The sequence below is a fragment of the Algorimicrobium algoritergicola genome (assembly GCF_008086165.1).
Taxonomy (GTDB): Bacteria; Bacteroidota; Bacteroidia; order Flavobacteriales; family Flavobacteriaceae; genus Algorimicrobium; species Algorimicrobium algoritergicola.
Map to the genome: position 1 here is coordinate 1 of NZ_VSKL01000006.1, position 57,671 is coordinate 57,671.

Consider the following 57,671-nt stretch of genomic DNA (forward strand, 5'->3'; position numbering starts at 1 on the left):
TGTAATAAGCTACTAAAACAGGCTTTTGCTATTGCAAAATCAGGATTAATATATGAGGATACTTACAGAAGTACTTTGGTGAAAAGTTAATGAGTTTTTACTTGTTTTTTACCACAGTACTTTGTTGGCAACAGTATTTATTTATCGTTAAGCTTCTTTTTGGTCAGTTCAGCTATTAATTCAGACAGGTTTTCTCCTAATGATTTCGTCCATATGTCAATCAGATTTGTTTTTCCAATTTGTGAATCTATCATTATTCTGATTCCTGCGTTTAATTTGTCAAACTTTCTTCGTTTAGTAGCAATTGTATTAAAAGATGTAAAAGTATAATTAGTACTTTCTTTTTTTAATATATCTTTTCTTAAATAGTCAATTGGAGTAACAGTGAGCAAGTCGTTTTGTAAGTCAATTTGAATGTTGTTGTTAAGTTTAATTCGGTTAATTCTTTCCTTTAAAACGATAATTATCCAAATTAGAGCAAATCCGATTAGTGCTAATTGAATTGAAAAGGCAAATGGAATTTTAATGATTACAAAACAGATAATTGCTGGTGCATAAATCAGAATAAATAATTCACCGATTAAATTCAGTTTATTTATTTTTATCGAATTTAGAGATAACACTTTTCCGTCAAAGAATATTTCTGGGTCTCTTAAATTATTCCTTTCTTCTTTAAAATGCTTTATAAATTTTTCTTGTTCGTGTGTCATTTATATTGTTGCCAACGGTTTAGTGTATGAAAAGTGCGGGTTTGCGTGCGAGGATTTTCGGAACGAAAATCGGAAGAAAGCAAATACGCACTTTCTATTGGTTAAGCACTAAAATAAGCATTTTTTATACACAGTGTTAGCACCAGTTTTTATTTTTCCGATTTATGACAACTAATTCCCCAAATGTTTAATTTGTCCAAAGAATAGTCAATCTCAACTGTATTTTGATTAATAACTTTAAACTCATTTCCTTCTTTATAGTTTGAGTCAAAAAGGTCATTTAAATTCAGCGTGTCTTTTTTTTGTTCCGCAAAGTTCAGCAATACAGTGTTTCCATTTCCGCTCCAAATTCCGTTTGAGTTTAGTATGTCAGATTCAGGTTCAGCGTCTTGCATTGGTTCAGGGTAAATGCTCATATAAAAATCAAAAGTTCCATTCGGAATTAAAGTCAGTTTTATTAGAGCCAAATCATTATCTCCGCTTAAATAAACCACTGTGTCGTTAAGCACTAACTTTTCGGGTTGGATAATTTCCGTTTTAGTATTCAATTCCGCATTTTGCGTTTTTTCAGATTTCTTACTTTGGCAAGAAAAGACTATTAAAATCAAAACTATAAATATTGGTTTTCTCATTGTCGTTCTCAAATTGGTGCTAACGTATGTGTATGTGTAATGGTGTATATACCGATTAAATATACACACCCAATTTAATAAATATATACAACAACCTTACTACGTAGTTCTACGTAATTCCAACCCGCAAAAAACCACATCTGTTTAGAAGTGGTTTTAGAATACATTGGATAAAAAAATCTGTTTATTAACATCAAGATACTTTAATCACATAGGTAGCAACCACATCTTTGTTAATTCTAACATGTATGTCATAATGACCCTTATGTTTAAACTTATAGGTGAAGGAAATAATACCATCGTCATGATGGATATTATAAATTTCTAATGGCTGTTCTGTAATTCCAATGTATTTAATAAGCGAAATAGAATCTGTAGAAATGGTTTTAAGGGATTTGAAACTAAAATGTATTTCATGGTTCTTGCCTATTTCAACGTTCATTTCCTTAGGGCTCATCGGGATTATTTTATGTTCATAGGTTTCACCATAAATTAATGGAGATGCTACAAATGTTCGTGTTGAGGTTGCATCATTTAATAACCACTTTTTTTCAATGGGATAGTGACTTTTAGAAAATAATATAGGATCTGTTAAAAAATAACCGTCATTGTAATCTTCTATAAACGTGCTGTTAATTATATAGCCACTAGACCAAGTGGCATCGGATAAATACCATTTGTTATTTAATTTAACGGCATTCCATGAATGATTAGCCATGTCCAGTGCTTCAATGTTGGATGCTACAGAACGGCCATATCCATTTACTATTTCACATTCTATATTTACTAAAAATGATAATTCTTTAACTAAGTAAGCATAACCGGTACACATGGTTTTTTTATCTTCTAACAGCCTTTTAAAAGTCGTTTTTAAATAGGCGTTATTCCATGTAATATACCCAAGACTATCGTTTTTGTACTTTTTTCGTTTTCTAAAAATTTTATTTTGTTGATTCATATCGGCTGTAATATTTTGACAAACCCATGTATAAATAGCTCTGAATTTTTCAACATCGGTTGGTAAATTAGATGTAAGCTTATGCGCTAAAAGCGGCAAATTATCCAAACTAGCACCTTTATTCATTTTAGCATTATAATCTGCTTGCTTAAAATTAACAGCTTTGAAATCTGATATTTGTGCCTGTGAAAGAGTACAGATAAAAACGACAATTAAAAAATACCGGATGGACATGCCTATTTGTTTTTCTTGGATTTGTAAACTTTTTTTACAGCTACTTTTCCCATTACGACACATGCAAAAGTGTCCATATTAACTTCCATTTCAATGGTGGGCGAGGCGGTTTCATTATTAATAACAATGGTTCTGGAGCTATAACCTATAAAGCTAAAAATTAGAACATCGCCTTTTTTTAATTTTTCAGGAAATTCAAATTCACCATCAAAATTCGTTTGTGTCCCAATGGCTGTGTCTTTAAGAATAATGTTGGTGCCTGGTAGCGGTAAGCCATTTTCATCTAAAACAGTTCCTTTTACGCTAATGTTTTTTTCTTGATGGATATCTTTTACCTCTGAATTGGTATCCGTTGTATCGGTTTTCGTGTCTTGTGCTTGAGTAGCAGTGAAACTAAAAAAAGAAAGAATTGCTAAACCTAAACCTCCAATGAGATTGCGCCTTTTATTGGTTTTAGGAATGTGATTAAATGAGTTCAATTGAGCGGAATTAAATCTGCCGCATGTATTTTGTGTGCTTTTCAATTTGAAATAATTGATAATAGCTTCAGGTTTCATGTTGGTAAAATCAATGACTTCTTTTTCACAGGAATTACAGAATCCTCCTGCTTTTGTAGGTGAAAAGTTATTGTAATTTTCAGAACACGGTGACTTAATACTGACGTTTAGTTTGTTTTTCATGATAGTTGTTTTTATGATTACATTTCAAACCTAGCGGTTTATTAGGAATCTAGAAACAGCCAATGAGACAACTCTGTTTTTGGATGCGTAAAACTAACCTTCTGGTTAGGGTACAAAAAAAACCACTTCCGTTAAGAAGTGGTTTTAAAATATAAATTATTTAGCTGTAATGCTTATTTTAATAATTCATAACTACGTTTAATAAAGTTTGTTAACTCTTCACCTTTCAATAAACCTTGAGAGAGTCGTGCTAAATCCAAACTTTGTGTAATTAAGCGTTCTTGCTTTTTCTTGGTTTTGGTTTCTAAAATTTCGCCTACTAAAGCGGAATTTGTATTCACCACCAAATTGTACATGTCTGGCATGCTACCAAACATTTGCATGCCGCCTCCACCTGTTTGCTGCATTTCTTTCATACGTCGCATAAACTCGGGTTGCGTAATCATAAATGGTGTAGAGTCACTATCCATAGCTTCCAATTGTACCGAGAATTTCTCCTGTGGAATCACTTCTTTTAACACGCTTTCTAGTGTTGCTTTCTCGTCGTCTGATAATTTCGAAATGGTATCTTCATCTTTCTTAATTAAATTATCAACATGATCAGCATCCACACGTGCAAATGTGATATTCTCTTTGCTGGATTCTAACTTCTGCATTAAATGCGAAATGATAGGCGAATCTAATAACAACACCTCATAACCTTTGGCTGTAGCCGCTTCAATATAGCTGTGTTGCGCATCTTGATTGGATGCATATAGAATAACCAACTTACCATCTTTATCGGTTTGCTTGGCTTTAATGGCGTTGAATAATTCGTCATAGGTAAAATATTTACCATCTACAGTTGGGTATAATGCAAACGCATCGGCTTTTTCAAAGAACTTCTCTTCAGAAAGCATTCCGTATTCAATAACAATTTTAATATCGTCCCATTTTTTTTCAAAATCTTCACGATTACTGTTGAAAAGGGATTTCAATTTATCAGCCACTTTACGCGTGATGTAAGACGATATTTTCTTAACAGCACCATCCGCTTGCAAATAACTACGCGATACGTTTAATGGAATGTCTGGCGAATCAATTACACCACGTAACATGGTTAAAAATTCGGGTACAATTCCTTCTACATTATCGGTAACATACACCTGATTTTGGTAGAGTTGAATTTTGTCTTTTTGAACGTTTAAATCGTTCGTCATTTTTGGGAAATATAAAATTCCCGTTAAATTAAACGGATAATCTACATTTAAATGAATGTGAAATAAAGGCTCTTCAAATTGTGCTGGATATAATTCTCTGTAAAACCCTTTGTAGTCTGCATCCTCTAAATCTGCTGGTAATTTGGTCCATGCTGGATTTGGGTTGTTGATGATATTATCAACCGTAATTTGTTTGTGTGGTTCGGTTGTTTCCTTACCCTCTTTATCGGTTGTTGTTGCTGGTGTAAAATCTGGATCGTTTACTTCCTGCGTTCCAAATTTAATTGGAATAGGCATAAACTTGTTATACTTCAATAACAATGAACTAATGCGAGCTTCTTCTAAAAACTCGGTAGAATCGTCTGCGATATGCAAAATGATTTCGGTACCACGTTCTGTTTTGTCTGCTGCTTCTAATGTGAATTCTGGCGAGCCGTCACACGTCCAATGTGCTGCTGGTTCGTCTTTGTAGGATTTGGTAATGATTTCTACTTTTTCAGCAACCATAAATGCTGAATAAAAACCTAAACCGAAATGACCGATAATTCCAGAATCTTTAGCCGAATCTTTATACTTATCTAAAAACTCTTCAGCTCCAGAAAAAGCCACTTGGTTGATGTATTTTTCAACTTCATCAGCTGTCATCCCTAAACCTTGATCTGTAATGTGTAATTTCTTACCATCTTTATCAATTCTGACTTCAATTTGTGGATTTCCGTATTCCACAGAAACTTCACCAATACTGGTTAAATGCTTTAATTTTAAGGTAGCATCTGTACCATTACTAATTAATTCACGTAAAAATATTTCGTGATCACTGTATAAAAACTTTTTAATGAGTGGGAAGATATTCTCTACCGATACATTAATACTTCCTTTTGCCATAATTTTATTTTTTACAAATTCCTACGCAGGCAGGAATCTTATTATTTAAATTTTCTTGTGAATGAATAGTCAAAAAAAGTACCAAGTGTTAAAACGTGACAAACTGACATTTGCAGTATAAAAAAATGCCATTCTTTGTGGAATGGCATTTTTTATAATTGTTATTCTATGATTTAAAGTAAATGCTCAAATATATGTAGCATCTTTAATTATTTAGTTTTTCATTGGTTCTTCTGATGTCGTCACATCAGCCTTATTCTTCACATACCTCTCCAGCCATTCATCCTGTTCCCAAAGCATGTGTAAAATGGATTCTTTAGCAGAATACCCATGACTTTCTCTTGGTAACATAACCAAACGAACTGGTGCGCCTAATCCTTTTAACGCATTAAAATAGCGCTCACTTTGCAGTGGATAGGTTCCTGAATTATTATCGGCTTCACCATGAATTAATAATAAAGGCGTTTTCATGGTATCAGCATGCATAAAAGGCGACATGTTATAATACACTTCTGGCGCTTCCCAATAATTTCGTTCCTCACTTTGAAAACCAAAAGGCGTTAATGTTCTATTGTACGCACCACTTCTGGCAATTCCCGCAGCAAATAAATTAGAATGAGCTAATAAATTGGCTGTCATAAACGCACCATAACTGTGACCACCAACAGCAACGCGATCTCTATCAATATAACCCAAAGCGTCAACCGCATCAATAGCTGCTTTTCCGTTTCCAACTAATTGCTTGATAAAGGTATCGTTTGGTTGTTCATCACCTTCACCAATAATTGGGAAAGCGGCATCATCTAAAACCACATAACCTCTGGTTACCCAATAAATAGGTGAACCGTAATATGGATAGGTAAATTCGTTAGAACTGGATGTATTTTGACTCGCGCTACTTTTATCTTTAAACTCACGTGGATACGCCCATAAAATCATTGGGTATTTTTTACCTTTTTCATAATCGGTAGGTAAATATAAAGTACCTGATAATTCCAAGCCATCATCTCTTTTATACGTAATCACTTCTTTTTTGACGTTTTGAATACTCTTAAATGGGTTTTCAAACGTGGTTAAAGCGGTTAAACTGTTTTTCTTTTTAATATTTCGGATGTAGTAATTCGGGAATTCATTTTTCGATTCTAGTCGCACTAAAAATGTTCCATCTTTGGCATCTAAAGCCGAACTAATACTTTCTACTTTGTCGGTTAAGGTGGACTGGTATAAACGTGTGGTTTTTTGGGTTTCCAAATTCATTTCGTCTACAAACGGGAATTTTCCAGCATCGCTATAACCATCACCAATTAAATAGGCTTTATTATTATTATTTACATCTAAAACGTATTCGTTAAACGCATTTTTTGTCGAAACAAAACTTCCAGGATTGCTATACACATCTTGGTAATTTCTGTCAAATAAAACGGTAGGTTCTTGATTTGGGTTTGACGGATTAAACGCATACGTTCGCGAATTTCGTGTATTCCACCAATAATCATAAACAATAGCCATATTATCAGTTCCCCAAGTAATACCACTAAAACGATCTTTAACTTTTAAAAGCGATGTAATTTTGCCAGTAAAAGGTGCGTCTTGCTGAAAAACTTCATCACGAAAAGGGACCTCGTTTTCAGGATCGCCTCCATCTAAAACTTCAGCCCAATAGAGGGTTGCAGGTTTGTCATTTCGCCAGTTGAGGTCACGCATGCCTGTGCGTTCTGCCATAAACCCTTGTGGTAAATCTTCAATTAATGGTACTTTCAGCATACTTTTTACCAAATCGCCATTGGCTTTATAAATTATCGTTTCTGATGGGAATCTATAATAAGGTACCAAATACGAAAATGGCTTATCTATGGTTGTAATCATCACATAATTTCCATCTGGTGAAAACGATAAACCACGATACATGGCAGTCGATTTCCAAAGACTTGTGTTGCCATTTAGTGTTACTTTGTATAATTCAGAATGTGCTAATTGTTCAAAATTATGCTCGTCATTTGGATTTTTAAGTAAATCTTGATAGGTTCTATTTTGTGCTTTTACACCAGCTTCACTAACAGAAATTGTAGGACCTGTTGGAACCGCTTCCTTGGTATTAATTAACGCTTCTCTGTTTTTAGGAAGCATTTTAACTAAAAGGGCTTCGCTGTTTTTCATCCAAACAGCTGGATTGCCCATATTAGCATTTAATTTGGCGTCTGTCAGTTTTTTGGCTTGAGCCTTGTTGATGTCTAATAACCATAATTCGGCACCAGTAGAAACCGTATTAGTAAAGGTCATATATTTTTGATTTGGCGACCAGGAGAAGTTAGCATATCTGCCATCCGTAGGTAATCCCGAAACCGCTTTCGGGTTTCCAGTTTTATCATTTTTTACTTTGATATCTGTGTTATAACGGGTCCGACTCCCTATATTGGTGACTGGATTAATCCGTAAACCACCCAAACGCATTTCGGTTTCCGAGAGTTCTTCAATGGTTTTATACGCACTTCGGTATAGGAATACAATATTTTCGCCATTACTATCCATGCGAATACTTGGAGCAAGAGGCGCTTCAGCTAATTCTAAAATGTTTTGATGTGGTTTTTGATAGGTGAGATTTTCTTGTGCATAACCTGAAATTACAAATAAAAACAGGCAGCATGTCAACAATGATTTCATATTTAGAGGGTGTTTTAATGAAGCCTAAAGATACCAAAAACATTTTTGAAACCAAGGTGACTTGTCATGTGAAAACGCCATTTATTATGCGTGCATAACGAATACGATTCGCTTTTGAAAACTCTTACAAAGTAAATAGTTAAATTGCGCACTGATTAATCATGCAATTTCCGACAGGTAATTATTGGTTTCGGAAATTAATAACAAACAACTTTCAATGTATAATTCTAAAATAATCGGTTTAGGTCATTATGTGCCTGATAATGTGGTTACAAATGACGATTTGTCTAAATTGATGGATACTAACGATGCTTGGATTCAGGAACGAACTGGTATTAAAGAACGTCGTTGGGCTGTAAAAGGATCTGATGATACCACAGCAACCATGGGTGTAAAAGCCGCAAAAATTGCTATAGAACGTGCTGTAATTGATAAAGATGATATTGATTTTATTGTATTTGCTACCTTAAGTCCAGACATGTATTTTCCAGGTCCTGGTGTGCAAGTGCAGCATGCTTTAGATATTAAAACCGTTGGAGCTTTAGATGTTAGAAACCAATGTTCAGGATTCGTATATGCGATGTCAGTTGCTGATAATTTTATCAAAACAGGCATGTATAAAAACATTCTCGTTATTGGAAGTGAATTGCATTCTCATGGATTAGATTTAACAACGCGTGGGCGTGGTGTTTCTGTTATTTTTGGTGATGGAGCAGGAGCTGCTATTTTAACTCGTGAAGAAGATCCAAACAAAGGAATTTTATCAACGCATTTACATTCGCAAGGCGAACATGCTGAAGAATTAGTATTGATTGCACCTGGCATGGGGAAACGTTGGGTGAATGATATTTTAGCCGATAATGATCCAAATGATGAAAGTTATTATCCACACATGAATGGTCAGTTTGTTTTCAAAAATGCCGTTGTGCGTTTTAGCGAAGTGATTATGGAAGGTTTAGAAAAAAACAACCTACCTGTGGATGCCATAGATATGTTGATTCCGCATCAAGCGAATTTACGGATCTCTCAATTCATTCAAAAGCGATTTAAATTAAGTGACGATCAAGTATTTAATAATATCCAGAAGTACGGAAATACCACTGCTGCTTCTATTCCAATTGCATTAACAGAAGCATGGGAAGAAGGCAAAATTAAAGAAGGCGATACCGTTGTTTTAGCTGCTTTTGGTAGTGGCTTTACTTGGGGAAGCGTGATTATTAAGTGGTAACTTAATTCCTTCGCAGGAAGGAATCTCATAATTAGAATAAAATTGATATTTTAATTTTGAAAATTTTAAAATATGCCAACAATTAGGTTGCAAACAAAAATAAAAGTCAAAAGAGAAATAGTTTTTGACCTTGCAAGAAGTATTGACTTACACAAAATTTCTACTGAACAAACCAAAGAAGAAGCAATAGCAGGAAAAACTAGTGGATTAATTGAATTAAATGAGAGTGTGACTTGGAGAGCAAAACATTTTGGTCTATATCAAAACCTAACTTCAAAAATAACCGCGTTTAATCGACCAATTTCATTTACGGATGAAATGATAAGTGGTGCATTCAAAGGATTTAAACATGAGCATCATTTTCAAGATTTTAATGGTGAAACTGTAATGATTGATATTTTTGATTATAAATCTCCTTTAGGAATTCTAGGTAAATTAGCAGACCAATTATTTCTTGAAAAATACATGACTGCTTTACTTACGGAAAGAAATCGAATAGTGCAGGAGTATGCTGAATCCGAAAAATGGAAAAAAGTATTAAATAATCAATAATCTAATTCATTCAAACCCATAAAAAAACCCGAAACATCACTGCTTCGGGTTTTCTCCTATTAACCAATTTAACTAACACTAAACTATCATTAAATAGTTTGAATGATTACTTAAAACTTATCACTTGCTTATATAGACGTAAAAAAGCTACTTTTATTTCATAGCTTTTCACTTTTAACTATCATTTAACAAAAACAAAGCAAAAACCCAAGGCTTTTACATCTTGGGTTTTCTGTATTTAATAGTCAAACACTAACACTAACCATCAACTATTAAGTAGACTATTAAATATTTATTTTAAATACCTAAATTGGCATATATTAATATAGACGAGTACATTTGAAAAACGTTACGCTTATTTTCGAGTTTAACGCTAAATTAACAGCTATGAGTAAAAAGACATTAGTAGTAGGTGCATCCTTAAAACCAAATCGCTATTCCAACATTGCCATTAATCGCTTGGTCAGTAATCAGCACGAGGTGGTGGCTTTCGGATTACGTGGTGGAACGGTTGCAGGTGTTGAAATAGATACCGAGTTAAAACCGTATTCAGACATTGATACGGTTACCCTTTATTTAAATCCGCAACGTCAAGTGGAATACTACGACTATATTATTTCCTTAAATCCGAAGCGTGTTATTTTTAATCCTGGAACTGAAAATCCCGAACTGTATAAACGTTTAGACGCGGCAAATATTGAAAGTGAAGTAGCGTGCACACTCGTTTTACTTTCTACGAATCAGTATTAAACCTAAATAGGTGAGGAGTCCGTTTACAATTAAAATTTCAAAGCCAATTTTGTAACCGTTAAATAATTCCGCTGAATACATATTTATAAAATAAGATAGGATTGGCGCTATTACAGCAATAATCCACACGTATTTGTCTTTTAATTCGGCTTTGGTTAAAATTCCAAAAGCGAATAATCCTAATAACGGTCCATAGGTATAACCAGCAGCTTTAAACAATTCCCAAATGACCGATACATCTTTAAAAAGCGAGTCAAAAAGAATGATGACAGCCACTAAAACGATGCTCACCATAATATGAACCCGTTTTCTTATACCTTTTTGTTTGTCTTCTGGTTTTTTATCTAATTCAATAATATCAATACAAAACGAAGTGGTTAAGGAAGTTAAAGCCGAATCTGCACTGGAATAAGCTGCAGCAATTAATCCAAGAATAAAAAATGCCGATGTAACTATTCCTATTTCAGGCATCATGGCAATGGTTGGAAATAAATCATCCTTGGTTGCTGTAATACCATTTTGTTGCGCATATTGGGTTAGCATTAATCCTAAAGCTAGAAATAATATATTCACAAAAACGAGTACAATACTAAAAACGACCATGTTTTTCTGGGCATCTTTTAAATTGCGGCAGGTTAAGTTTTTCTGCATCATATCCTGATCCAAACCCGTCATGGTAATCGTAATAAACATACCGGCTAAAAAGCTTTTTATGAAGAATTGTGCATCATTTGAATCGTCCATGAAGAAGACTTTACTCATAGCACTATCTTTCACATTCGTGTAGATTTCAGAAATACCGTTTAAATCTAAAGCGGTTGCTAAAAATGAAATGGTAACAACCACCGAAATTAACATGAAAAGTGTCTGCAAGGTATCCGTAAAAATAATGGTTTTAATACCGCCTTTAAATGTGTATAACCAAATAAGCGCAATAGTAATAATCACAGTTACTGGAAAGGGCATGCCTAAATTATCAAACACTAAAAGCTGTAATACTTTGGCAACCAAAAAGAGTCTGAAGGCTGCACCAACCGTTCGGGAAATTAAAAAAGCAACCGAACCCGTTTTGTAACTCGTGTTTCCAAAACGATCCCGTAAATAGGTGTAAATGGAGGTTAAATTCATGCGGTAATACAAAGGTAAAAGCACATAGGCAATTACCAAGTAGCCAAAAAAGTAGCCAAATACCACTTGCAAATATCCAAATTGTTTGGTTTCCACCGCGCCTGGAACTGAAATAAAAGTAACGCCAGATAAGGATGCGCCAATCATTCCAAAAGCTACTAAATACCAAGGCGCCGATTTATTCGCTTTAAAAAAGGCTTCGTTGGAATCCTCTTGCCCTGTAAAATAGGAGATCAGAATCAAAACAATAAAATATGCGGCAATTAAAAGAATAATCTGCGTTGGGCTCATATAGCTATAAAATGTAGCGCCAAAATACAAATTACCATTGTATATGCAATTCTTAAATGTAAAATCGTAAATTCGCGGCTATGGAATTTTCATCGAAACTTTTAGAGAAATCGGTTAACGAAATGTCGCAATTACCAGGAATTGGTAAACGCACGGCATTACGTTTGGTTTTGCATTTGTTGAATCAGCCTGAAAATCAAACGTTTCAGTTGGTAGATGCTTTAAAAACCATGCGTTCCGACATTAAATTTTGTAAAAGTTGTCATAATATTAGTGATGTGGAATTATGCGAAATTTGCGCGAATCCCAATCGGATTAGTGATGTAATTTGCGTAGTTGAAGATATTCGTGACGTCATGGCTATTGAAAATACCAGTTCTTTTAAAGGCTTATATCATGTTTTGGGTGGAAAAATTTCGCCTATGGATGGTATTGGTCCACAGGATTTGAACATTCAAACCTTGGTAGAAAAAGTAAAATTAGGTGATGTAAAAGAGTTAATTTTCGCATTGGGTTCCACCATGGAAGGCGATACCACCAACTTTTATATTTACCGACAAATTCAAGACTATAATGTGGTAACATCCACCATTGCTAGAGGTATTTCAGTAGGCAATGAATTGGAATATACTGATGAAATTACCCTTGGACGAAGTATTGTAAACCGCATTCCTTTTGAAGCATCCCTAAAATCGTAAGTATTTGAAACTATCCATAATTATATTAAATTATAACGTTCGCTATTTTTTGGAGCTTTGTTTAAAAAGTGTCGAAAAAGCAATTGAAGGCCTTGATGCCGAAATTATTGTGGTTGATAATCAATCGCCAGACACCAGTTGCAAGATGGTTAAAACCCTGTTTCCAAATGTAACATTAATTGAAAATCCGTCGAATGATGGTTTTTCAAAAGGAAATAATTTAGGCGTAAAACAAGCTAAAGGCACATATTTATGTATTCTAAATCCGGATACCATTGTCGCTGAAGATACTTTTAAAATACTGTTAGAATTTGCCGATAAACAAACTAATTTAGGAATAGTTGGCTGCCGACTTATGGATGGAACGGGAAGTTTTCTACCAGAAAGCAAGCGTAATGTGCCAAAACCCGCCGTAGCTCTTAAAAAATTATTAGGCAATCCGAATTCATATTACGCCAATCAATTGGGAGAGTATGAAACTGGTGAAGTTCCTATTTTTGTTGGGGCTTTTATGTTGCTTAAAAAAGACGTGTATTTAAAAGTTGGAGGTTTTGACGAAGACTATTTTATGTATGGTGAAGATATTGACTTGTCCTACAAAGTTTTAAAAGCAGGTTATAGCAATGTTTATAATGGTAGCACCACGATTATTCACTATAAAGGTGAAAGCACGTTGAAAGATGCCAATTACGCCAAACGTTTTTATGGCGCTATGCAGATTTTCTATAAGAAACACTTTAAGAGTAATGTGTTATTTGATGGTATGGTTTGGTTTGGTATTCGCGCAGCTTATTTCATGCGTTCAGAGCCAGAAGTGGTGAAAAGCAAACGGCAATCTTATGTTTTTTTAACCCAAGAGGCGACACATATTTTAGAAACGACTTTAGAAAAACCCGTTTCTTTAGTAAAAGAAGTGACTAATGTAGATCCTTTTACGGAAGTTATTTTTGATGCCAACACCTTTACGTACAAATCAATTTTTCAACATATTACAGGTTTAAAGGCTTACAAAGGTATTTCATTTAAAATTCTACCAAATAATTCCGATTTTATAATTGGTAGTAATAGTTCTAAAAATCGCGGTGAAATTCAACTATTAAAAAAGAATTAAATAATAAAACTGCAATGAATTTGATGATTTTTCATTAATTTTGCAGTCGAAATTAAAAAACATACGGTTTAGTTACAGATATGGCAAAATTTGAATTAAAACTCCCGAAAATGGGGGAAAGTGTAGCAGAAGCAACCATTACATCTTGGTTAAAAGAAGTAGGTGATACTATTGAAGCAGACGAAGCAGTTCTGGAAATTGCAACGGATAAAGTGGATAGTGAAGTCCCTAGTGAAGTAGATGGTGTCTTAGTTGAGGTCTTGTTTAACGTGGACGATGTAGTTCAAGTTGGTCAAACCATTGCTATCATAGAAATAGATGGTGGTTCTGGCGCAGTTGAATCAGCTCCAAAATCAGAACATACAAAAGAATCGGCTCCAGTAGCAGAAGTTTCTAAAACAGTAACAGCAGCTCAAGAAGCTGTAGAACCTGTTGCATCTTCAGATGATCGTTTTTATTCACCGTTGGTGAAAAACATGGCGACTAAAGAAGGCGTTTCACAAAGTGAATTAGACGCTATTTCTGGAACAGGTAAAGATGGTCGTGTTACGAAAAACGATATGCTTGGGTATTTAGAAAATCGTTCGGCAGCTCCAAAAGCACAGCCAGCGCAACAAGCAGCTCCAAAACAATCAGAAAAACCAAAAGCAACTCCAGTAATTGCTTCAGGTGATGATGAAATAATTGAGATGTCGCGAATGGGCAAATTGATTGCGCATCACATGGTAGAATCGGTTCAAACATCTGCTCATGTTCAGAGTTTTATTGAAGCTGATGTAACCAAAATATGGAATTGGCGTAAAAAAGTAAAAGATGGATTTATGAAACGTGAAGGTGAAAACTTAACGTTTACACCAATCTTTATGGAAGCAATTGCTAAAGCGTTACGTGATTTCCCAATGATGAATATTTCCTTACAAGGTGATACCATTGTTAAAAAGAAACATATTAATTTAGGTATGGCAGCGGCTTTAGGCGATGGTAACTTAATAGTGCCTGTAATTAAAGATGCAGACCAGTTGAATTTAGTTGGAATGACCAAAAAGGTAAATGATTTAGCCAATAGAGCTAGATTAAACCAACTGAAACCAGACGATATCCAAGGTGGAACCTATACCGTTACAAACGTAGGAACGTTTGGTAGTATTATGGGAACACCAATTATTAATCAGCCACAAGTAGGTATTTTAGCATTAGGTGCTATAAGAAAAGTACCAGCAGTTGTTGAAACACCTGAAGGCGATTTTATAGGTATCCGTTACAGAATGTTCTTATCGCATTCTTATGACCACCGCGTTGTAAATGGTGCTTTAGGAGGTCAGTTTGTAAAAGCCGTTAAAGATTATTTAGAGGCTTGGGATTCAAATAGAGAGATTTAAAAATCCCTTTGAAAAAAGGGATCTCAAAATATAATAAGCAAAAAGCACAATCGGAGGATTGTGCTTTTTTGGTTTGCAGAATTACAGTTCTACAGTCTCATTAACTATCGAAACAATAAATATGCTATAAGTGTTGAAATTCCGGAGAAAATAATTAGTCCAACTATTACATTAGACATGTGCTGCGAAATCATTTGATAATTGTCAGATGTTTTGTCAGCTGTCAAATATTTCATGGATTTTGGTTGGCCTATAATTTTATAAAAAAGAAATCGCAAATTTTTACCAAGTACATCAACAATAAAACCTCTAAAAAATAATTCAACAATTATATCCATTCGTAATCTTTAGTTTTTCGTTTATTTGAAATGTGGCTAATGTTATAAAATAAATTTATTGTTTTATTTCATCTTTTCACATTAATTCAAACTCCAAACCAAAGCCTTTTCTTTGGTTGCTCTAAAAATAGTATTGTGTTTTTCATTCGGTTCATCAGAATAGGTCCACGTTAAATTTTCAGGTGCTGCTTCTTTAAAAATCGTTTCAAGACTTCTGGTGTGTTTGGAGATGTCTTGAGCATCAGAACCTGCAAACCATAGTTTTTTATCTTCTTTAGGAAACTGGCTTAAATGATTTTTTGCTTCTTTTACTAAATTGAAATCGTTCCACCAAAGTGATGGATCCATCGCTATAAAAAAATCAAAAGCTTGTGGTTGTAGCATAAACGTTTCCATAACAAAAAGTCCTGCTAACGATTCGCCAATAATTCCTTTTTTATGGGTTGTTCTATATTTATTATTAATATCTGGAACTAATTCATCGGTTATAAACGCGCGAAAATTTTTGGCGCCATCGGTTAATGGGCAATATTCGGCATCGGCTTCTACTTCAGAAAAACCTGTTAAATCGCGACCTCTCTCCGTGTTTTCAATCCCAACCAAAATAAAAGGTGGAATCTGCTTTTCGGCAATAAGTTTGGCAAGTGTATTTGCAATGTGCGGGAAATCTTCTTTTATACCACCATCAGGCATATAGAGCACGGGAAATGATTGTTCTGAAGTTTCGTAAGTTGGTGGAACCCAAACATTAATTACGCGTGTTTCATTAACCGCAGTGGATTCTAAAGTAAAATTATCATGCGTGGGAATCGGGTCATTAGGTTGAGGACTGTTATTGCAACTCACACAGAAAATAAGCAAAATAATTGCCGAGAATAATTTAGTCATTTTTCGATTTTGTTAGTATTAGAATTTAAAGATAAAAATTTTATCTAATTCAGAAGGTAATTATGGGGATTCTCTTACACCTTTTAAAATCTCGGATTGCAATTCACCAGAATCAGAATTTGATGCCTTATGTAAAACTGAAATATCACCTGTAGATTCTAATACAACCGCGAGAACTTGGTCGAAATTTGTCACATTTGCTTCGCGTAATTTAGCTATGAGTTGCGATTTATGAATTCGTGCATGTTTTAAATTGGAATCCAAAATAGTGTTTCCTTTCATTAACAATAGAGGTTTGTTGGAGATTAAGGAATTTAGAGCAGGAAAACGTCGTTGTAAAAATGAAAATATAAATGTCAGCGTCAATAAACTGGCAATGGCAGTGGAGCCATGAGCAACCGTTGTGCTAGATGTTAGCGTTGCCGAAATAATACTACCAATGGCAATGGTAAAGGCAAAGTCGTAGGCCGTGAATTTAGCAAAAGAACGTAAACCAATAAGTCGGGTTAGAAATATAACAACTATAAACACTAAAATACTTGCTAAAAAGGTGATTAAAATGGGGTCGTTTATTTTGTAAATCCAGTCCATAATGTGTTATTTATTTTAGAATCAAAATTTACAGGTTTCAGTATTAATAAGCGAGTCACAATAAAAAATATGTGTGCTGTATTACTAAACGAGATTTCTTTTAACTCACGGCCTTTTTATCTTTTGTTTTAATAGTCATTTTACGTTTCCAATAAATAATATAAATAGTTCCTATTACTGTAGGTGATAACCATGCAATCAGATTATTTACACCAATTCCAGCAATAAAAAATGCTGTTATGGATGCTATTAAAGCGCCATTCATTTTGCCAAGATGCGCAATAAGCCAGGCGTTTTTGGGTTTGTCGTCATTGTTATAAAAGAGAAAATCTTTAATAGTTAACATGATGCCAAATCCGCCAAAAAACAAAAATAAAATACTCATCGTATTACTATTCGTAATTAAATAGATTCCAAAAGCAATCATAAATACAGAGAATAGGAGCATGGTGCCCGAAATGGTTTTATCAACCCAGTCGGCTTGTGTTTTGTTTTTGAATTTTAGTGCTCTGTTACCAGCTAGAACTAAATAAATGGTAAAGACACCTATTACAAATAGAAATACGTTTTCATGATTTGGCATCCATGAAATTGGAATAGAAATTAGCGAACTTGTAACCATGCCAATGGAAAACAATTTTCCCATTTGTATATGGAGTTTACTTCCTTTTTTAACTATAATACTACCTATTCCAGTTATAAGTCCGACGCCTCCAAAAAATGCATGAATATAAATGGCTATTTTAATGATATCTTCCATGTGGTTGGTTTGTTGATTTGTAAGTCAAAAATCATCTAAATAAAATGGTTCTCGAATTTTAAGGATCTCAACTGTTTCTTTTTATGGACGAGTTGTAATAAATGGTTATGTTAGCCTTTTTTAAAATTACTAATATGTTTAACTAAGGTTTATCAATTCCAAAAGGGCTTTTTTATTTATTCTATTTACCTTTGTGCAAAATTTATAATATGAAACTTAATCTTACCAAACCCATTTGTTTTTTCGATTTAGAAACAACCGGAATCAGTATCACTTCTGATAGGATTGTAGAAATAGCCATCTTGAAAGTCCACCCAAATGGAAAAGAAGAATCTACACGTTGGTTGGTAAATCCAGAAATGCCTATTCCGGCAGAAGTAACATCTATTCATGGTATTTCGGATGCTGATGTAGCAGATGCGCCAACGTTTAAAGAATTGGCGAAAGAGGTGAGTCAGATGATTAAAGATTCAGATTTAGGTGGTTTTAATTCTAACCGATTTGATATTCCACTATTAGCCGAAGAAATGTTACGCGCTGATATAGATTTTGATATGAAAAGTCGCGTGTCCGTTGATGTGCAAACCATTTTTCATAAAATGGAGCAACGTACATTAAGTGCTGCCTATAAATTTTACTGTAATGAAACTTTAGAAGGTGCACATACTGCAGAAGCGGATACCAATGCCACTTACGAAGTTTTAAAAGCGCAAATAGCAAAATATGACGAGCTGGAAAACGATACGCAGTTTTTAGCTGAATTTAGTTCGCGCAAAAAATTCGCAGATTTTGCTGGTTTTATTGCATATAACAAACAAGGTGAAGAGTGTTTCTCCTTTGGAAAGCATAAAGGTAAATTAGTAACTGAAATTTTAGAAAAAGAACCGGGTTACTTTGGTTGGTTGCTAAATGCTGATTTTCCATTGTATACTAAAAAAGTATTGACAGCTATTAAATTAAGAGCCTTCAATAATAAATTGGATTAGTCACTTAACACAAACGACTCACAGCTTAACAACAGACAACATCAATGAAACTCATATGCATTGGTCGGAATTACACCGAACATATTAAAGAATTGGAAAACGAAAGACCCACAGATCCTGTGGTATTTTTAAAACCTGATACAGCTATTTTATTAAAAAAGCAGCCATTTTTTATTCCTGATTTTTCTAATGACGTGCATCATGAGGTGGAAGTTTTGGTAAAAATTAATAAAGTAGGAAAGCATATCAGTGAGAAATTCGCCCATAAATATTATGACGAAATTGGTTTAGGAATCGATTTTACAGCTCGCGATTTGCAAGCGCAACTTAAAGAAAAAGGGTTGCCATGGGAGAAAGCAAAAGCTTTTGATGGTGCAGCAGTAATAGGTAATTGGTTGCCAAAAACACAGTTAGACGATATTAATAACTTAAATTTCGCTTTAAAAAAGAATGACCAATTGGTTCAAAACGGAAATACCAGTCACATGCTCTGGAAAATTGATGCGTTAATAGAATATGTCTCAAAATATTTCACTTTAAAGATTGGAGATATTATATTTACAGGAACGCCAGCAGGCGTTGGCAGGGTAGAACCCAATGATCAATTAACAGGATATATAGAAAATCAACAGATGTTTTCAATAACAGTAAAATAAATGGAACAACATTACAAATTATTTCGAGTTCGTGAATTAGCTGATGGTGATGAGGAATTTGTAGCAACTTTAGCCGCTGCATTTTTAGAGGAAGTCCCAGAGGATTTAGAGAATCTAAAAACAGCTGTAGCGACTAACGATTACTATTCCGCTTATCAAGCAGCTCATAAAATGAAACCTACAATAGATTTATTTGAATTAGGTGTTTTAGAAGACTTAATTGAGATTCAAGATTGGGGTAAATTTGAAAAAGCAAATACAAATGTTTCGGTTAAACTGGCTATTGTAGTCGGTGCTGTAGAAAATACGGTTGCCGAAATTAAAGCAGACTTCAATCTATAATGCAAGCAGAAATAATTACCATTGGTGATGAAATTCTCATTGGACAAATAGTTGATACGAATTCCGCCTTTATTAGTAAAGCACTCAATAAAATAGGTGTTTCGGTATATCAAATTACGTCTGTTCAAGATGATATTGCACATATCACCAAATCCTTAAAAGAAGCAGAAGAAAATGCTGATATTATCATAATTACTGGTGGATTGGGTCCAACAAAAGATGATATTACCAAGCGAACTATTTGTGATTATTTTCAAGATACGCTCGTTCCAAGCGAAGCCGTTTTAGACAATATTAAACACATCTGGAAAACCTATATTAAAAAACCATTAGCGCAAGTTAATATAGATCAAGCCTTGGTGCCATCAAAAGCAAAGGTGCTGATGAACAAATATGGTAGTGCTCCAGGTATGTGGATGGAAAGTAATGGAAAAGTGTTTATTTCGCTTCCAGGTGTGCCTTATGAAATGAAAGCACTCATGGAAGATGAAGTTATTCCAAAACTTCGAAAAACCTATCAATTCCCTTTTATCAAACATGTCACTTTGCTTACGTATGGTTTAGGCGAAAGTAATTTAGCCGAACGCATTGAAACTTGGGAAGATAATTTGCCAAGTTTTATAAAGCTCGCATATTTACCAGGATTGGGTCGTGTTCGTTTACGTTTGTCAGCTAAATCATTTGATAAAAATTTGGTGGAAACCGAAATGGAATCCCAAATAAAAGCGTTGCTTCCGCAGATCGAAGATATTTTTGTAGGTTTTGAAACCGACGATTCTATTGAGGCCATAATCGGGAAGCAATTAACAGCATTAAATAAAACCGTTTGTACAGCCGAAAGTTGTACAGGAGGTAAAATAGCGCAATTGTTCACCAAAAATGCAGGTGCTTCCAAGTACTTTAAAGGCAGTGTGGTGAGTTATGCTACCGAAGCTAAGATTGATGTATTACAAGTGCCAGAAGCCTTAATTAAAGCGCATTCTGTTGTTAGTGCTCCAGTTGTAGAAGCCATGGCAAAACACGCTCGGGAATTGTTTAAAACCGATTATGCAATTGCTACAACCGGAAATGCAGGGCCGGATAAAGGCGATTCAGATGCCGAAGTAGGAACTGTATTTATAGCAATTGCGACAAAAGACAGGGTGTATTCCGAAAAATTTGAGTTAGGAAACCACCGAACTAAAGTCATCATGAAAGCTGTAAATAAGGCATTTGAAATGTTACAAAAAGAAATTTTAAAAAAGTAACGATTTTAGTTTGTTGATATTATAAAGATTTACTAAATTTGCAGCCTGTTTTGAAACGTCTGTTTTGAAATAGTCGAAATAACACTTTTAAAGATAGAACAATGTCAAGAGTTTGTGAACTTACAGGAAAGAAGGCGATGGTTGGAAACAACGTGTCTCACGCAATGAACAAAACAAAGCGTAGATTTGATGCAAATCTAATTAAAAAACGTTTTTACCTTCCAGAAGAAGATAAGTGGGTAACCTTAAAAGTTGCTACATCAACATTAAAGACTATTAACAAAATCGGAATTACTGCTGCTTTGAAAGAAGCAAAGGCAAAAGGGTTTATTAAGTAATAGTCTTATTATAAAAAAAGAGTACAATGGCAAAAAGAGGCAATAGAATACAGGTAATATTAGAGTGCACAGAGCACAAGGAGTCTGGACAAGCAGGAACTTCTAGATATATTACAACAAAGAACAAAAAGAACACACCAGATAGAATGGAGATTAAGAAATTTAATCCAATTCTTAAGCGTATGACAGTTCATAAAGAAATTAAGTAATTAGAGACTTTACGCAAGTAAAATTTCAAAAAGCATTTAAACATGGCAAAGAAATCAGTAGCATCATTACAAACGGGATCTAAAAGATTAACAAAAGCTATCAAAATGGTAAAATCTCCTAAAACGGGATCTTACATGTTTGTAGAATCTGTTATGGCTCCAGAATTTGTAAGTGATTGGTTAGGGAAACAATAAGTTTACTAACGCTTTAAAATATTCAAGCTGCTTTCGTATATCGAAAGCAGCTTTTTGTTTTATCTTTATAAGCGAATGACAAAAGTGCAGTCTATTAATTTAGGCAAGACTTTTGGTAATCAATTTATATAGAAATTAACAACCATGAGTTTTTTTAAAAAAATATTTTCTTCAGAAAAAAAAGAAACCCTAGACAAAGGTTTAGAAAAATCTAAATCGTCGTTTTTAGGAAAGTTGAGTAAAGCCGTAGCTGGAAAATCGAAAGTGGACGATGAAGTTCTCGATAATCTAGAAGAAATCCTCGTCAGTAGTGATGTTGGTGTTAATACGACTTTAAAAGTTATAAAACGTATTGAAGCGCGTGTTGCTAAAGATAAATATTTAGGAACCGATGAATTGAATACTATTCTTCGCGAAGAAATTGCTGGACTTTTAAGTGAAACGAATTCAGGTGATGAAACCGAATTTACCATTCCAGCAAACAAAAAACCGTATGTTTTAATGGTTGTTGGTGTAAATGGTGTTGGAAAAACAACCACAATTGGAAAACTTGCTTATCAATTTAAAAAGCAAGGGCATAATGTCGTTTTAGGTGCTGCAGATACCTTTAGAGCTGCTGCCATAGAGCAACTTCAAGTTTGGGCAGATCGTGTAGATGTGCCAATGGTACGCCAAGATATGGGTTCAGATCCAGCTTCTGTAGCTTTTGATGCTTTAGAATCTGGGGTGAAACAAAATGCCGATGTCATTATAATTGATACAGCCGGACGTTTACATAATAAAGTCAATTTAATGAATGAGTTGACCAAAGTTAAACGCGTCATGCAAAAAGTAATTGGCGATGCACCTCATGATGTATTGTTGGTTTTAGATGGCTCAACTGGGCAAAATGCTTTTGAACAAGCCAAGCAATTTACAGCTGCAACCGAAGTGACATCTTTAGCCGTGACCAAATTAGACGGAACTGCCAAAGGTGGTGTGGTTATTGGCATCTCCGATCAATTTAAAATTCCTGTCAAATATATTGGGGTAGGTGAAGGAATAGAAGATTTACAAGTATTTAATAAATATGAGTTTGTAGATTCGTTTTTTAAATAATCAAACACCTCAAACTTAATAAACACTAGGTTACCTTAAAAGTGATTCTCCACTGTCAAACCGAGCGCAGTGGAAGTTTTAAAATTCTGACACAGATAACATTTCGACTGCGCTCAATGTGACATCTAAAGTGTGAATTACTTATTAGAAATCTTTTTTTCATTTCAATTATTTATAACGGCATTAATCTTATCCCATAATTCTGCATCAAATGTGGATAATCCAAAATTGCTTTCATCTGAAGACTCTCCCATTCTTACAATAACTAAATCCATACTTGGAACAATATAAATTTTTTGATCATTCTTACCCAGTGCAGCAATCATATCAGTTGGTGCATTTGGAATAAGTGATCCAGAAAATGTAAACTGTGTCTGTGGTAAATGGTAGGTTGAATTCCCATTCAGCCACCATAAATATCCGTAAGCTTCATTAATGTTTTGAGATGTGTTTGTAGCATTATTTATATAGCTTACTGATAGAATTTGAGTATTGTTCCAGTTTCCATTAGCAAACATAAGTAAACCAAAACGTGCCATACTGCGTGTATTACTCCAATACACATTTGAATTATTTTGAGCTATCCATTGACCAGACATGCCAATTTTTGTTTTTAAATTTGAATTAAAATATGAATCCCAATTGCTGCTACTTGCGTTTTCTATAATGTTTTGAAGATTAACATATACATTGTGGTATGCCCAACGTGTGCCTGCATCTGCTATGTATTGTAAGTTTTCCGGTGAAATATCTTCACCTAAAGTATCATCAAGTCCAGAAGTCATGGATAACAAATGCTGACAGGTAATTAAATTTTCTTTTTCTAATGGTAAACTTGTCCAGTTTACGCCTAAATAATCAGAAACACGATTTTCAACTGTAACTAAACCTGCATCTTGAGCAATTCCAAATGTAGCCGTTGTTAACGTTTTTCCTGCACTAGCCCAATACCAGGGTGATGTGGCTGTATGGTCATTAAAATACTGTTCAATAACTATTTTCCCATTATGAAGAATCATAAAACTTTTGCTGTTTTTTTCCACCAAAAAGTCGAGAAGAGGTGTCAATTCAGTTTCGTTCCAATTTAAATCTGATAGGGATTTTGTGTTCCATTCACTACTTGCAATTGGTGGAAAATAGATGGTATCAATTATTGGGTTTTGATTGGTATCTGCCGCGGTTTCTTCCGCAGAACAGCTAAAAACAATAAGTAAAAACATCACATAATAGAAAATAAAGTTGATTTTCATGGCTTTGTCTTTTGTATTGGACTGATAAATGGCATAAAGGTTTAACGCTTCATTATCAAATATTTCAAAAACCATTGTGTATCTTTGCAGCCTGTTAAAAAATAGGTACATTAATTAAAGAGATTCCTGTTTAATCAGGAAACGCTTATGAGAACAAAGACACTTAAAAAGAATAGAATCAACGTAGTAACACTTGGCTGTAGTAAAAATGTTTACGATAGTGAAGTTTTAATGGGCCAGCTTAAAGCTAGCGGAAAAGACGTGGTGCATGAGGAAGAAGGAAATGTCGTTGTAATTAATACTTGCGGTTTTATTAATAATGCCAAAGAAGAAAGTGTGAATACTATTTTAGAATTCATGCAGAAAAAAGAAGCAGGTGAAGTTGATAAAGTCTTTGTTACGGGTTGTTTAAGTGAACGGTATAAGCCAGACTTAATGAAGGAGATCCCAAATGTGGATCAGTATTTTGGAACGACGGAATTGCCAGGTTTGCTAAAAGCATTGGGTGCTGACTATAAACATGAATTAATTGGAGAGCGCCTAACAACGACACCAAAAAACTACGCCTATTTAAAAATTGCTGAAGGTTGCGATCGTCCATGTAGTTTTTGTGCTATTCCGCTTATGCGTGGAAAACATAAAAGTACACCTATTGAAAATTTAGTGACCGAAGCTGAAAAATTAGCAGCCAATGGCGTTAAGGAATTAATTCTTATTGCGCAGGATTTAACGTATTACGGACTCGATTTATATAAAAAACGAAATTTAGCTGAATTATTAGAAGCTCTAGTGAAAGTAGATGGTATTGAATGGATTCGTTTGCATTATGCTTTCCCAACGGGTTTCCCAATGGACGTGTTAGATGTAATGAAGCGCGAACCAAAGGTATGTAACTATTTAGATATTCCACTTCAACATATTTCAGATGAAATTTTAAAAAGCATGCGTCGTGGAACGACCAATGAAAAAACCACTAAATTGCTTAAAGCGTTTAGAAAAGCCGTTCCAGAAATGACTATTAGAACCACGCTAATTGTTGGTTATCCTGGTGAAACTGAAGCGCATTTTCAAGAATTAAAAGAATGGGTTAAAGCCATGCGTTTTGAGCGTTTGGGTTGTTTTACCTATAGTCATGAGGAAAACACACATGCTTTTAATTTAGTGGATGATGTACCAGAAGAAGTGAAGCAAGAACGTGCTAATGAGATTATGGAAATCCAGTCGCAAATTTCTTGGGAATTAAACCAGTCTAAAATTGGCGAAACCTTCAAAGTTGTTATTGATAGAAAAGAAGGTGAATATTTTGTAGGTCGTACAGAGTATGATTCACCAGACGTTGATAATGAAGTTTTAATCGATGCATCAAAAACATATCTAAAAACAGGTGAGTTTGCAACCGTGACAATCACAGAAGCGGCCGATTTTGATTTGTATGCTGAAGTTGCAGTATCTTAACGAACTATTTTTATTAGAACTCTAAGAAACTAGAGGCTAATGAAAAATAAATTAAAACACCACATATATCTGCAAGTGACGTCACTAAAGGCGCACTTGCCGTAGCTGCATCTATTTTCAGTTTTGTGAATATAAAAGGAAGTAATAGCCCAATAATACTTCCAAGCATGACATTTAAAACCATGGCTATGCAAACTACTACAATAACTTCTGGCGCTCTAAAACTTGCCACGGCTGCGATACTTACCGCCATAGTTATACCTAACATAAAAGATACTAATAGCTCTCTACCAATTAATTTATACCAGTCAGAAACTTGAATTTGACCTAAAGCTAAATAGCGAATCATGAGTGTGGCCGATTGCGATCCAGCATTTCCTCCGCTATCTATTAACAATGGTAAAAAGAAAACTAGCGCAACAAAGGACTGAATAACATCTTCAAAGTTTTCTAAAGCCGCTCCAGAAAAAATATTCATAAATACCAGAAGTACCAACCAGACAATTCTGTTTTTATATAAATTGAATATGCGTTCCTTCAAAGGGTTTTTACTCACGTTTTGGATAGATCCGAATTTATGGAAATCTTCTGTAGATTCTTCTTCAATAATATCCATAATATCGTCGAAAGTAACAATGCCCAAAAGCACACCTTCCTCGCTTAAAACAGGTAAAGCAACCCGATCGTAATTCTTAAAAACAGGAATGGCAGTTTCTTGGTCATCGAGTGCGTTTAAGGATGCAAACCGCTGATTAATTAGATTCTTTACAATATCATCTGGGTTTGCAAGAATTAATTCCTTGATCGTTATATCATCAATAAGTTTCCAATTCGTGTCAATAATATAAATAACGTTGAGCGTTTCAGAATCTTTGCCATGTTGTCTAATATGAGCAAAAGCTTCTTCTACGGTAAGGTGATCCCTTATGGCAACAAATTCAGGGGTCATCAATCGGCCAATACTATCTTTGGGGTAACTTAAAAGTTGGTTTGTAATTAACTGTTCTTCTGGCGATAGTTTTTCAATAAGTCGCTGGGCAATATTACCCGGTAATTCTTCAAAAAACGCTGTTCTATCATCGGGATTAATATCATTTAAAAGTCGCGTTAGTTTTTTAGAGTTTTCGGCTAAACCTTCAATAATTATTTCCTGTTCGGAATGGGGAAGAATTTTAAAAGCACCTTTAGCTTGTTGCCTAGAGAGTAATCGAAATAAAATTATTTTAGTTCCTTTGGTGGTATCTTCTACTAAAGTTGCGGCTTCTAGCGCGTCGAAATTTTTCATGGAACGCTTTAATGAGCGCCATTTTTTTTCTTTAATAAGTTGTAAAAGATCTGTTTTCGTCGCGAGCATAGATACAGGTTGCAATGGGTTTGTAAAATTAAGCGAGTTTAATTAAGAATGAGCTTGGATATAGTTTGTCATTTTTAAAAATTAATTTGAATAGAAAGAAAAAAAAATTACGATTTATCCAATTGCTTTTGAATTTTCTCAATAGCAGACTCAATAGATTTTTCAGGTTCTATAATATTATATTGTCCCCAAAATTCGGAATCAAGAAAACCAGAAACTTCATCAATTAGAATGCTTGATGGTCTTAAAATAGCGGATTTGTTTTCAGGTCTGGAATAACGTTCATCGGTATATTTCCAATTGGTAATAGCCATTTCGCTATTTAATGTATACAGATTATTAAATAATCGTCCTTTCCAATTCACTTTAAACGTCAGTACAATATTACTGTAACTGTAATACCATTTGCCATTGCTGTTTCGGTAATTTACGCGGTAATTAGCTTCAATAGGATACACTTTTACGCGTCTAGGTTTTCGTTTTACAAATAATTCGCTAGCCATGTCTTGATTTTCTACATTCAAACTATAAATAGCACTAGTTAGCGCGTAGTTTTTAGATTCAATATAAAGTTTGCCATAGTAAAGTGGGATTTGCAATTCGGGCTTTTGTTTGAAATTAACAACGTATACTAGCTGGTCGTTTATAACGGTTGAGGTGTCAAATGAAAAATCATAATGAATTAAATTATCTTTATTGAAAATGTATTGTGGGTACTTCATAATATCCACATATAAATTGTTAAATGGACCACCTTGAAGTTTTAAAGCCAGTGTATCAAGTTTTGAGTAATTAGTAGTTTTTCGTACTTTAATAATCTCAACGGCATCCTGTCTATTTGTGCTGTTTGGTTGTTTGTAAATAGAAACAACGGCTTCAGATAAGGATGCGTTTTGGCGTCTTTTTTTTATGGTTTCCCTGTAAAAACCTGTCATTTCTAAACCAGATTCTACATAATTATCTTCTTTTCGCTCTAACATTAAACGCACTAATATTTCAGCGCTTTTTGGTCTGGAAATATTAACTTCATCAAGAGGTGTAAATGTTGGGTCTAGAGAAATAGTGCTGTTTTCTATAATTGTAGTAATCAGTATTTCCTTTTCGGCATAGCCTAAATAGGTAATTGAAATGGAACGATTTATATAATCTGAAGGTAACTTTAATATGTAATTACCTTCCGTATTGGAAATGGTTGCAATATTAGAATCGGAAACTAATAAATCTGCAAATACCAATGGATCGTTAGTCTTGCTATCAATAATTTTGCCGGTTATTTCAATTATGGAGTCGTTTTCTACTTGTGAAAATCCTGAAACAAACGTTCCAAGTATCAGAAGAAAACTGAAATAATACTTTAAAAATAGTAAGGGTTTCATAGTTGAATAAATATAACATAAAAGTTACTTAAAAATCATGAAATCAACTATTATTTGGTATTCATATATTTCAATTTCATGCAATCTAATTAAAAATATAAACCATTATTACCCATGAATCGTTTCTGATTTCCCGTAATTCTGAATCACTTCCGCTTCAAAGTCAATAAGTTCTTTCCAGCGCTTGTCCACATCCACATCTTGGCCGTATTTTCTAGCAAAACCAATAAATAGGGTGTAATGTCCAGCTTCACTAATCATTAATTCATGATAAAATTTAGCCAATTCAGGATCATTAATATTTTGAGATAACACTTTAAAACGCTCGCAACTTCTAGCTTCAATCATCGCAGAAAATAAGAGTCTGTCTACCATAGCTTGAATGCGACTACCGCCTTTATTCATGAATTTATAAAGCTCGTTTACGTAACTGTCTTTGCGCTCGCGACCAAGTTTGTAACCGCGTTTCTTTATAATGTCATGAACCATTTCAAAATGTTCCAATTCTTCTTTTGCTAAAGCTAATAACTCGGTTACCAAATCCGTATATTCCGAATTAAGCGTAATTATGGTAATAGCATTTGTGGCTGCTTTTTGTTCACACCACGCGTGATCGGTTAATATTTCCTCCAAATTCGATTCTGCAATATCAACCCAACGTGGATCTGTAGCTAACTTTAATCCTAACATAAATACATTTTTGGTAAATATAAGCAATCTTTCTAGTGCTTGTCTGTATATATTTTAAGTTATTTTTAAGACTAGAAAACGTATCTTTACTTTTTTAAAAATAGCAATACCTAACTATGCCAACCCACTGTATTCCGTTTAGAGACACCAACTATTTTTCGCCATTAATTTGTGATTATTTAGATGAAAAATCTGCTTTAAAACCCTTCTATAATAGGTTTCCGAAAACGGATAATTTTCAAGATCAAATTGCTGAAAAGAAAGCGTCTTTTAGTAAAGCGTCACGAATGGTTTTGGTTGCAAGTTTAAATGAACAATATAAAAACGCGAAAATATCTCCACAAACGCGTAAAAATATTGATGCTTTACAAAACGAAAACACCTTTACGGTTACAACAGGACATCAGTTAAATATTTTTACGGGTCCGCTTTATTTCTTCTATAAAATTATTTCGACCATTAATTTATGTGAAGAATTAAAAGCAGCAAACCCAAAACATCATTTTGTGCCTATCTATTGGATGGCAACGGAAGATCATGATTTTGAAGAAATTAATTACTTCAATTTTGATGGAAAAAAAGTACCATGGAATCGGAAGGCTTCTGGGCCAGTTGGCGAATTGGATTTAGAAGGTTTTAAATCTGTTTTTGAGATGTTTTCAAAGCAACTTCCTAAAAGTAAAAATAGTGATAAATTAATCGAGCTTTTTCAAAATAGCTATATAGCAAATACGAATCTAACCGAAGCCACACGTTATTTGGTAAACGACTTATTTGCAGAATTTGGATTGGTTATTTTAGACGGAAATGATAAAAATTTGAAGAAAGAATTCATTCCTTATATTAAAGAAGAACTTATTAATCAGTCGTCTTTTGAAAACGTTTCGAAAACCAATGAAAAGCTAAACTCACTATCAGAAAACTATAAAATTCAAGTCAATCCACGTGAGATTAATCTGTTCTATATTAAATCTGGTTTGCGTGAACGCATTGTAGAAATTGACGGTGTTTTTCAGGTTTTAGAAACAGAAATTTCATGGAATAAAAAGCAACTACTTGAAGAGGTTGAAAATCATCCGGAGCGCTTTAGTCCAAATGTTATTTTAAGACCCCTATTTCAAGAAGTGGTTTTACCAAATCTCTGCTATATTGGAGGAGGTGGTGAATTGGCATATTGGTTTCAATTGAAGTCAAATTTTGAAGCTCAAAAAATTCCATTTCCCATGTTATTATTGCGGAATTCGGTGTTGCTAACGACTACCAAACAGCAAGAGAAATTAGAAAAACTAGGTATAGAAAATAAAGATCTGTTTTTAAAACAATCGGATTTATTAACGAAAGTAACCAAAGACATTTCAAAAATCAAAATCGATTTTTCGGAACAAAAAGAACATCTTAAAAAGCAGTTTGAAGATTTATACCAATTGGCAGAACAAACCGATAAATCCTTTAAAGGTGCTGTTTCGGCTCAAGAAACAAAACAAATAAATGGATTAGAACATTTAGAAAAACGCCTGCTAAAAGCGCAAAAGCGAAAGCAATCGGATATTTTACAGCGTGTTAAGATTTTGCAAGATGAATTATTTCCAAACCAAAGTTTACAAGAGCGTCAAACCAATTTTTCCTCCTTTTATTTAGAGTTTGGAGACCAATTAATTCAACAGTTAATGGTAAATTTGCAACCGTTGAAAAACGAGTTTATAATATTAAATTTAGAGTAATTCATGCATAAAATTGATATGGAGCTTATTGAAATGACATTAGATGTCATGAAATATGCTATTGGTAGAATTTCATCTACCGAACACCCAATAGGGAAGCCTAAAAAATACGAAGAACTAAAAGCTATTGTTGGCGAAACGGTTACAGAAAAAGGTGTTGGAGGTGAATACGCTTTTAATTTATGGAAAGAGCATTTGTCCAAAGCTAATGTGCCAGTAGATCATCCAAGAAATTTGGCATTTGTTCCAGCTTCACCAACGCGAGCAGCAATTATGTTCGATTTGGTAACGTCAGCTTCTAGTATTCACGGAGCCTATTGGATGGAAGGTGCTGGTGGAATTTTCTGCGAAAATGAGGCCATGTCTTGGATTGTTTCTTTAACAGGTTTGCCAAAAGGTGCATTTGGCGTCTTTACAAGTGGTGGAACAGCAGCTAACTTATCAGCAATTGTTACGGCTCGCGAATTTTGGCGTCGTGATGATACCTACAAGCGCGAAAAAGGCTTAATCATCACTTCTATTGGAGCACATTCGTCTATAAAAGCCATGGCAAAAGTAGCTGATGTGGATATTTTATTGGTGGATACAGAAGAACGATTAACAGGGGACGATTTACGAAAAACCATTGATGGTTTAAACTTTCACCAACGCAAACGTTTATTTGCGGTTGTAGCAACTGGTGGAACAACGAACGCAGGAATCATTGATGATTTAGAAGGTGTTGCCAATGTTTGTGAAGAAGAAAATCTATGGTTTCATGTAGATGCGGCTTATGGCGGTGGTGCCTTAGCAGCCGATTCGGTAAGACACCTATTTAACGGTATTGAACGTGCAGATAGTATTACAATTGATCCTCATAAATGGATGTTTTCACCTTATGATTGTGGTGCCGTTATTTATAAAGTACCCGAATTAGCTAAAGAAGCACATTCCCAACAAGGATCTTATTTAGATATTTTTAAAGATGAAGGTGCGCATGGGTTTAACCCAACGGATTATCAAATTCAATTAACACGTCGCGTACGTGGTTTACCTTTGTGGTTTTCACTAGCTACACATGGAACAGATCGTTATAAACAATCTGTAGAACGTGGTTTGGAATTAGCCCAGCTTGCGGGAAGAATGATTGAAGCGAATCCAAATGTGGAATTGGTAAGAGAACCAAGTTTATCATGTGTATTATATAGACGTATTGGTTGGAAACCTGAAGATTATACAAATTGGACCTATGAAAATCATGAAAAAGGATTTGCATTAGTAACGCCTACCAAATGGAAAAATGGTGATACATTTGAAACCGTTTCCCGTTTTTGTTTTATCAATCCGGATACAACAGAAAAGGATATTCAACTGATTTTGGAATCCATGAATTAATTATTCAAAAAAGTCCAACTCATAAATAGCTATTCATAAATCAATTGTTATTTTTGCACATGCAACACAACAACGTATTAATATTAGATTTCGGTTCGCAATACACACAACTAATTGCGCGTCGCGTTAGAGAACTCAACATTTACTGTGAGATTCATCCGTATAACAAAATTCCAAACAATTTAGAAACGTTTAAAGCTGTTATTCTTTCAGGAAGTCCAAATTCTGTAAGAGGAGAGGCGGTTTTACACCCCGATTTAAAGCATATTCGTGGTGAAAAACCCTTGCTAGCCGTTTGTTATGGTGCGCAATATTTAGCGCATTTTTCAGGAGGAGAAGTGGCACCTTCCAATACACGTGAATATGGTCGTGCTAATCTATCGTTTATAAAGGAAAAGGAAGATTTCTTTCACAACATATACCAAGGTAGCCAAGTTTGGATGAGCCATAGTGATACCATTAAAACACTTCCAGAAAATGGCGTTTTATTAGCCAGTACAGAAGATGTTAAAAATGCAGCTTACAAAATTGAAGGTGAACAAACCTATGCTATTCAATTTCACCCAGAAGTATATCACTCCAAAGACGGGAAACAATTACTAGAAAACTTTTTAGTCCATATTGCTCAAGTAGAACAAGACTGGACGCCACAATCGTTTGTAGAAGAAACGGTTGAAGATCTTCAGAAGAAATTAGGAAATGATCGGGTTGTTTTAGGATTGTCAGGAGGTGTGGATTCATCGGTTGCTGCTATGTTATTACATAAAGCAATTGGAAAAAATCTCTATTGTATTTTCGTAAATAACGGATTGTTACGTAAAAATGAGTACCAAGATGTATTAGATCAATACAAGGATATGGGACTTAACGTAAAAGGCGTAGATGCTTCGGCACGTTTTTTGGATGCACTAGCAGGATTAAGCGATCCAGAAGAAAAGCGTAAAGCTATTGGTCGTGTGTTTATTGAAGTTTTTGATGATGAAGCTCATGAGATTTCTGATGTAAAATGGTTAGCTCAAGGCACCATTTATCCAGATGTAATTGAAAGTGTTTCGGCAACAGGAGGTCCAAGTGCCACGATTAAAAGTCACCACAATGTTGGTGGATTACCCGATTTTATGAAACTTAAAATTGTGGAACCCTTGAAGGCTTTATTTAAAGATGAAGTCCGTCGTGTAGGTGCTTCCATGGATATGGATAAAAATTTATTAGGTCGTCATCCGTTTCCAGGACCTGGATTGGCTATTCGTATTTTAGGCGATATTACAGCTGAAAAAGTACGTATATTACAAGAGGTTGATGCAGTTTTTATTGGTAACCTTAAAAAGTGGAATCTGTATGATAGCGTATGGCAAGCAGGTGCTATTTTGTTACCTGTTAATAGCGTTGGAGTAATGGGTGATGAGCGTACGTATGAAAAATGTGTCGCATTAAGAGCCGTAGAAAGTACCGATGGTATGACAGCCGATTGGGTAAATTTACCTTATGAGTTTTTACAAAAAACATCAAACGAGATAATAAATAAAGTAAAAGGCGTTAATAGAGTAGTGTACGACATTAGTTCAAAACCACCAGCAACAATTGAGTGGGAATAAACGAAATGTCACTTCGCGTGATTTTTGAGGAACTAAAAAATTGTATCGAGAAGTTGGGCGTTACCACAAGGGTCGCGCTTTACACTTAAATCTTTTTATATCGCTTATATTTATAAAAAAGAATAAAAAGGATAACGTTGCAATCGCTAACGCAACGCTGAACGTATATAGATTATGAAGAAACTATTTTGCATTTTAAGCATCCTAATCCTGTTTGGTTGTGGCTCCACATCACAAGCACAAAATTATAAAACACATAAGGTAAAAGCCGGGGAAACTATAGAGGCTATTGCTAGACAATATCAACTAACACCTTTTGATATTTATGCATTAAATCCGGATGCCAAAAAGGAATTAAAAACCAATACGGTTTTAATTATTCCAAATAAAAAAATAGATCAATCAGCTCCACATGCCGCTATTGAAAAGGAATTAACAGGATTTAAAACCCATAAAGTAAAGCGTAGAGAAACATTATACAGCTTGTCTAAAGAGTATGATGTGGAACAAGACGAAATAAAAAAACACAACACCTTTTTATATGCCAATAACTTGCGTAAAGGCGATGAAATAAAAATACCTGTTTATAAAAAAGTGTTTACGGTTACTCAACCAGAAGAAACAGCCAAAACATATACCGTTTTACCAAAAGAAGGAAAATGGCGAATTGCCTATAAATTTGGAATAACAGTTGCCGAATTGGAAGCGTTAAACCCTGGAATGAATCCTATTCTACAAGAAGGCGAAGTTATAAATGTGCCAAACATAGGAGATACAGAAGAGAAACCTGTGGATAGTCAATATTCATATTATGAGGTTTTGCCAAAAGAAGGTTTCTACCGTCTTAAAGTAAAATTGGGTTTGGAGCAAAGTCAGTTGGAAACTTTAAACCCTGAATTAGTTGAAAGCGGACTGAAAGTAGGTATGATTTTAAAAGTACCTTATAACGCCACTGTTGAAGATGAAAACATAAAATTAGAAAGTACTGATTTAACAAATTCCATTTCAAGCTACAAACAGAAACATATAGCTATCATGTTGCCGTTTAAACTGAATCGAGTCAATGTAGATTCAGTTGCCGATGCGAAAGCACAAATTAAAAAAGATCCGTTTTTAAACACGTCATTGGATTTTTATTCAGGTGTTGTTGTGGCTTTAGATTCGCTTAAAAAACTAGGCGTTAATTTAAAAGTAGATGTTTACGATACTAAAAATATGGTAAGCGAAGTGTCCACGATTTTAAACGAAAATAATTTTGACGATGTTGATGCCGTTATTGGTCCATTAATGTCGAGTACTTTTGAAAAAGTGGCCTCCCAACTACAGAGTCGTAATATTCCGTTAATTTCACCTAATTTAAAAGATTTAAAGCTTTCAGATAATGTTTTTCAAACCATGCCTTCGGAAGAGTTGCTAAAGGCTAAAATTGTTAATTACGTAAAGAAAGATTCTTCAATTAATCAAATTATCATTATTGCAGATCAAAGTCGTGTGAAAGTTTCTAACGATTTAAAAATTCATTTCCCAACGGCTTCGCAAATCTATTCTCGAAAAGATAAAGAACAAAAGGATGCATTTTATATTTATGATACGGATATTATTTCAAAACTTAAACCTGGTAAAAATATCGTGTTTTTAGAAACATCTAATCCAGGATTCGTATCTAATGTGACTAGTAAATTGAATTCTTTAATTTCTAAAGATCGAAAAATTATTTTAGCAACCACCGAAATGGGTAGTGCTTTTGAAGATGATGAGGTTTCAAACTATCACTTATCTAATCTGCAATTAACATTTCCAGCTATAGCCAAAACTTATAATGAAGATGATAATAATAATTTTGCTAATAACTACCTCAAGCGGTTTGGCGTAACACCAAATAAAATTGCCGTTCGTGGTTTCGATTTAACAATGGATGTTGTCTTGCGTTTGGTAAATTATGATGATCTTTATGAATCCGTAAATCAAGCACCATTAACGGAATATGTTGAAAATAAATTCGCCTATAAAAAGAAATTATTTGGAGGTTACTTTAATGATACGGTGTATTTGGTGAAATATGAAGATTTAAAAATCGTAGAGATAAAACAGTAATAAATATGACAGCAACCGTAACGTATTTAGGCGATTTACGCACAGAAAATACCCACGTAAATTCAGGAAACACTTTTGTAACTGATGCGCCAGTTGATAATAATGGCAAAGGCGAAGCATTTTCGCCAACCGATACTGTTGCTACCGGATTAGCTAATTGCATGATGACGGTTATGGGAATAAAAGCCCGAGATATGAATTATGATATGTCAGGAACCAAAGCAGAAGTAACAAAAACTATGGCTTCTAATCCACGTCGTATCTCAAAAATTGAAGTGGTTTTAAGTTTTCCAAATCCAGCAGATAACAAAACACGTAAAATTTTGGAACACACAGGCAATACCTGCCCAGTACATTATAGTTTACATCCCGAAATTGAAAAAGTTGTAGTATTCAACTGGAAATAGAACGTCATAAACATGGAGCCAGACAGAGAGTTTCTTATAAAACTCGCGCATACTAAAATGCCTTATGGCAAATATAAAGATCGGTATTTAATTGATTTACCCGAATATTATGTGGTTTGGTATCAAAACAAAGGATTTCCGAAAGGTAAACTAGGCGACATGCTACAATCCGTTTACGAACTAAAATTAAATGGACTTGAAGAATTAATTCATAATATTAAACGCAATTTCCCGAAACGGTAGTTTGCAGTATTCAGTTTCATAAATTTACTTACAGTTTTACAACTTCGCGTCTTCGGGGGATAATTAAATGTTCCAGTATTCAGTTTGGTGTAGCATTATTTAGTCATATAACCTTATGCTCCATTTTTGCGCCTTTACGTATTCGTGAGATTTATTAATAAACAGAAGAACTTTACAACATACAAGCAAGTAATTCGACATCCTTTATTCATATCATAATTATTTATCTAACCATTATAAAAGTTATCAATTTCTAGTTACACTCCAATTTCAATAAGAGCGAAGTTACATAAGGCAACCCATATATTTTGATTATAACACATTAACATCACATTTCCACAACAAACAACTCCTCGACATACTGCAATACAACAAACATCTCCACAACTTATTTCCCCTTCAATTTCATTTCAAAAAAAACTCCGAAACACCCAAACTATTAAACTTAATATTGTAAATTTGCAGGCGTTTAACAGCGCAACATGACAACTACAACAAAATACATATTTGTAACAGGAGGTGTAACATCTTCTCTAGGTAAAGGCATTATAGCAGCCTCTTTGGCGAAACTCTTGCAAGCTCAAGGATACCGTACAACCATTCAGAAATTAGATCCTTATATAAACATAGATCCAGGAACATTAAATCCGTATGAACATGGCGAATGTTATGTAACGGATGATGGTGCAGAAACCGATTTAGATTTAGGTCATTACGAGCGTTTTTTAAACGTACCAACCAGTCAGGCTAATAATGTTACTACGGGACGTATTTACCAAAGCGTTATAGATAAAGAACGTCGCGGTGAATTTTTAGGAAAAACGGTTCAAGTAATTCCTCATATTACCGACGAAATCAAGGAACGCGTTCAAAAACTTGGTAATTCTGGTAATTTTGATATTGTGATTACTGAAATTGGTGGTACAGTAGGTGATATTGAATCCTTACCATACATTGAAGCCGTGAGACAATTACGTTGGGATTTAGGTGAAAAGAATGGTTTAGTTATTCATTTAACCTTGGTGCCGTATTTATCGGCTGCTGGCGAATTGAAAACAAAACCAACCCAACACAGTGTTAAAACACTCATGGAAAGTGGTGTTATGGCAGATATTCTTGTTTGCCGTACAGAGCATGAACTCCCAATGGAATTACGTAGAAAATTAGCGTTGTTTTGTAATGTTCGTGAAGAAGCAGTCATCCAATCTATTGATGCATCTACAATTTATGATGTTCCTAATTTAATGCTGAAGCAAGGTTTAGATACCGTTGTTTTGAAAAAATTAGGATTGGAAAGTCACGCTCCTGATTTAACCCGTTGGAATGAATTTTTAACACGTCTGAAAAATCCAAAAACCGAAGTAACCATTGGTTTAATTGGAAAATATGTTGAGTTACAAGATTCATATAAATCCATTTTAGAAGCCTTTATTCATGCAGGTGCTGAAAATGAAGTTAAAGTACATGTAGAACCTATTCATTCAGAATATTTAAACGCGGATAATATCCATGCGAAACTATCACATTTGAATGGTATTTTAGTAGCGCCAGGTTTTGGTGAGCGTGGTATTGAAGGAAAGATTGACGCTGTAAAGTATGTACGTGAAAACAATATGCCATTTTTCGGAATTTGTTTAGGCATGCAAATGGCAGTCATTGAATTTGCTAGAAATGTGATGAATTTAAAAGATGCCAACTCAACTGAAATGGATCCGAAAACATCAAACCCCGTAATTGGGTTAATGGAATCGCAAAAGGATGTCACAGAAAAAGGTGGCACCATGCGTTTAGGCGCTTGGACTTGTAATTTGAAAGCAAATAGTATTGCGCACAAGGTTTACAAATCCAATTCTATAGAAGAACGTCATAGACATCGTTACGAATTTAACAACACATATAAAGAACAGATTGAGGCTGCAGGAATGGTAGCTACAGGGATTAACCCAGAAACTAACTTGGTTGAAATTGTAGAAATTCCAGAACATCCATGGTTTGTTGGTGTGCAATATCACCCTGAATATAAGAGTACGGTTGCTAATCCGCATCCACTTTTTGTAGCTTTTGTTAAAGCTGCTTTAAAACATAAAAACAAGAATAAAAGTGCCACTATGGCATAAAAATAATTTTGGATAGTTTTTTGTAAACAGCATAAAACTATTTATTTGATAATTTTTATAAGTGTCCTTTTTGAAATATATCGATAAAACGCATTATTATGCCATCGGTAGTTTTAAAATGACAACCAATTTAATATATGGAACAAAAGAAATTTGACCTGAATTCGATAATAGGGTTTGTCCTAATTTTCGGAATATTAGTGTACATGATGTACGCCAACCAGCCAACTCCAGAGGAATTAGCGGAACAAGAACAAGCAAAACAAGAGCAAGTTGAAGCTGAAAAGCAAGCTCAAAATCAGAAAGAAACTGTTGTTACAACTGCTGAAGATTATTCAGTAACCAGCGCACAAGATTCTACACAACTGGTAGCATTACAGAATAAATTAGGTGCTTTTGCTTATTCTGCAAGCTTGCCGTCTGCAAAATCTAATGAAACAGAAGTGAAAACGGATGTACTAGATTTAAAATTCAGTAATAAAGGTGGTTACTTATCTGAAGTCAAATTAAAAAAGTTTGTCGATTTTGATTCCATTCCAATTTATCTTATAAAAGATGGGAATACGGATTTTAATATCAATTTCGGTACAGCTGATAGTCGCATTCTAAATACTAAAGATTTATATTTTGAGCCAACAGTAACTAAAAATGGTGAAAACACGGTAGTTTCTATGAAACTTAAAGTGTCTGCAAATCAGTTTTTAGAATATCGTTATGAAATTCAACCAAATGATTATATGGTTGATTTTACAATTCGTTCTCAAGGCTTAAGTAATGTTATTAATAGTTCGCAACCCATCAATCTAGATTGGCAATTACAAACTTATCGTCATGATAAAAGTATCAGTTATGAAAATCGTTACACGCGATTAACATACCAATATGAAGGTGGTAAAATTGATAAATTAAGCCCAACAGGTGAAGATGAAGAAACAGAAGTTGATGTAAGTTGGTTGTCGTACAGACAGCATTTCTTTAGCAGTATTTTAACGTCAAAAGTGCCATTAAAATCAGTTCAATTCAATTCTACCGACTTGGTGGAAAATGAAGAAATTGATACGGTGTTTACAAAGGCGTATCAAACGAGATTTGCTTTAGAGGCTAATGCTGGCGAGTTAAATCAAGAATTAGGTTTTTATTTCGGACCAACAGACAACAAAGTTCTACACAAATATGATATTGGTCTAGAAGATAGTATTCCATTTGGTTGGGGAATCTTCGGTTGGATAAATCGTTACGTTTTTGTGCCATTATTTGCATTTTTAGCAGGCTTTTTACCCTATGGTGTCGCTATTATTGTAATGACCATTTTAATAAAATTCCTGTTATCATTTGTTCAGTACAAGCAATTCTTATCTCAGGCGAAATTAAAAGTTTTAAAACCAGAATTAGATGCTATTCGTGAGAAGCATAAGAATAATAAAATGAAAGCGCAGCAAGAAACAATGGCTTTACAAAATAAAGCAGGCGCAAGTCCGTTGAGTGGTTGTTTACCAGCTTTAATACAGTTGCCAGTTTTCTATGCTTTATTCCAATTTTTCCCATCGGCTTTCGATTTAAGACAGAAAAGTTTCCTTTGGGCAGACGATTTATCATCTTATGATATTGTAGCCAATTTACCATTTACCATTCCGTGGTATGGTGATCACGTCAGTTTATTTCCAATATTAGCGTCTATTGCTATTTTCTTCTATATGAAAATGACAACAGGACAGCAAATGGCATCGCAACCAACCCAAGAAGGTATGCCAGATATGGCTAAACTAATGAAGTACATGATTTACTTATCACCATTAATGATGTTATTCTTTTTTAATAACTATGCATCTGGTTTAAGTTTGTATTACTTTATTTCCAACTTGATTAGTATCGGGATTATGTTAGTTATTAAAAACTACATTCTGGATGAAGATAAAATTCATGCTCAAATTCAGATTAATAAGAAGAAACCTAAAAAGCAAAATAAGTTTCAGAAGAAAATGGCTGATATGATGGAGCAAGCCGAACAACAGAAACAAACGCAAGAAAAGCGTAAGAAGTAAAAGAAAAATCAAGCTGCCTTAATTGGCAGCTTTTTTGATATAACAAATTCTATATTTTTTCGTTTAGACATTTAATACACAGTTTATAATTATGAAACAGATACTTTTTGTTTTAGCACTATTTATGGGTTTTATGAGTTTTGCTCAAACACTCAATCAGTTTGATGCCAATGGCAAACGAGACGGTAAGTGGAAAAAGAATTTTGAAGGAACAGATGTTGTTCGTTATGAAGGCGCTTTTCAACATGGAAAGGAAATTGGCGTGTTTAAATTCTATAAAAATATTAAAGGTGAACCCGTTTTGACTGCTACACGTGCGTTTAATCCAAATACAGACACGGCAAAAGTGACCTTTCTTGGAAGTACAGGAAAAGTTATTAGCGAAGGGTTCATGCGAGATAAAACATACATTGGCGAATGGAAGTACTACCACAACAATGGAACGCAAATCATGACTTTAGAACATTATAGTAATAAAGGACTGCTAGAAGGTGCGCGATATGTTTATTACTTAAGTGGGCAAGTTGCTGAAAAAACGCTTTATGAAATTGGAAAGCTACATGGTAAAACATTAGGGTATGCCGAAAACGGAACTGTTATTAAAGAACATCACTATAAAATGGGCAATTTACACGGAGAAGCTAAATTTTATGATGAAGCTGGAGGCTTATTAGTTGAGGGTTCTTATCGTAATGATCAGAAGCATGGAATTTGGAAGTATTATGAAAATGGTACTTTAAAGGAAGAAAAGGACTTTACGCCAAAAACTAATAATCCGTATAAGAAGTCTAATTAAGAATTAATTACATAAAATATAAAAGCTCCTTAAAGATTTAAGGAGCTTTATTTTGTTAGGTATGCATTTGTAATTTTTAGCTATTAATCAATCAAAATGGGGAATACCTAAACATAAGGACTGCAATCTAAGTAATATATTCTTTAATTCAAAATGGAGCTCAATATTTTAATTGTAAAATTTCTCCTACTATATCTTTACTGATTTTATAAAAAAAAAGCTGTTCTAATTAAAGAACAGCCTCTCTCTTTCAAAGCAATTTTAATCAAATTTATAGTGTTCAAAAAGTTGATCACTATAATACGTTACTATTATAAAGGTGGTAAAACAACCTTGTCGATAGCATGAATTACGCCATTGGAAGCTTGAACATCAACAGCAATTATGTTGCTTACTCTGCCGTTTGCATCAGTTAAGGTTGCACCACCAGTAATATTTGCTGTTATGTTTCCGCCTAAAGTACCAATCGTCATGTTATCCATTAAAGCACTTGATCTTACGTTTGCACCTGCAACCGCATGCATATCTAATGTAGCTTTTAAAGTTGCTTCTGGAATATCAGCTAAACCTGCAACATTTAATTCCGTTAGCAAATCGCCAAAGGCTGCATTAGTTGGCGCGAAAACAGTAAACGGAGCAGGAGCTGTTCCGTTTGGAGTAGAAAGCGTTCCTACATAATCAAACGTTAAATCATCTCTTGTTAAAGCTGCTACTAAAGTTTCAAAAGTAGGATCAGCTAAAGCGAAATCTACTACAGTTGGTAATCCGATAACCGCATCCACTGCGTGAATAACACCATTTGTTCCCACAACATCTGCAATAGCAACACTTGAAATTCCATTAAATTTAACACCATCTGCAGTGTTGAAATATAAGCTCATAGCGTTGTTTCCAGCACCAGTTGCGCTAGTTGTTGTGTAACCTGCACCCATATCTACTAAATCTGTAGAAAAAGTAGCACCTGCTAATACATGGTTTAAAAGTACTTGCGATAATACATCCGTTGGTACATCACCTAAACCAGAAAAACCGTTATCCGCTAAAAAGTTAGCGAAAGCTGTGTCCACTGGTGCTAAAACTGTAAATGGTCCATTTCCTTGTAGTACAGAAACTAAATCACCATCAGCAGCACCTAAAGCAGCTACTAAATTGCTAAAGCTAGAGTTTGCAAGTGCGTGATCTACCACATCTGGTAAGCCAATAACACCATCAACTATGTGAATGATTCCATTAGAAGCCGAAATATCTGCTGTTGAAACAGATGATACGTTATTAAAACGCACATCGCTATTAGCTGTATTGAAATATAAACTCATGCTTGCTCCACCTGCACCTGTTGCATTGGTAGACGCGTAACCAGAACCTTGGCTTACTAAAGCTGTTGAGGGTACAGATCCCGAAATTACATGGTTTAAAAGTATTTGTGAAAGTACATCTGTTGGTACATCATTTAAGGAAGCAAATCCATTAGCTGATAAAAATGCAGCAAAAGCATCATTATCTGGTGCTAATACGGTAAATGGTCCCGATCCTTGTAAAACTGAAACTAAATCCCCGTCTGCGGCTTGTAAAGCAGCTACTAATGAACTTAATTCTGGAGTTGCTATCGCCAAATCTACAATGTTGTTTTGTTGAATAGGTGGCGTATAAACGTCGTTATCATCATCACTACTACAGGATGTGATAAATAAGACTACAAGTAGTGTAGCCGAAAATCTTTTTAATGCTGTTAATGTTTTCATCTTTTAAAGTTTTTTTTGTTTGTTTAGCAAATATACAAAAACATTAAACAAAATCCCTAATAATGTTTATTAAATTTAACAAAAGATTAAACAAAATAATATTTAATCCTTCAATTTGCACAGGAATAAAGCAACAATAATTACATGATTTCCGTATCTTTGCACCCTATTATGGAAAATAAAAAACGTGTTATTGTCGGATTATCTGGAGGAGTAGATTCCAGTGTGGCAGCCTATCTTTTAAAAGAGCAGGGCTTTGAAGTTATTGGCTTGTTTATGAAAAACTGGCATGATGATTCTGTAACTATTTCTGATGAATGTCCTTGGCTAGATGATAGTAATGACGCCATGTTAGTGGCAGATAAATTAGGAATTCCCTTTCAGACAGTCGATTTAAGCGAAGAATATAAAGAACGTATTGTTGATTATATGTTCAAAGAATACGAAAGCGGACGCACGCCAAATCCAGACGTGCTTTGTAATCGGGAAATCAAATTTGATGTGTTTATGAAAATAGCTTTAGATCTTGGTGCCGATTTTGTAGCAACAGGTCATTATTGTCGAAAAACATCTTTTGATAAAAACGGAGAATTTGTTCATCAATTATTGGCAGGCGTGGATGATAATAAAGATCAATCCTACTTTTTATGTCAATTATCGCAGGCGCAATTAGCAAAATCGCTATTTCCTATAGGCGAGTTAACAAAACCGGAAGTTCGCGAAATAGCAACGAAACTGGATTTGGTAACAGCTGATAAAAAGGACTCTCAAGGTTTGTGTTTTATTGGAAAAGTGCGGTTGCCAGATTTTCTTCAACAACAGCTAAAACCAAAAGAAGGTGTTATTGTTGAAATCCCAAGCAGCTATTCAGAATATGAAATTACAAATCCGATTTTTGATTCTAAAGAATTGGAATTAGCCTATTTATCTAGAAAAGCGGATTATAACCTTACGGACGGAAAAGTAGTTGGGAAACACCAAGGTGCCCATTTTTATACCAAAGGACAGCGAAAAGGTTTGGCCGTTGGCGGAACCGTGGAACCACTATTTGTAATTGATACAGATGTTAACGAGAATGTGATTTACACAGGTCAAGGAAAAGCACATCCAGGATTATATAAATCGGCTTTATTTATAACAAATGATGATTTGCATTGGGTTCGTGAAGATTTAGCATTATTAACAGGGGAAACCATGAATGTTTTAGCACGTATTCGCTACAGACAACCATTAGAAAAAGCAACCTTATATCGTGTAGAATCTGGTTTATATATTGAGTTTTCAAACCCACAGTCAGCCATAGCTGAAGGGCAGTTTGCAGCTTGGTATTTAGCTGACGAGCTAATTGGTTCTGGCGTTATTTCATAAGAAATAGTCCAGTTTACAAAATTCCTGACGCTTTTGTAAGTTACTATATTTCAATTTAAAAACACAACATATGATGTCCAATAAAATCACCAAACTTTTTAATATTCAATACCCAATTATACAAGCTGGAATGATCTGGAATTCAGGTTGGCGTTTAGCTTCAGCATCTAGTAACGCTGGAATTCTAGGTTTGTTAGGAGCAGGAAGTATGTATCCAGATGTGTTGCGTGAGCATATTCAGAAATGTAAAAAAGCAACCGATAAACCCTTTGGTGTTAACGTACCTATGTTATATCCAAATGTGGAAGAAATCATGAATATTATTGTGGAAGAAGGTGTGAAAATTGTTTTTACGTCTGCAGGAAATCCGAAAACGTGGACAAGTTGGTTGCAAGAACGTGACATTACGGTTGTTCATGTGGTGAGCAGTGTAAAATTTGCCTTAAAAGCACAAGATGCTGGTGTGGATGCGATTGTAGCCGAAGGTTTTGAAGCTGGTGGTCATAATGGTCGTGACGAGACCACAACGCTAACATTAATTCCAATGGTAAAAGAACAGCTGTCTATTCCATTAATTGCAGCTGGAGGTATTGCCACAGGAAAAGCCATGTTAGCTACTATGATTTTAGGTGCCGATGCCGTTCAAGTTGGAAGTCGCTTTGTGGCGAGTGAAGAAAGTTCAGCACATCAAGCTTTTAAACAAATTGTTTTGGATGTAAAGGAAGGTGATACCCAATTAACGTTAAAAGAATTGGCACCAGTACGATTGGTTAAAAACAAATTCTACGACGAGATTCAGGAGCTTTATAAATCATCTCCAACACCAGAGCAATTAAAAGAACTCTTAGGTCGTGCGCGCGCTAAACGTGGTATGTTTGAAGGTGATTTGGAAGATGGCGAATTGGAAATTGGGCAAATAGCAGGACTTATTCACGATATAAAACCTGTAGCCGAGATTGTAAAGGATATGGTGGCCGAATTTGAAGAAGCCAAGCAGCATGTTCAAAAAATATAATTAGTATACCTTAATCAAAAATTTAAATACGTTTTATGAAATTAAAATTACTTCTATTATCTACCTACTTATTTAGTGTAGCCAGTTACGCACAAATTCAATTTCAAACTGATATTATTTCAGATAATTCTAATTATGGTTCTAGTGTTTCTGGATCTTTTGCCGCAGATTTAGATGGCGATGGCGATCTGGATGTTCTAACGTATTACTATGAAGGTAATTTTGTTTGGTATGAAAATAAACCCAATGAAGGCGGTTTAGTTGAGCCAAAAGTTATTCACCATAGTTTAAATGGCACTAATTCCAATTTTTTTGCTGTCGATATAGATAATGATGGTGATTTGGATGCTATTGCATCAGATGGAGATAATATCTTTTGGTATGAAAATGATGGTTTAGGTAACTTTAGTACGCAACATATTATAACGACAGAGGTTGAAAGTGTTATTTCATTGGATTATTATGATATTGATGGTGATGGCGATTTAGATATATTTTCGACATCTATATTTGATGACAAAGTTGCTTGGTACGAAAATCTTGATGGTCTTGGTGGATTTGGTTCTCAAATAATTATTTCTCAAGCAGCATCCGTTTTTACGGGAACTATATTTATTGAAGATATGGATGGCGATGGTGATGGCGATATATTGGTAAGTAATAACGGTCTTGTTTGGATAGAAAATAGTGATGGAAATGGCACATTTACAACCGTACATACTATTACTACTGAAAATACCAACAACTTCTTTCCTGTAGATTTGGATGGTGATGGCGATATGGATATTGTATTTCCAGATGGGTATGATGATGTTGTTAGGTGGTATGAAAACACAAATGGATTAGGAACCTTTGGCTCTAGTCAATTTATTGGTCTTGTTGATGGTGATATTAATTACGTTTACGCTGGTGATATTGATGATGATGGCGACGTTGATGTTTTAGCAGATGGTAGAGGTGTATTTTATTATGAGAACGATGGTAGCGAAGATTTTGGTTTTGCAAATAATATATATACCTATTCAAGTATCTCTAACGCAGGAAGCATTTACGCAGCAGATATAGATAATGATGGCGATCTAGATGTTTTGTCTAATGGAAACGTCAGTACAAAATCTGGATTAGCATATAATGAGTTTGATCAAACTACTAGTGATTTTAAACCAGAACGATTTTTAAGTGAATTTGTAAGTAACCCAATTGAAGCGCTTGCTGCTGACATGGATAATGATGGAGATTTAGATTTTTTAGTTGTTTCAAATAGAGATAATAAAATTTCATGGTTTGAAGACATTGATGGTACTCAAAACTTCGCAGAACAACATGTTATATCTAATTCAGTCTATGGTCCAAGGTCTTTAAAAGCTGAAGACATCGATAATGATGGTGATTTGGATGTCATTGTAGCATCTGAAGTTGGAGATAAGGTAATTTGGTTCAAGAATCAAGGTGATGGAACTTTTGGATCTGAAACCATTATTACAAACCTTACTGATGCACCTCACATGATTGCTATTGACGACATGGATAACGATGGTGATTTAGATATCATTTCCGCATCAAACCGTGACGATAAAATTGCCTGGTATGAAAATGAAGATGGATTAGGAAGTTTTGGTGTTCAGCAAGTCATTTCTACAGAAATAAATGGCGTTATAAGCGTTTATACTGGTGATTTTGATACTGATGGCAACATCGATTTATTTGCGTCTGGCGGCATTGACAGTGTGGTTTCATGGTTTAAACATACAGATGGGCAAGGGAGTTTTGAACCTATGGTTGTAATTGCATATGGTATGTATCAGATCAATTCTATGGATGTCGGTGATATTGATGGTGATGGCGATTTAGATATCCTAGTTGGAAGTAGTAGTGGTGGAACCGATCTTTCATGGTTTGAAAATTTAGATGGTAATGGTCAATTTCACTATGCTAATGAAATTACTAATTCTGCAGCAGCTGTCGTCAGTTTGGCAGATATAGATAATGATGGCGATTTAGATATTGTAGCAACAACTTCCAATTTTGTCTCATGGTATAGAAACCAAGATGGATTAGGTAATTATGCTAGTGGTTCTAGTATCATCGTGGCTTCTAGATATGATAAATCGTTTCATGTAGTAGATATGGATTTCGATGGCGATATGGATTTGATTTCCACAAGAGAAGAAAATGACCAACTGGCATATTCGAAAAATTTAGGTGTTGTAGGAAATGAAATTAATGGAACTGTTCAAGTAGATGTAAACGGTGATGGTTGTGATGAATTGGATGCCTATTATCCAAATATTATGGTGGTTGCTAATAATGGTTCAACAAGTTTTGGAACCTTTACGCGCAATAATGGTTCGTATCAAATACCTGTAAATTCTGGTAACTTTACAACAACTATAGCAGGTGGTTTACCATCTTATTATACACCAAATCCAGAAACTTATACGTTTAATTATTCAGGAACAGGAAATGTTGAAACGGCTAATTTTTGTTTAGAGCCCAATCAGCAAATTAATGATTTGAATATTAGTGTATATCCAATTACTCAAGCCAGACCAGGATTTGATGTTAGGTATAGAATTGTTTATAAGAATTTAGGAACAGACCCGTTGAGTGGAACTATTAACTTCGCATTTAATGGTGCTATGCTTAATGTGGTAAGTGCTAGTGAAACCATTTCTAGTCAAACAGCCAATATGTTGAATTTTAATTATTCGGATTTAAACCCTTATGAATCTAGAAATATAGATGTCATTTTTAACGTTTTACCACCTCCAACGGTTAATATTGACGACACTATTGCTTCAGAAGTAACGATAAATCCTATTACTGGAGATTTCACGGAAAACGATAATATTTTCACCTATAATCAAACCGTAATTGGTTCGTATGATCCTAATGATATAACCTGTATGGAAGGTGATGAGGTTTTAATAGATGATTCAGATGAATATTTGCATTATTTAATCCGTTTTCAAAATACAGGAACAGCATCAGCTATTAATGTGAAGGTAGAAAATATATTGGACAATAAATTGGATTGGACAACGCTTCAAATTGAAACAACAAGTCACACTAATCGGGTTCAAATTAAAAATGAGAATGAACTAGCTTTTATTTTTAGTGGTATTAATTTACCAGATAGCACGTCAGATGAGCCAAACTCTCACGGATTTATTGCTTATAAAGTTAAGCCTAAAAATGATGTTTTAGAAGGTGATATTGTATTTAACACAGCAGATATTTATTTCGATTTTAATGAAGCTATAATAACCAATACAGCAACAACTGAATTTGTTGGAACACTATCCGTTGCAGAAAACAGTCTCTCTAAATTTTTAGCGTATCCAAACCCAACAACTGGGGTTCTAAAGATTCAATCGAATACTGCCATATCTAAACTAGAAATTTATAACAATTTAGGTCAATCTGTTATGTTACAATTAAATACGAACGAAGTTGATATGACTAAACTGAAATCAGGTATTTATTTTATGAAGATTCAAGATGCGAATGGCAATCAAGAAATTATCAAAACTATAAAGCAATAACACACTTTAATTTAATAAAAAGCATGCCTACTTCGGCGTGCTTTTTTTTGCAATAAATACTCGGAAATTTAGGTGAAAACAAAAAGCTAAATACTACTTTTGCAAAATGGTTTTAAGCAACTACACAAAAGAATTTAAATACAACTGGCAACTGGCAGCTCCTGTCATGTTGGGCATGTTAGGACACACTTTTGTAGGATTTGTAGATAATATCATGGTAGGCCAATTAGGTACTGCTCAATTAGCTGCTGTGTCTTTAGGTAATAGTTTTATGTTTATTGCCATGTCTTTAGGAATTGGTTTTTCAACAGCTATTACGCCTTTAGTTGCGGAAGCCGATGCAGAAGGGAATTTTGCCAAAGGTAAATCAGCATTTAAGCATGGCTTGTTTTTATGTACATCTTTAGGGTTATTTCTATTTATACTGCTCTTATTTGCCAAACCGTTAATGTATTTAATGAAGCAGCCTTTGGAGGTTGTAGAATTAGCTATTCCGTATTTGGATTGGGTAGCCTTTTCGTTAGTGCCTTTAATTGTTTTTCAGGCATTTAAGCAATTTAGTGATGGTTTATCCATGACGCGTTATCCTATGTATGCTACAATTTTGGCCAATGTTGTAAATGTAGTTTTAAACTACGTCCTTATTTTTGGAAAGTTTGGCTTTCCGGAATATGGCATTGTTGGAGCAGCTTATGGTACATTAATCTCACGTGTGGTCATGGTTGTTTTCCTTTGGTGGATTCTTAAAGGACATAAAAAATCTAGAGATTATGTTACCAATATTAAAATATTTGTGTTGGATAAATTGGAGCTCAAAAAAGTGATCAATTTAGGTTCGCCTAGCGCTATGCAAATGTTTTTTGAGGTTGCCATTTTTACAGCTGCTATTTGGTTGAGTGGTTTGCTAGGGAAGAATGCACAAGCAGCCAATCAAATTGCTTTAAATTTATCCTCCATGACTTTTATGGTGGCAACGGGTTTAAGTGTTGCATCTATGATACGTGTTGGAAATCAAAAAGGATTGAAGAATTATTTTGAGCTACGCCGAATTGCCTTTTCTATTTTCTTATTAGGAATGATTTTGGCCGTAACTTTCGGATTGTTATTTTTTATCTTCCATCAGCAATTACCAAAATTGTATTTAGATAATTCGGATGTTTTAAATGCGGTTGATAATGCCGAAGTATTAAGTATAGCAGCCAATTTATTAATTGCGGCTGCCATTTTTCAAATTAGTGATAGTATTCAGGTGGTTATGCTTGGTGCTTTGCGTGGTTTACAGGATGTTAAAATACCAACCATAATTACCTTTATATCCTATTGGGTTGTTGGGTTTCCAATTAGTATTTACTTCGGAAGCGCAGAACGCTACGCTAGTTTTGGAATTTGGATGGGTTTATTAGCAGGATTAACAGTAGCAGCAATTTTATTATTTATCCGATTTAACTATCTTACCAAACGTTTAATTTTATCTAACAAGTAACAATCATATATGGAATTCCCAAAATTTTTATTAGGCGACAATACCGATTTTCCCGATGCTATTTTCGTTATTCATACCGATTTCCCTAGATTTATAATCAATTTAGAAAATGATGATGTAGAATGGTTGGAGGATTTTGATCAACATGATCAAAAAGAATTGGAGATGGAAGCTGAATCGTTAATCCAGCAAGCAAACGATTTTTATGATCGTGAAATTGAACGTTACGAAGATTAATTATGTTAGAACAATTAGTACAACTTGATACCGAACTTTTTCTTTATTTAAATAATTTAGGTACGACCTCTTGGGATGGATTTTGGATGTTTTATACCACCAAATTCTACTGGATTCCTTTTTATGCCGTTTTACTATTTTTAATATTCCGAACCCGAACACCTAAATTATTCTTAATTACCATTTTTGTTATATTCTTAATGGTTTTGTTTACTGATCAGATGACCAATGTATTTAAAAAAGTATTGGTTTTGCGTTTACGTCCGTGTCATGATCCTACTTTGGAAGGATTGGTTCGTTTGGTGAAGTCACATTGTGGAGGTCAATTTGGTTTCTTTTCTGGCCATGCTTCAAACTCTATGGCAGTTGCCGTATTTAGTGGCTTATTACTCCGTTTTAAGTACAAGTATTTTATATTTCTAATGCTTATCTGGTCGGCAGCTATGGGTTACAGCCGTATTTATATTGGCGTGCACTTTCCATTAGATGTTATTTGTGGAATGGCATTTGGCGCTATGTCAGGTTTTATGTTTTACAAATTAGATCTCTATTTGCAAAAACGTTTTGGCGTGCGATAATTACTTTTTAGTTAGTATGTAGTAATTGGCAAGGAGTCTTTCTTTATACTGTCGTGATTCTTTAGAAACCGTATTTAAATCGAACGTATTTATTTTTTCAATAGTATATTTTTCCTGAAGTGTATTGGAGTCTTCCGGGCTTATTCCAATAGCCAATAGCCCAAAATTGGATTCTTCTGGAAAGGTAATAATACCAGCATCATTTTTAATTGGTGTAATTTTTTGGCCATATTCCCAAATCATTTCAGGTGCTATATAATTGAATTGGTAGAGTTTTAAATCGCCAGAAATATCGGAAGTAATCGGGTGGAAGTCTACGCTATTCAACGCTTCCTTTAATGGTAAAGCAAAAAGGAGTAAACTAGCATAAAGTGCTGTAGAGCAAGCTATAACCATGCGTATATTCTTTTGTTTTAAGAATTTTAAAATGAAAAATCCCATGACAAATACGACAACTGACGCTAATATAAAATAGAACCAATAACCTGATAAGTTATCTTTTAAAAATACAAAAGCCAAAACAGGAAAGGCAATTCCAACAAAACCAATCAGTCCAAAGTTAAAATAGACAGGAATGGTTTCTCGTTTAGCCTTAAGGTTTTTAAATTCACGGATTAGGTAGTCTATATAAAAACTGCAGTTAATAGCTAAGGGAATTAAAACAGGCATTAAATACCTTGATTTCTTTTCAGGAATAAGTGACAGTAATATAACGGCAAAAATAGTCCATAAAAAACTAAATTTATAAGCTTTACGGTTTCTAACGCGGGTTTTCAAGTATGGGTATAATAAACTAACAAATGCTGGAATAGTCCACAAACCACTTTGGGTAAAGAAACTCCAATAATAATAAAATGGGCGCACGTTATAGCTGCTCCAATTACCTGTTTCTTTTTCTGCAATTGCTAAAAATGTAGCTGGATCTTCTAATCGCACATACAAATACCACCAACCACCAACAGTAATAGCTAAAATTAATATAAGAAGAACTGGTATAAATTTCGATTTAAAACGTTTGTATTTAAATGTAAACCCATAAGCCAATAAAAACGGTAATAATAAGGCGTAAAAACTAACAGGTCCTTTACTTAATATGGAGAAACCAATAAATACACTTGCCAAAAACGCTGATTTCCATTGTGTTTTTTCCGCTTCAAAAAAGCAAAATAAATAGTAAATAGCAACACACATAAAGCCATGCGTAAAAATATCCCAAGGAGCTTCAATCATAATCCCAATAACATAAAATGATGTGGTAACGATAATTGCAGATAAAATTCCGAAAGACTGACTTTGAGTGATTTTTTTAGATAATTTAAGAACAAAAACGGCAATTATCATAATAAATAGAACCGCAGGCAAACGCATAGCAAAAACACTTTTCACGCCAAAAATGGCAGCAGAAATAGCGGTAAGCCATGTTGGTAAAGGTGGTTTTTCATAACGGGCTTCACCATTCATGGTTGTGAGTAGCCAGTTATTATCGGTTAACATTTCACGAGCCGTAATAAAATTTCGTGCTTCCATAATAGTCACGTCCATAACATCTAAGTTTGGAAGCAGTACAAGTGCAATTCCAAAACAAATAAATAAAACGGGATATTTTTTAAGAAGGGGAAGCATATTTTCGGATTAAAATTAAATTCCTAATATAAATAATAGCACCCAGAATATGACCTGTAAATAACACAGGGTCTCTTCTGAAGATAGCATAAGTTAAAATAAGTATGGATCCAATTAAACTCAATAACCAAAAACCAAAAGGTAAAGTTGATTCTTTATGTTTTTCCGAATAGAGCCATTGATAAACAAAACGCAAGGTAAACACGACTTGTGAAACGATTCCTAACGTCAGTAGCCATGCGGGAATAGCTTCATTTTCAAAGAGTTTAACCACGTCTATTGTGTTGTTGTTAAAATAGAAAATGGCAATAAAGGTTGGCATCAATAATAAAAACCATTGCATGAATTTTGGATACTTCTGCCATTGGTTTTGTAATTGTAAATTCCGAATATATATAAAATAAGTTAAGCCTTGACCAAGCATAATGGCAAAATCATCACGTAAATACCCATATATAAATAGTAAAAAAGAAGCAAATAAACTTAAGGTCCAAAAAATGGTAGGCGTAATAACGCGCTTTTGTTTTTCAGAATATAGCCATTGAAGAATAAGTCGAGACGAGAACAATATTTGCGCTAAAAATCCAATGCTATATATGAGCCAATTACTCATTAATTGTGTTTCTCAACCGTATAATTAATATACTTTTTCTTCATCCAGAGATACGCAAAACAATCCATTAGCGGTCCAATTAAGCGATTCCAAACGCCAAACTTGGCTTCTCCCGCAACTCTTGGAAAATGTTTAACAGGTACTTGTATGATTTTTCCGTTTTGCAATAAAATCATGGCCGGTAAAAAGCGATGTAAACCTTTAAACATGGGGATACGCTTGGCATAATCTGTTTTTATTACTTTAAGCGGACAACCTGTGTCGTCCATACCATCTTTAGTAAACGCACGACGAATACCATTAGCTATCGTAGAAGACATGTTTTTTACAAAACTATCTTTGCGGTTTGCACGAACACCAGTTACCAAATCATAATCATTAATGTGCTCTAAAAGTACATTGAAATCCTTTGGATCGGTTTGTAAATCAGAATCAATATAACCTACCAATTCGGTATCTGCATAATCAAAACCAGCTTTAATGGCAGCACTTAAGCCACGATTTTCCTTGAAACTTATATATTGAAATTCAGGATGTCTTTTAGCAATAGCCTCAATATGTTGTTGACTGCTGTCTTTGGAGCCATCATTCACAAAAAGAATCTTTGTTTTTCTGCTGGCTATCGTAATATATTCTAATAATTCCTTTTCAACTCGTGGTAAATTATCTTCTTCATTATAAACAGGAACTATAATTGTAAACTGGTAATCCATAAAATTAAAGTTGTACTACAAATGTATTCTTTTTTATAGAATTCTAATCTTACAGAAAAAAAATGTTTCTTTGTAACAGAAATTAGATTTATGAAGATACTAGTTACTGGTGCAGTGGGATTTATAGGCTCGCATACAGCTGAACGTTTAAAAGAAATGGGACATGATGTAATAGGTGTGGATAATTTTTCACCGTATTACAGCGAATCTTTAAAGAGATTAAACGAAAAAGCTCTAAATAACAAAGGTATTCGTGTTTTGAAATTGGATTTGCGTTCAGATGATTTGAGCGAGAACTTACCAAAAGATATCGATTTTATTTTTCATTTTGCGGCACAACCAGGCATTTCTACCACATCAACTTTTGAAGACTATTTTACCAATAATATTATTGCTACAAAAAACTTAATAGACTATGCGTTACAATTAGAGGATCTAAAGTTATTTGTGAATATAGGCACATCGTCAATTTACGGGCTAGAAGCGACGTTTCCTGAAGATGTGGCACCCAAACCAGCCTCTCATTATGGGGTAACTAAATTAACTGCCGAGCAATTGGTGCTTCAAAAATCGCGTGAAAAACAATTGAAGTCTTGTTCATTGCGTTTATATTCTGTTTTTGGACCTCGAGAACGTCCTGAAAAAATGTATACCAAATTGATTGCCTGCGGATTTAATAAAGAAGCCTTTCCGTTATACGAAGGCAGTTCTACACATTTACGCAGTTTTACCTATGTGGATGATATTGTAGATGGTGTTGTTAGCGTTATGGACGCTATTGATGTTGTTGATGGTGAAATTATAAATCTTGGAACTGAAGTAGAACATACCACTCAAGAAGGTATTGATGCGGTTGCTCAAGTTATGGATATGAATATTACTATTAATCATGTGTCTGCTAGAGCTGGAGATCAATTACGAACCAAGGCCATTATTGATAAAGCGAGACGGTTACTAAATTATAACCCGCAAACTACATTATTAGAAGGTGTGGATAAGCAAGTAGCTTGGTATAAAGCCAATTTTCTATAATTCCGGTTTTAACTGCAATAAATAATCAGCAGCAGCAAACGGCGTTGTTTTCTGTGCCTCAATTAATGCTATTTGTACTTTCAATGCTTTTTTAATGACATCATTATTAAAGAAGTCCGCATGCAGTTGGTCTTTAATAGTTTCAATCAACCAGAACTTATTTTGCTCATGGCGTCGCTGCTCAAAGTACCCATTGCTTTGCGTTTGCGTCACATATTTATCTATAGTTTCCCAAACGGTATCTATTCCTTCATCATGCAAGGCGCTACATAATAATACTTTCGGTTGCCATTCAGAATCTTTTGCTGGATATAAATGTAAGGCACGATTAAATTCCACTTTGGCAATTTTAGCGGCTTTCATGTTTTCGCCATCGGCTTTATTGATGGCAATAGAATCGGCCATTTCAATAATACCACGTTTAATACCTTGCAACTCATCGCCAGCACCTGCTAATTTAAGTAATAAGAAAAAATCTACCATACTATGAACCGCTGTTTCACTCTGGCCAACACCAACCGTTTCAATTAAAATGGTGTCAAAACCAGCAGCTTCACATAAAATAATAGTTTCCCGAGTTTTGCGAGCAACACCACCTAAAGATTCACCTGAAGGCGACGGTCTGATGTAGACATTCGTATCCTTTACTAAATCTTCCATTCGGGTTTTATCACCTAGAATGCTGCCTTTCGTAATGGAACTACTCGGATCAATAGCTAAAACGGCAATTTTTTTTCCTGCTTTGGATAAATATTTCCCAAAGGATTCAATAAATGTGCTTTTTCCAACACCAGGAACACCTGTGATGCCAATTCTAACCGATTTATTAGCATGCGGTAAACAGCCCTTTATAATAGCATGAGCTTGTTCAGAATGCGCTTTATTCGTGCTTTCAATTAAGGTAATCGCCCGACTTAAAGCCGTTATATCACCTTCTAAAATACGTTCAATAAGTTGTAGAGTCGTTGGTTTTTCCTGTCTACGATTTCTTATAGCATCAATAATAGCTTGGTTGATGGTTTCGGGTTGCGAAACACCAGTTTGTTCTTGTAATGCCTTTTTATGTGACGTTTTTTTAGTCAAAAGTTTCTATTGGTACGGCTATTTTGGTTTCATCCCAAACCATGGTTAATGATAATCTGTCCAACGCATTGTCAAACCCTATTGTAAATTGTTCAACGGTAATACCTGTGCCTTCTACTGGAACTGATATGGTAATGACATCAAATTCGGGCTCACGCATCGGTTTCATTTCTGTGTCAACTCCCCAGGAATATTGCTTGGAGTTAAACATAACTTGCCATGTGGAATCGTTTGGAACGGTCCATAAGGTATATTTTCCCGCAGGAAGCGAATCGTTGTTTATTTTTAAGGCTTTATTCGTTTTAAAGGTTGTTGCTTCGTTGGCACCTGTTCGCCAAACTTGCTTATAGGGAACCAAACCGCCAAAAACTTCTCGACCGCGTTTAGATGGTCTATTATAAACAATATCTAACTGTAAATCGTTTTTAGAAAAAGATACAGTATCGATCGGGCTTTTTCGTGGTGCAAGTAAACTGCCATCCACAAAAAAGGAATATAAAAACAAACTGATGGCAATTAGAAATAAGCATCCCAAAAACCATTTAAAAAATCTATTCATAAGGTATTTTTATTAACGATATAAAGATACTTCAAATGTTATTTTTAATAAAGGGCTATCACATTTTTTTAAGAGTTATTTTTAATCTTGAAAAAAAAAGATGCTGTTTTTTGCAACACATCACTTTTTTCATCGTCATTAAGATGAACTAAACCATTAAAACCAAAAAGTAAAGCATGTTTCAACTTGAAATTATTGAAAAATGCAAAGCAAACAACCGTCAAGCACAAATGCAGTTATACAACCAGTACTGCCAAGGAATGTATATTGTTGCAAGACGATTTGTAAAGCATGATGCCGAAGCTGAAGATATTGTTCAGGATGCGTTTATTAAAGCGTTTTCTAAACTGGATCAGTATCAAGCAGAAGTTACGTTTGGTGCCTGGTTAAAACGCATTGTTATTAATACAAGTATTGACATGTTAAAAGCACAAAAACACCAATTGGTGGAACTTGAAACGGTGCATTTAAATGTTGTGGACTCGGGTAATGACAATTGGTTAGTAGAAGATACTGTGGAGGTTGTGGATATTAAAGAAGCTATTTCAAGTTTAGCTGATAAATATCGATTGGTTCTCACACTCTATTTATTGGAAGGTTATGATCATCAGGAAATTTCAGACATATTAAACATTACCGAAGTTTCTTCTAGAACACAACTTTACAGAGGTAAAGTACAATTACAAGAATTATTAAAACAGAAAAACAATGGCACGGGATATTAGAGATTTACTCAAACAGGACGATGCGGAAACAAAAGCTGTAATGCCTTCAGGACATGAAGCTCGATTTCAGCAGAAATTGAACAAAGCCTTACCACAA

54 protein-coding genes (1 of these 54 running past the window's edge) are annotated in these 57,671 nt (G+C 34.5%); 33 read left to right on the forward strand and 21 right to left on the reverse strand.

What is annotated here, in order from left to right; all coding sequences use genetic code 11:
* Positions 1–137: 137 nt before the first annotated feature.
* The 6 genes from ES675_RS13355 to ES675_RS13380 all read right to left on the reverse strand — a co-directional run bounded on the left by ES675_RS13355 (position 138) and on the right by ES675_RS13380 (position 7,959).
* The gene (locus ES675_RS13355; protein ID WP_066257167.1) at positions 138–710 is read right to left on the reverse strand and encodes a hypothetical protein; all 573 of its coding nucleotides are present in this window, start codon (positions 708–710) and stop codon (positions 138–140) included.
* Between the two features lie 149 nt (positions 711–859).
* Positions 860–1,342, reverse strand: a complete 483-nt coding sequence (locus ES675_RS13360; RefSeq protein ID WP_066257173.1) for a hypothetical protein — start codon at positions 1,340–1,342, stop codon at positions 860–862.
* 193 nt (positions 1,343–1,535) lie between these two features.
* Positions 1,536–2,534 (reverse strand): transglutaminase domain-containing protein, encoded by a 999-nt coding sequence (locus ES675_RS13365; protein WP_066257176.1) that lies wholly within the window; start codon positions 2,532–2,534, stop codon positions 1,536–1,538.
* Positions 2,535–2,536: 2 nt separating this feature from the next.
* Complete coding sequence (locus ES675_RS13370) at positions 2,537–3,214, reverse strand: carboxypeptidase-like regulatory domain-containing protein (protein WP_066257179.1); 678 nt, start codon at positions 3,212–3,214, stop codon at positions 2,537–2,539.
* Between the two features lie 173 nt (positions 3,215–3,387).
* Positions 3,388–5,298, reverse strand: a complete 1,911-nt coding sequence (gene htpG, locus ES675_RS13375; RefSeq protein WP_066257182.1) for a molecular chaperone HtpG — start codon at positions 5,296–5,298, stop codon at positions 3,388–3,390.
* 213 nt (positions 5,299–5,511) lie between these two features.
* Complete coding sequence (locus ES675_RS13380) at positions 5,512–7,959, reverse strand: S9 family peptidase (RefSeq protein ID WP_066250044.1); 2,448 nt, start codon at positions 7,957–7,959, stop codon at positions 5,512–5,514.
* A 217-nt stretch (positions 7,960–8,176) separates the two neighbouring features.
* Between ES675_RS13380 and ES675_RS13385 the strand changes: the two genes are divergently transcribed.
* From ES675_RS13385 to ES675_RS13395, 3 genes are all read left to right on the forward strand, one after another.
* Positions 8,177–9,187 (forward strand): 3-oxoacyl-ACP synthase III family protein, encoded by a 1,011-nt coding sequence (locus ES675_RS13385; protein WP_066250049.1) that lies wholly within the window; start codon positions 8,177–8,179, stop codon positions 9,185–9,187.
* 72 nt (positions 9,188–9,259) lie between these two features.
* The gene (locus tag ES675_RS13390) at positions 9,260–9,739 is read left to right on the forward strand and encodes an SRPBCC family protein (protein ID WP_066250052.1); all 480 of its coding nucleotides are present in this window, start codon (positions 9,260–9,262) and stop codon (positions 9,737–9,739) included.
* A 387-nt stretch (positions 9,740–10,126) separates the two neighbouring features.
* Positions 10,127–10,489, forward strand: a complete 363-nt coding sequence (locus tag ES675_RS13395; protein WP_066250055.1) for a CoA-binding protein — start codon at positions 10,127–10,129, stop codon at positions 10,487–10,489.
* Here ES675_RS13395 and ES675_RS13400 read toward each other — a convergent pair.
* Entirely contained in the window at positions 10,466–11,908 is a 1,443-nt protein-coding gene (locus ES675_RS13400) for a sodium:solute symporter (RefSeq protein WP_066250058.1), read from the reverse strand. The two genes, ES675_RS13395 and ES675_RS13400, sit on opposite strands and share 24 nt — an antisense overlap.
* Before the next feature lie 80 nt (positions 11,909–11,988).
* Here ES675_RS13400 and recR point away from each other — a divergent pair, with 80 nt between their 5' ends.
* From recR to ES675_RS13415, 3 genes are all read left to right on the forward strand, one after another.
* Positions 11,989–12,606, forward strand: a complete 618-nt coding sequence (gene recR / locus ES675_RS13405) for a recombination mediator RecR (protein WP_066250061.1) — start codon at positions 11,989–11,991, stop codon at positions 12,604–12,606.
* 4 nt (positions 12,607–12,610) lie between these two features.
* A complete protein-coding gene (locus ES675_RS13410; RefSeq protein WP_066250064.1) occupies positions 12,611–13,717 on the forward strand; it encodes a glycosyltransferase family 2 protein in 1,107 nt (368 codons plus the stop codon).
* 80 nt (positions 13,718–13,797) lie between these two features.
* A complete protein-coding gene (locus tag ES675_RS13415; RefSeq protein ID WP_066250067.1) occupies positions 13,798–15,096 on the forward strand; it encodes a dihydrolipoamide acetyltransferase family protein in 1,299 nt (432 codons plus the stop codon).
* A gap of 104 nt (positions 15,097–15,200) precedes the next feature.
* Here ES675_RS13415 and ES675_RS16560 read toward each other — a convergent pair whose 3' ends face one another.
* The 4 genes from ES675_RS16560 to ES675_RS13435 form a co-directional block, all read right to left on the reverse strand.
* A complete protein-coding gene (locus tag ES675_RS16560; RefSeq protein WP_066250070.1) occupies positions 15,201–15,434 on the reverse strand; it encodes a hypothetical protein in 234 nt (77 codons plus the stop codon).
* An 81-nt stretch (positions 15,435–15,515) separates the two neighbouring features.
* Entirely contained in the window at positions 15,516–16,322 is an 807-nt protein-coding gene (locus tag ES675_RS13425) for an alpha/beta hydrolase (RefSeq protein ID WP_148367499.1), read from the reverse strand.
* 60 nt (positions 16,323–16,382) lie between these two features.
* Entirely contained in the window at positions 16,383–16,913 is a 531-nt protein-coding gene (locus ES675_RS13430) for a DUF421 domain-containing protein (RefSeq protein ID WP_066250073.1), read from the reverse strand.
* A 100-nt stretch (positions 16,914–17,013) separates the two neighbouring features.
* Entirely contained in the window at positions 17,014–17,673 is a 660-nt protein-coding gene (locus ES675_RS13435; protein ID WP_066250076.1) for a hypothetical protein, read from the reverse strand.
* Between the two features lie 209 nt (positions 17,674–17,882).
* Here ES675_RS13435 and ES675_RS13440 point away from each other — a divergent pair, with 209 nt between their 5' ends.
* The 8 genes from ES675_RS13440 to ftsY all read left to right on the forward strand — a co-directional run bounded on the left by ES675_RS13440 (position 17,883) and on the right by ftsY (position 22,744).
* On the forward strand, positions 17,883–18,659 hold the full coding sequence (locus ES675_RS13440; protein WP_066250079.1) for a 3'-5' exonuclease: 777 nt from the start codon (positions 17,883–17,885) through the stop codon (positions 18,657–18,659).
* Between the two features lie 44 nt (positions 18,660–18,703).
* On the forward strand, positions 18,704–19,315 hold the full coding sequence (locus ES675_RS13445; RefSeq protein ID WP_066250082.1) for a fumarylacetoacetate hydrolase family protein: 612 nt from the start codon (positions 18,704–18,706) through the stop codon (positions 19,313–19,315).
* Positions 19,316–19,657, forward strand: coding sequence for an Hpt domain-containing protein (locus ES675_RS13450; protein ID WP_066250085.1), 342 nt, complete (start codon positions 19,316–19,318; stop codon positions 19,655–19,657).
* Positions 19,657–20,904, forward strand: a complete 1,248-nt coding sequence (locus tag ES675_RS13455; RefSeq protein WP_066250089.1) for a competence/damage-inducible protein A — start codon at positions 19,657–19,659, stop codon at positions 20,902–20,904. Before ES675_RS13450 ends, ES675_RS13455 begins: the two co-directional genes overlap by 1 nt.
* Before the next feature lie 101 nt (positions 20,905–21,005).
* Complete coding sequence (rpmB, locus tag ES675_RS13460) at positions 21,006–21,242, forward strand: 50S ribosomal protein L28 (RefSeq protein WP_066250092.1); 237 nt, start codon at positions 21,006–21,008, stop codon at positions 21,240–21,242.
* A 26-nt stretch (positions 21,243–21,268) separates the two neighbouring features.
* On the forward strand, positions 21,269–21,451 hold the full coding sequence (rpmG, locus tag ES675_RS13465; protein WP_042500020.1) for a 50S ribosomal protein L33: 183 nt from the start codon (positions 21,269–21,271) through the stop codon (positions 21,449–21,451).
* A 42-nt stretch (positions 21,452–21,493) separates the two neighbouring features.
* The gene (locus tag ES675_RS13470) at positions 21,494–21,646 is read left to right on the forward strand and encodes a DUF4295 domain-containing protein (RefSeq protein WP_066250096.1); all 153 of its coding nucleotides are present in this window, start codon (positions 21,494–21,496) and stop codon (positions 21,644–21,646) included.
* A gap of 144 nt (positions 21,647–21,790) precedes the next feature.
* Positions 21,791–22,744, forward strand: coding sequence for a signal recognition particle-docking protein FtsY (gene ftsY / locus ES675_RS13475; protein ID WP_066250099.1), 954 nt, complete (start codon positions 21,791–21,793; stop codon positions 22,742–22,744).
* A gap of 164 nt (positions 22,745–22,908) precedes the next feature.
* Here ftsY and ES675_RS13480 read toward each other — a convergent pair whose 3' ends face one another.
* Positions 22,909–24,069, reverse strand: a complete 1,161-nt coding sequence (locus tag ES675_RS13480) for a serine hydrolase domain-containing protein (RefSeq protein ID WP_231931273.1) — start codon at positions 24,067–24,069, stop codon at positions 22,909–22,911.
* A 72-nt stretch (positions 24,070–24,141) separates the two neighbouring features.
* Between ES675_RS13480 and rimO the strand changes: the two genes are divergently transcribed.
* A complete protein-coding gene (rimO, locus tag ES675_RS13485) occupies positions 24,142–25,449 on the forward strand; it encodes a 30S ribosomal protein S12 methylthiotransferase RimO (RefSeq protein WP_066250102.1) in 1,308 nt (435 codons plus the stop codon).
* A gap of 13 nt (positions 25,450–25,462) precedes the next feature.
* Here rimO and mgtE read toward each other — a convergent pair whose 3' ends face one another.
* From mgtE to miaE, 3 genes are all read right to left on the reverse strand, one after another.
* Positions 25,463–26,803, reverse strand: coding sequence for a magnesium transporter (gene mgtE, locus ES675_RS13490; protein WP_066250105.1), 1,341 nt, complete (start codon positions 26,801–26,803; stop codon positions 25,463–25,465).
* A 107-nt stretch (positions 26,804–26,910) separates the two neighbouring features.
* On the reverse strand, positions 26,911–28,179 hold the full coding sequence (locus ES675_RS13495) for a carboxypeptidase-like regulatory domain-containing protein (RefSeq protein ID WP_066250109.1): 1,269 nt from the start codon (positions 28,177–28,179) through the stop codon (positions 26,911–26,913).
* 108 nt (positions 28,180–28,287) lie between these two features.
* Positions 28,288–28,869 carry a tRNA-(ms[2]io[6]A)-hydroxylase gene (gene miaE, locus ES675_RS13500; RefSeq protein ID WP_066250111.1) on the reverse strand — a complete coding sequence of 194 codons (582 nt, stop codon included), beginning with the start codon at positions 28,867–28,869 and terminating at the stop codon, positions 28,288–28,290.
* Positions 28,870–28,985: 116 nt separating this feature from the next.
* Here miaE and bshC point away from each other — a divergent pair, with 116 nt between their 5' ends.
* The 9 genes from bshC to ES675_RS13545 all read left to right on the forward strand — a co-directional run bounded on the left by bshC (position 28,986) and on the right by ES675_RS13545 (position 41,258).
* The gene (bshC, locus tag ES675_RS13505) at positions 28,986–30,590 is read left to right on the forward strand and encodes a bacillithiol biosynthesis cysteine-adding enzyme BshC (protein ID WP_066250114.1); all 1,605 of its coding nucleotides are present in this window, start codon (positions 28,986–28,988) and stop codon (positions 30,588–30,590) included.
* 3 nt (positions 30,591–30,593) lie between these two features.
* Positions 30,594–31,964 (forward strand): pyridoxal phosphate-dependent decarboxylase family protein, encoded by a 1,371-nt coding sequence (locus ES675_RS13510; protein WP_066250116.1) that lies wholly within the window; start codon positions 30,594–30,596, stop codon positions 31,962–31,964.
* Between the two features lie 59 nt (positions 31,965–32,023).
* Positions 32,024–33,559: a glutamine-hydrolyzing GMP synthase gene (guaA, locus tag ES675_RS13515; protein WP_066250118.1), complete on the forward strand. Its 1,536-nt coding sequence runs from the start codon at positions 32,024–32,026 to the stop codon at positions 33,557–33,559.
* Positions 33,560–33,733: 174 nt separating this feature from the next.
* Positions 33,734–35,653, forward strand: a complete 1,920-nt coding sequence (locus ES675_RS13520) for a LysM peptidoglycan-binding domain-containing protein (RefSeq protein ID WP_066250120.1) — start codon at positions 33,734–33,736, stop codon at positions 35,651–35,653.
* Positions 35,654–35,658: 5 nt separating this feature from the next.
* Positions 35,659–36,060, forward strand: coding sequence for an OsmC family protein (locus ES675_RS13525; RefSeq protein WP_066250122.1), 402 nt, complete (start codon positions 35,659–35,661; stop codon positions 36,058–36,060).
* Positions 36,061–36,072: 12 nt separating this feature from the next.
* Positions 36,073–36,303, forward strand: a complete 231-nt coding sequence (locus ES675_RS13530) for a DUF3820 family protein (RefSeq protein ID WP_066250124.1) — start codon at positions 36,073–36,075, stop codon at positions 36,301–36,303.
* Positions 36,304–36,785: 482 nt separating this feature from the next.
* Positions 36,786–38,420, forward strand: coding sequence for a CTP synthase (locus ES675_RS13535; protein WP_066250126.1), 1,635 nt, complete (start codon positions 36,786–36,788; stop codon positions 38,418–38,420).
* A gap of 137 nt (positions 38,421–38,557) precedes the next feature.
* Entirely contained in the window at positions 38,558–40,462 is a 1,905-nt protein-coding gene (gene yidC, locus ES675_RS13540; protein ID WP_066250129.1) for a membrane protein insertase YidC, read from the forward strand.
* A 91-nt stretch (positions 40,463–40,553) separates the two neighbouring features.
* On the forward strand, positions 40,554–41,258 hold the full coding sequence (locus tag ES675_RS13545) for a toxin-antitoxin system YwqK family antitoxin (RefSeq protein WP_066250132.1): 705 nt from the start codon (positions 40,554–40,556) through the stop codon (positions 41,256–41,258).
* Between the two features lie 311 nt (positions 41,259–41,569).
* On the opposite strand, the gene ES675_RS13550 is transcribed toward ES675_RS13545, so the two are convergent.
* Positions 41,570–43,000, reverse strand: a complete 1,431-nt coding sequence (locus ES675_RS13550; RefSeq protein WP_066250136.1) for a fasciclin domain-containing protein — start codon at positions 42,998–43,000, stop codon at positions 41,570–41,572.
* A gap of 144 nt (positions 43,001–43,144) precedes the next feature.
* Here ES675_RS13550 and mnmA point away from each other — a divergent pair, with 144 nt between their 5' ends.
* The 6 genes from mnmA to ES675_RS13580 all read left to right on the forward strand — a co-directional run bounded on the left by mnmA (position 43,145) and on the right by ES675_RS13580 (position 51,226).
* On the forward strand, positions 43,145–44,368 hold the full coding sequence (gene mnmA, locus ES675_RS13555) for a tRNA 2-thiouridine(34) synthase MnmA (RefSeq protein WP_394349086.1): 1,224 nt from the start codon (positions 43,145–43,147) through the stop codon (positions 44,366–44,368).
* Positions 44,369–44,441: 73 nt separating this feature from the next.
* Complete coding sequence (locus ES675_RS13560; RefSeq protein ID WP_066250417.1) at positions 44,442–45,383, forward strand: NAD(P)H-dependent flavin oxidoreductase; 942 nt, start codon at positions 44,442–44,444, stop codon at positions 45,381–45,383.
* A 35-nt stretch (positions 45,384–45,418) separates the two neighbouring features.
* Positions 45,419–48,928 carry an FG-GAP-like repeat-containing protein gene (locus ES675_RS13565; protein WP_066250139.1) on the forward strand — a complete coding sequence of 1,170 codons (3,510 nt, stop codon included), beginning with the start codon at positions 45,419–45,421 and terminating at the stop codon, positions 48,926–48,928.
* Between the two features lie 106 nt (positions 48,929–49,034).
* The gene (locus ES675_RS13570) at positions 49,035–50,411 is read left to right on the forward strand and encodes an MATE family efflux transporter (RefSeq protein ID WP_066250147.1); all 1,377 of its coding nucleotides are present in this window, start codon (positions 49,035–49,037) and stop codon (positions 50,409–50,411) included.
* Between the two features lie 9 nt (positions 50,412–50,420).
* Positions 50,421–50,648, forward strand: coding sequence for a hypothetical protein (locus tag ES675_RS13575; RefSeq protein ID WP_066250153.1), 228 nt, complete (start codon positions 50,421–50,423; stop codon positions 50,646–50,648).
* Positions 50,649–50,650: 2 nt separating this feature from the next.
* Complete coding sequence (locus ES675_RS13580) at positions 50,651–51,226, forward strand: phosphatase PAP2 family protein (RefSeq protein WP_066250157.1); 576 nt, start codon at positions 50,651–50,653, stop codon at positions 51,224–51,226.
* On the opposite strand, the gene ES675_RS13585 is transcribed toward ES675_RS13580, so the two are convergent.
* From ES675_RS13585 to ES675_RS13595, 3 genes are read right to left on the reverse strand one after another with little or no spacing between them, the layout of a single operon-like run.
* A complete protein-coding gene (locus tag ES675_RS13585; protein ID WP_066250161.1) occupies positions 51,227–52,849 on the reverse strand; it encodes an ArnT family glycosyltransferase in 1,623 nt (540 codons plus the stop codon).
* Positions 52,833–53,462 (reverse strand): lipid-A-disaccharide synthase N-terminal domain-containing protein, encoded by a 630-nt coding sequence (locus tag ES675_RS13590; protein WP_066250163.1) that lies wholly within the window; start codon positions 53,460–53,462, stop codon positions 52,833–52,835. The genes ES675_RS13585 and ES675_RS13590 overlap by 17 nt, the downstream gene beginning before the upstream one ends.
* Entirely contained in the window at positions 53,462–54,175 is a 714-nt protein-coding gene (locus tag ES675_RS13595) for a glycosyltransferase family 2 protein (protein ID WP_066250166.1), read from the reverse strand. The genes ES675_RS13590 and ES675_RS13595 overlap by 1 nt, the downstream gene beginning before the upstream one ends.
* 90 nt (positions 54,176–54,265) lie before the next feature.
* On the opposite strand from ES675_RS13595, the gene ES675_RS13600 reads away from it, so the two are divergent.
* Complete coding sequence (locus ES675_RS13600) at positions 54,266–55,207, forward strand: NAD-dependent epimerase/dehydratase family protein (protein WP_066250169.1); 942 nt, start codon at positions 54,266–54,268, stop codon at positions 55,205–55,207.
* Here the strand turns inward: ES675_RS13600 and meaB are convergent.
* A complete protein-coding gene (gene meaB, locus ES675_RS13605; protein WP_066250172.1) occupies positions 55,202–56,290 on the reverse strand; it encodes a methylmalonyl Co-A mutase-associated GTPase MeaB in 1,089 nt (362 codons plus the stop codon). The genes ES675_RS13600 and meaB overlap by 6 nt on opposite strands.
* Positions 56,283–56,849 (reverse strand): DUF2911 domain-containing protein, encoded by a 567-nt coding sequence (locus ES675_RS13610; RefSeq protein WP_148367501.1) that lies wholly within the window; start codon positions 56,847–56,849, stop codon positions 56,283–56,285. Before ES675_RS13610 ends, meaB begins: the two co-directional genes overlap by 8 nt.
* A 176-nt stretch (positions 56,850–57,025) precedes the next feature.
* Between ES675_RS13610 and ES675_RS13615 the strand changes: the two genes are divergently transcribed.
* Both ES675_RS13615 and ES675_RS13620 read left to right on the forward strand, forming a co-directional pair.
* Complete coding sequence (locus tag ES675_RS13615) at positions 57,026–57,574, forward strand: RNA polymerase sigma factor (protein ID WP_066250178.1); 549 nt, start codon at positions 57,026–57,028, stop codon at positions 57,572–57,574.
* Positions 57,558–57,671, forward strand: the beginning of a protein-coding gene (locus ES675_RS13620) for a hypothetical protein (protein ID WP_066250186.1). Its footprint extends 462 nt past the window's final position; 114 of the gene's 576 nt are visible here — the first part of the coding sequence; it begins with the start codon at positions 57,558–57,560; the stop codon falls past the right edge of the window. The genes ES675_RS13615 and ES675_RS13620 overlap by 17 nt, the downstream gene beginning before the upstream one ends.

Coding starts and splice junctions, on each gene's coding strand:
- ES675_RS13610 (WP_148367501.1), bottom strand. CDS start 56,849: ATGAATAGATTTTTTAAATGGTTTTTGGGATGCTTATTTCTAATTGCC.
- ES675_RS13615 (WP_066250178.1), top strand. CDS start 57,026: ATGTTTCAACTTGAAATTATTGAAAAATGCAAAGCAAACAACCGTCAA.
- ES675_RS13380 (WP_066250044.1), bottom strand. CDS start 7,959: ATGAAATCATTGTTGACATGCTGCCTGTTTTTATTTGTAATTTCAGGT.
- ES675_RS13390 (WP_066250052.1), top strand. CDS start 9,260: ATGCCAACAATTAGGTTGCAAACAAAAATAAAAGTCAAAAGAGAAATA.
- ES675_RS13530 (WP_066250124.1), top strand. CDS start 36,073: ATGGAGCCAGACAGAGAGTTTCTTATAAAACTCGCGCATACTAAAATG.
- ES675_RS13595 (WP_066250166.1), bottom strand. CDS start 54,175: ATGGATTACCAGTTTACAATTATAGTTCCTGTTTATAATGAAGAAGAT.
- ES675_RS13415 (WP_066250067.1), top strand. CDS start 13,798: ATGGCAAAATTTGAATTAAAACTCCCGAAAATGGGGGAAAGTGTAGCA.
- ES675_RS13400 (WP_066250058.1), bottom strand. CDS start 11,908: ATGAGCCCAACGCAGATTATTCTTTTAATTGCCGCATATTTTATTGTT.
- ES675_RS13545 (WP_066250132.1), top strand. CDS start 40,554: ATGAAACAGATACTTTTTGTTTTAGCACTATTTATGGGTTTTATGAGT.
- ES675_RS13425 (WP_148367499.1), bottom strand. CDS start 16,322: ATGACTAAATTATTCTCGGCAATTATTTTGCTTATTTTCTGTGTGAGT.
- guaA (WP_066250118.1), top strand. CDS start 32,024: ATGCAACACAACAACGTATTAATATTAGATTTCGGTTCGCAATACACA.
- mgtE (WP_066250105.1), bottom strand. CDS start 26,803: ATGCTCGCGACGAAAACAGATCTTTTACAACTTATTAAAGAAAAAAAA.
- ES675_RS13560 (WP_066250417.1), top strand. CDS start 44,442: ATGTCCAATAAAATCACCAAACTTTTTAATATTCAATACCCAATTATA.
- ES675_RS13360 (WP_066257173.1), bottom strand. CDS start 1,342: ATGAGAAAACCAATATTTATAGTTTTGATTTTAATAGTCTTTTCTTGC.
- miaE (WP_066250111.1), bottom strand. CDS start 28,869: ATGTTAGGATTAAAGTTAGCTACAGATCCACGTTGGGTTGATATTGCA.
- ES675_RS13535 (WP_066250126.1), top strand. CDS start 36,786: ATGACAACTACAACAAAATACATATTTGTAACAGGAGGTGTAACATCT.
- ES675_RS13510 (WP_066250116.1), top strand. CDS start 30,594: ATGCATAAAATTGATATGGAGCTTATTGAAATGACATTAGATGTCATG.
- yidC (WP_066250129.1), top strand. CDS start 38,558: ATGGAACAAAAGAAATTTGACCTGAATTCGATAATAGGGTTTGTCCTA.
- recR (WP_066250061.1), top strand. CDS start 11,989: ATGGAATTTTCATCGAAACTTTTAGAGAAATCGGTTAACGAAATGTCG.
- rpmB (WP_066250092.1), top strand. CDS start 21,006: ATGTCAAGAGTTTGTGAACTTACAGGAAAGAAGGCGATGGTTGGAAAC.
- ES675_RS13480 (WP_231931273.1), bottom strand. CDS start 24,069: ATGGTTTTTGAAATATTTGATAATGAAGCGTTAAACCTTTATGCCATT.
- rpmG (WP_042500020.1), top strand. CDS start 21,269: ATGGCAAAAAGAGGCAATAGAATACAGGTAATATTAGAGTGCACAGAG.
- ES675_RS13395 (WP_066250055.1), top strand. CDS start 10,127: ATGAGTAAAAAGACATTAGTAGTAGGTGCATCCTTAAAACCAAATCGC.
- ES675_RS13365 (WP_066257176.1), bottom strand. CDS start 2,534: ATGTCCATCCGGTATTTTTTAATTGTCGTTTTTATCTGTACTCTTTCA.
- ES675_RS13370 (WP_066257179.1), bottom strand. CDS start 3,214: ATGAAAAACAAACTAAACGTCAGTATTAAGTCACCGTGTTCTGAAAAT.
- ES675_RS13565 (WP_066250139.1), top strand. CDS start 45,419: ATGAAATTAAAATTACTTCTATTATCTACCTACTTATTTAGTGTAGCC.
- ES675_RS13585 (WP_066250161.1), bottom strand. CDS start 52,849: ATGCTTCCCCTTCTTAAAAAATATCCCGTTTTATTTATTTGTTTTGGA.
- ES675_RS13430 (WP_066250073.1), bottom strand. CDS start 16,913: ATGGACTGGATTTACAAAATAAACGACCCCATTTTAATCACCTTTTTA.
- ES675_RS13445 (WP_066250082.1), top strand. CDS start 18,704: ATGAAACTCATATGCATTGGTCGGAATTACACCGAACATATTAAAGAA.
- htpG (WP_066257182.1), bottom strand. CDS start 5,298: ATGGCAAAAGGAAGTATTAATGTATCGGTAGAGAATATCTTCCCACTC.
- ftsY (WP_066250099.1), top strand. CDS start 21,791: ATGAGTTTTTTTAAAAAAATATTTTCTTCAGAAAAAAAAGAAACCCTA.
- ES675_RS13575 (WP_066250153.1), top strand. CDS start 50,421: ATGGAATTCCCAAAATTTTTATTAGGCGACAATACCGATTTTCCCGAT.
- ES675_RS13385 (WP_066250049.1), top strand. CDS start 8,177: ATGTATAATTCTAAAATAATCGGTTTAGGTCATTATGTGCCTGATAAT.
- ES675_RS13440 (WP_066250079.1), top strand. CDS start 17,883: ATGAAACTTAATCTTACCAAACCCATTTGTTTTTTCGATTTAGAAACA.
- bshC (WP_066250114.1), top strand. CDS start 28,986: ATGCCAACCCACTGTATTCCGTTTAGAGACACCAACTATTTTTCGCCA.
- ES675_RS13355 (WP_066257167.1), bottom strand. CDS start 710: ATGACACACGAACAAGAAAAATTTATAAAGCATTTTAAAGAAGAAAGG.
- ES675_RS13590 (WP_066250163.1), bottom strand. CDS start 53,462: ATGAGTAATTGGCTCATATATAGCATTGGATTTTTAGCGCAAATATTG.
- ES675_RS13550 (WP_066250136.1), bottom strand. CDS start 43,000: ATGAAAACATTAACAGCATTAAAAAGATTTTCGGCTACACTACTTGTA.
- ES675_RS13600 (WP_066250169.1), top strand. CDS start 54,266: ATGAAGATACTAGTTACTGGTGCAGTGGGATTTATAGGCTCGCATACA.
- ES675_RS13570 (WP_066250147.1), top strand. CDS start 49,035: ATGGTTTTAAGCAACTACACAAAAGAATTTAAATACAACTGGCAACTG.
- ES675_RS13495 (WP_066250109.1), bottom strand. CDS start 28,179: ATGAAACCCTTACTATTTTTAAAGTATTATTTCAGTTTTCTTCTGATA.
- ES675_RS13435 (WP_066250076.1), bottom strand. CDS start 17,673: ATGGAAGATATCATTAAAATAGCCATTTATATTCATGCATTTTTTGGA.
- mnmA (WP_394349086.1), top strand. CDS start 43,145: ATGATTTCCGTATCTTTGCACCCTATTATGGAAAATAAAAAACGTGTT.
- ES675_RS13450 (WP_066250085.1), top strand. CDS start 19,316: ATGGAACAACATTACAAATTATTTCGAGTTCGTGAATTAGCTGATGGT.
- rimO (WP_066250102.1), top strand. CDS start 24,142: ATGAGAACAAAGACACTTAAAAAGAATAGAATCAACGTAGTAACACTT.
- ES675_RS13470 (WP_066250096.1), top strand. CDS start 21,494: ATGGCAAAGAAATCAGTAGCATCATTACAAACGGGATCTAAAAGATTA.
- ES675_RS13520 (WP_066250120.1), top strand. CDS start 33,734: ATGAAGAAACTATTTTGCATTTTAAGCATCCTAATCCTGTTTGGTTGT.
- ES675_RS13525 (WP_066250122.1), top strand. CDS start 35,659: ATGACAGCAACCGTAACGTATTTAGGCGATTTACGCACAGAAAATACC.
- ES675_RS13455 (WP_066250089.1), top strand. CDS start 19,657: ATGCAAGCAGAAATAATTACCATTGGTGATGAAATTCTCATTGGACAA.
- ES675_RS16560 (WP_066250070.1), bottom strand. CDS start 15,434: ATGGATATAATTGTTGAATTATTTTTTAGAGGTTTTATTGTTGATGTA.
- ES675_RS13580 (WP_066250157.1), top strand. CDS start 50,651: ATGTTAGAACAATTAGTACAACTTGATACCGAACTTTTTCTTTATTTA.